The organism is Neobacillus sp. BF23-41 (genome assembly GCF_041106275.1).
In genome coordinates, this window is sequence record NZ_JBGBPR010000033.1 from 1 (window position 1) to 43899 (window position 43899).

At 39.9% G+C, this 43899-nt stretch carries 40 protein-coding genes, 16 tRNA genes and 1 other annotated feature; of the genes, 10 read left to right on the forward strand and 46 right to left on the reverse strand.

Annotated features, from left to right (window positions below; all coding sequences use genetic code 11):
• Positions 1-3: 3 nt before the first annotated feature.
• From AB7942_RS26805 to AB7942_RS26850, 10 genes are all read right to left on the reverse strand, one after another.
• A tRNA-Gly gene (locus tag AB7942_RS26805) sits at positions 4-77 on the reverse strand.
• Between the two features lie 16 nt (positions 78-93).
• Positions 94-170: transfer RNA gene (locus AB7942_RS26810), tRNA-Pro, on the reverse strand.
• Between the two features lie 6 nt (positions 171-176).
• Positions 177-250 (reverse strand) — tRNA-Arg (locus AB7942_RS26815).
• Between the two features lie 60 nt (positions 251-310).
• A tRNA-Leu gene (locus AB7942_RS26820) sits at positions 311-396 on the reverse strand.
• Positions 397-457: 61 nt separating this feature from the next.
• Positions 458-542: transfer RNA gene (locus tag AB7942_RS26825), tRNA-Leu, on the reverse strand.
• Positions 543-566: 24 nt separating this feature from the next.
• Positions 567-641 (reverse strand) — tRNA-Gln (locus AB7942_RS26830).
• Between the two features lie 61 nt (positions 642-702).
• A tRNA-Glu gene (locus AB7942_RS26835) sits at positions 703-774 on the reverse strand.
• A gap of 11 nt (positions 775-785) precedes the next feature.
• A tRNA-Ser gene (locus tag AB7942_RS26840) sits at positions 786-876 on the reverse strand.
• A 3-nt stretch (positions 877-879) separates the two neighbouring features.
• Positions 880-954, reverse strand: a tRNA-Asn gene (locus tag AB7942_RS26845).
• Between the two features lie 263 nt (positions 955-1217).
• Positions 1218-1691 carry a SprT family protein gene (locus tag AB7942_RS26850; protein ID WP_369449222.1) on the reverse strand — a complete coding sequence of 158 codons (474 nt, stop codon included), beginning with the start codon at positions 1689-1691 and terminating at the stop codon, positions 1218-1220.
• Positions 1692-1786: 95 nt separating this feature from the next.
• Here AB7942_RS26850 and cmpA point away from each other — a divergent pair, with 95 nt between their 5' ends.
• Positions 1787-1900, forward strand: a complete 114-nt coding sequence (gene cmpA / locus AB7942_RS26855; protein ID WP_088085061.1) for a cortex morphogenetic protein CmpA — start codon at positions 1787-1789, stop codon at positions 1898-1900.
• Positions 1901-2149: 249 nt separating this feature from the next.
• On the opposite strand, the gene AB7942_RS26860 is transcribed toward cmpA, so the two are convergent.
• The 6 genes from AB7942_RS26860 to acpS all read right to left on the reverse strand — a co-directional run bounded on the left by AB7942_RS26860 (position 2150) and on the right by acpS (position 8262).
• Positions 2150-4324 carry a Tex family protein gene (locus AB7942_RS26860; RefSeq protein WP_369449223.1) on the reverse strand — a complete coding sequence of 725 codons (2175 nt, stop codon included), beginning with the start codon at positions 4322-4324 and terminating at the stop codon, positions 2150-2152.
• Between the two features lie 182 nt (positions 4325-4506).
• Positions 4507-4857, reverse strand: coding sequence for a type II toxin-antitoxin system endoribonuclease NdoA (gene ndoA / locus AB7942_RS26865; protein WP_007083556.1), 351 nt, complete (start codon positions 4855-4857; stop codon positions 4507-4509).
• A 4-nt stretch (positions 4858-4861) separates the two neighbouring features.
• On the reverse strand, positions 4862-5143 hold the full coding sequence (locus AB7942_RS26870; protein WP_066097189.1) for a CopG family ribbon-helix-helix protein: 282 nt from the start codon (positions 5141-5143) through the stop codon (positions 4862-4864).
• A gap of 271 nt (positions 5144-5414) precedes the next feature.
• Complete coding sequence (gene alr / locus AB7942_RS26875; protein WP_369449224.1) at positions 5415-6578, reverse strand: alanine racemase; 1164 nt, start codon at positions 6576-6578, stop codon at positions 5415-5417.
• 125 nt (positions 6579-6703) lie between these two features.
• A complete protein-coding gene (locus AB7942_RS26880; protein ID WP_369449225.1) occupies positions 6704-7717 on the reverse strand; it encodes a LolA family protein in 1014 nt (337 codons plus the stop codon).
• A 194-nt stretch (positions 7718-7911) separates the two neighbouring features.
• On the reverse strand, positions 7912-8262 hold the full coding sequence (gene acpS / locus AB7942_RS26885) for a holo-ACP synthase (protein WP_335718902.1): 351 nt from the start codon (positions 8260-8262) through the stop codon (positions 7912-7914).
• Positions 8263-8366: 104 nt separating this feature from the next.
• Here acpS and AB7942_RS26890 point away from each other — a divergent pair, with 104 nt between their 5' ends.
• The gene (locus AB7942_RS26890) at positions 8367-9092 is read left to right on the forward strand and encodes a rhomboid family intramembrane serine protease (RefSeq protein WP_369449226.1); all 726 of its coding nucleotides are present in this window, start codon (positions 8367-8369) and stop codon (positions 9090-9092) included.
• A 211-nt stretch (positions 9093-9303) separates the two neighbouring features.
• Here AB7942_RS26890 and AB7942_RS26895 read toward each other — a convergent pair whose 3' ends face one another.
• From AB7942_RS26895 to AB7942_RS26920, 6 genes are all read right to left on the reverse strand, one after another.
• On the reverse strand, positions 9304-10767 hold the full coding sequence (locus AB7942_RS26895) for a PH domain-containing protein (RefSeq protein ID WP_369449227.1): 1464 nt from the start codon (positions 10765-10767) through the stop codon (positions 9304-9306).
• Entirely contained in the window at positions 10757-11233 is a 477-nt protein-coding gene (locus AB7942_RS26900; protein ID WP_088085055.1) for a PH domain-containing protein, read from the reverse strand. Before AB7942_RS26900 ends, AB7942_RS26895 begins: the two co-directional genes overlap by 11 nt.
• A 72-nt stretch (positions 11234-11305) precedes the next feature.
• Positions 11306-12271: a UV DNA damage repair endonuclease UvsE gene (uvsE, locus tag AB7942_RS26905; protein WP_369449228.1), complete on the reverse strand. Its 966-nt coding sequence runs from the start codon at positions 12269-12271 to the stop codon at positions 11306-11308.
• Positions 12272-12363: 92 nt separating this feature from the next.
• The gene (gene cshA, locus AB7942_RS26910) at positions 12364-13860 is read right to left on the reverse strand and encodes a degradosome RNA helicase CshA (protein ID WP_088085053.1); all 1497 of its coding nucleotides are present in this window, start codon (positions 13858-13860) and stop codon (positions 12364-12366) included.
• A gap of 593 nt (positions 13861-14453) precedes the next feature.
• On the reverse strand, positions 14454-15833 hold the full coding sequence (locus AB7942_RS26915) for a UDP-N-acetylmuramoyl-tripeptide--D-alanyl-D-alanine ligase (protein ID WP_369449229.1): 1380 nt from the start codon (positions 15831-15833) through the stop codon (positions 14454-14456).
• Positions 15834-16110: 277 nt separating this feature from the next.
• On the reverse strand, positions 16111-17184 hold the full coding sequence (locus AB7942_RS26920; protein WP_369449230.1) for a D-alanine--D-alanine ligase: 1074 nt from the start codon (positions 17182-17184) through the stop codon (positions 16111-16113).
• A gap of 224 nt (positions 17185-17408) precedes the next feature.
• On the opposite strand from AB7942_RS26920, the gene AB7942_RS26925 reads away from it, so the two are divergent.
• Positions 17409-18077, forward strand: coding sequence for a sulfite exporter TauE/SafE family protein (locus tag AB7942_RS26925; protein ID WP_369449231.1), 669 nt, complete (start codon positions 17409-17411; stop codon positions 18075-18077).
• A gap of 200 nt (positions 18078-18277) precedes the next feature.
• Here the strand turns inward: AB7942_RS26925 and AB7942_RS26930 are convergent, their stop codons facing one another.
• Positions 18278-19054, reverse strand: a complete 777-nt coding sequence (locus tag AB7942_RS26930) for a hypothetical protein (RefSeq protein ID WP_088085049.1) — start codon at positions 19052-19054, stop codon at positions 18278-18280.
• Positions 19055-19281: 227 nt separating this feature from the next.
• Here AB7942_RS26930 and mgtE point away from each other — a divergent pair, with 227 nt between their 5' ends.
• Together mgtE and uptA are read left to right on the forward strand one after the other, a co-directional pair.
• Positions 19282-20637 carry a magnesium transporter gene (gene mgtE, locus AB7942_RS26935; RefSeq protein WP_369449232.1) on the forward strand — a complete coding sequence of 452 codons (1356 nt, stop codon included), beginning with the start codon at positions 19282-19284 and terminating at the stop codon, positions 20635-20637.
• Positions 20638-20806: 169 nt separating this feature from the next.
• Complete coding sequence (uptA, locus tag AB7942_RS26940; RefSeq protein ID WP_483310928.1) at positions 20807-21400, forward strand: undecaprenyl phosphate transporter UptA; 594 nt, start codon at positions 20807-20809, stop codon at positions 21398-21400.
• Here uptA and AB7942_RS26945 read toward each other — a convergent pair.
• From AB7942_RS26945 to argS, 4 genes are all read right to left on the reverse strand, one after another.
• Positions 21397-21726, reverse strand: a complete 330-nt coding sequence (locus AB7942_RS26945) for a hypothetical protein (RefSeq protein ID WP_369449233.1) — start codon at positions 21724-21726, stop codon at positions 21397-21399. The two genes, uptA and AB7942_RS26945, sit on opposite strands and share 4 nt — an antisense overlap.
• Positions 21727-21827: 101 nt before the next feature.
• Complete coding sequence (locus tag AB7942_RS26950; protein WP_369449234.1) at positions 21828-23654, reverse strand: APC family permease; 1827 nt, start codon at positions 23652-23654, stop codon at positions 21828-21830.
• Between the two features lie 274 nt (positions 23655-23928).
• On the reverse strand, positions 23929-24393 hold the full coding sequence (locus AB7942_RS26955) for a DinB family protein (RefSeq protein ID WP_369449235.1): 465 nt from the start codon (positions 24391-24393) through the stop codon (positions 23929-23931).
• Between the two features lie 63 nt (positions 24394-24456).
• A complete protein-coding gene (gene argS, locus AB7942_RS26960) occupies positions 24457-26151 on the reverse strand; it encodes an arginine--tRNA ligase (RefSeq protein ID WP_369449236.1) in 1695 nt (564 codons plus the stop codon).
• A gap of 52 nt (positions 26152-26203) precedes the next feature.
• Positions 26204-26415, reverse strand: a binding site (T-box leader).
• Positions 26416-26519: 104 nt separating this feature from the next.
• Here argS and AB7942_RS26965 point away from each other — a divergent pair.
• Positions 26520-26777: an alpha/beta-type small acid-soluble spore protein gene (locus AB7942_RS26965; protein WP_088085042.1), complete on the forward strand. Its 258-nt coding sequence runs from the start codon at positions 26520-26522 to the stop codon at positions 26775-26777.
• A gap of 201 nt (positions 26778-26978) precedes the next feature.
• Positions 26979-27254 carry a hypothetical protein gene (locus AB7942_RS26970; protein ID WP_369449237.1) on the forward strand — a complete coding sequence of 92 codons (276 nt, stop codon included), beginning with the start codon at positions 26979-26981 and terminating at the stop codon, positions 27252-27254.
• A gap of 73 nt (positions 27255-27327) precedes the next feature.
• On the opposite strand, the gene AB7942_RS26975 is transcribed toward AB7942_RS26970, so the two are convergent.
• From AB7942_RS26975 to AB7942_RS26990, 4 genes are all read right to left on the reverse strand, one after another.
• On the reverse strand, positions 27328-27900 hold the full coding sequence (locus AB7942_RS26975; protein ID WP_369449238.1) for a TetR/AcrR family transcriptional regulator: 573 nt from the start codon (positions 27898-27900) through the stop codon (positions 27328-27330).
• 128 nt (positions 27901-28028) lie between these two features.
• Positions 28029-28811 (reverse strand): ABC transporter permease, encoded by a 783-nt coding sequence (locus AB7942_RS26980; RefSeq protein WP_369449239.1) that lies wholly within the window; start codon positions 28809-28811, stop codon positions 28029-28031.
• A 6-nt stretch (positions 28812-28817) separates the two neighbouring features.
• Positions 28818-29621, reverse strand: a complete 804-nt coding sequence (locus tag AB7942_RS26985) for an ABC transporter permease (RefSeq protein WP_369449240.1) — start codon at positions 29619-29621, stop codon at positions 28818-28820.
• Positions 29618-30595, reverse strand: coding sequence for an ABC transporter ATP-binding protein (locus tag AB7942_RS26990; protein ID WP_369449241.1), 978 nt, complete (start codon positions 30593-30595; stop codon positions 29618-29620). The genes AB7942_RS26985 and AB7942_RS26990 overlap by 4 nt, the downstream gene beginning before the upstream one ends.
• A 372-nt stretch (positions 30596-30967) precedes the next feature.
• Between AB7942_RS26990 and AB7942_RS26995 the strand changes: the two genes are divergently transcribed.
• Together AB7942_RS26995 and AB7942_RS27000 are read left to right on the forward strand one after the other, a co-directional pair.
• On the forward strand, positions 30968-31471 hold the full coding sequence (locus tag AB7942_RS26995; RefSeq protein WP_483310929.1) for a CcdC protein domain-containing protein: 504 nt from the start codon (positions 30968-30970) through the stop codon (positions 31469-31471).
• A 204-nt stretch (positions 31472-31675) separates the two neighbouring features.
• Complete coding sequence (locus tag AB7942_RS27000; RefSeq protein WP_369449242.1) at positions 31676-32926, forward strand: ATP-binding protein; 1251 nt, start codon at positions 31676-31678, stop codon at positions 32924-32926.
• A 61-nt stretch (positions 32927-32987) separates the two neighbouring features.
• On the opposite strand, the gene AB7942_RS27005 is transcribed toward AB7942_RS27000, so the two are convergent.
• Complete coding sequence (locus AB7942_RS27005) at positions 32988-33332, reverse strand: hypothetical protein (RefSeq protein ID WP_369449243.1); 345 nt, start codon at positions 33330-33332, stop codon at positions 32988-32990.
• A 299-nt stretch (positions 33333-33631) separates the two neighbouring features.
• Between AB7942_RS27005 and AB7942_RS27010 the strand changes: the two genes are divergently transcribed.
• A complete protein-coding gene (locus tag AB7942_RS27010; RefSeq protein WP_369449244.1) occupies positions 33632-34048 on the forward strand; it encodes a hypothetical protein in 417 nt (138 codons plus the stop codon).
• A 429-nt stretch (positions 34049-34477) separates the two neighbouring features.
• Here the strand turns inward: AB7942_RS27010 and glmS are convergent, their stop codons facing one another.
• From glmS to AB7942_RS27080, 14 genes are all read right to left on the reverse strand, one after another.
• Positions 34478-36280: a glutamine--fructose-6-phosphate transaminase (isomerizing) gene (gene glmS / locus AB7942_RS27015; protein ID WP_369449245.1), complete on the reverse strand. Its 1803-nt coding sequence runs from the start codon at positions 36278-36280 to the stop codon at positions 34478-34480.
• Positions 36281-36756: 476 nt separating this feature from the next.
• Positions 36757-38106 carry a phosphoglucosamine mutase gene (glmM, locus tag AB7942_RS27020; RefSeq protein WP_369449246.1) on the reverse strand — a complete coding sequence of 450 codons (1350 nt, stop codon included), beginning with the start codon at positions 38104-38106 and terminating at the stop codon, positions 36757-36759.
• Between the two features lie 38 nt (positions 38107-38144).
• Complete coding sequence (locus AB7942_RS27025) at positions 38145-39374, reverse strand: CdaR family protein (RefSeq protein ID WP_369449247.1); 1230 nt, start codon at positions 39372-39374, stop codon at positions 38145-38147.
• Positions 39367-40194, reverse strand: coding sequence for a diadenylate cyclase CdaA (cdaA, locus tag AB7942_RS27030; protein WP_214713465.1), 828 nt, complete (start codon positions 40192-40194; stop codon positions 39367-39369). The genes AB7942_RS27025 and cdaA overlap by 8 nt, the downstream gene beginning before the upstream one ends.
• Positions 40195-40324: 130 nt before the next feature.
• Entirely contained in the window at positions 40325-40951 is a 627-nt protein-coding gene (locus AB7942_RS27035; RefSeq protein WP_369449248.1) for a zf-HC2 domain-containing protein, read from the reverse strand.
• Positions 40952-40969: 18 nt separating this feature from the next.
• On the reverse strand, positions 40970-41533 hold the full coding sequence (gene sigW, locus AB7942_RS27040; RefSeq protein WP_088085027.1) for an RNA polymerase sigma factor SigW: 564 nt from the start codon (positions 41531-41533) through the stop codon (positions 40970-40972).
• A gap of 264 nt (positions 41534-41797) precedes the next feature.
• Positions 41798-42694, reverse strand: a complete 897-nt coding sequence (rocF, locus tag AB7942_RS27045) for an arginase (RefSeq protein WP_088085026.1) — start codon at positions 42692-42694, stop codon at positions 41798-41800.
• 418 nt (positions 42695-43112) lie between these two features.
• Positions 43113-43185: transfer RNA gene (locus tag AB7942_RS27050), tRNA-Lys, on the reverse strand.
• Positions 43186-43187: 2 nt separating this feature from the next.
• Positions 43188-43262, reverse strand: a tRNA-Gln gene (locus AB7942_RS27055).
• Between the two features lie 49 nt (positions 43263-43311).
• A tRNA-Tyr gene (locus AB7942_RS27060) sits at positions 43312-43396 on the reverse strand.
• Positions 43397-43418: 22 nt separating this feature from the next.
• Positions 43419-43491 (reverse strand) — tRNA-Thr (locus AB7942_RS27065).
• A gap of 23 nt (positions 43492-43514) precedes the next feature.
• A tRNA-Val gene (locus AB7942_RS27070) sits at positions 43515-43590 on the reverse strand.
• Between the two features lie 41 nt (positions 43591-43631).
• Positions 43632-43706, reverse strand: a tRNA-Glu gene (locus AB7942_RS27075).
• 21 nt (positions 43707-43727) lie between these two features.
• Positions 43728-43800 (reverse strand) — tRNA-Thr (locus tag AB7942_RS27080).
• Between the last annotated feature and the right edge of the window lie 99 nt (positions 43801-43899).

Genomic DNA, 43899 nt, shown 5'->3' on the forward strand with positions numbered 1-43899 from the left:
ATTTGGAGCGGGTGAAGAGAATCGAACTCTCATCATCAGCTTGGAAGGCTGAGGTTTTACCACTAAACTACACCCGCGTAAAATATATTCGACTGGTCGGGAAGACAGGATTCGAACCTGCGACCCCTTGGTCCCAAACCAAGTGCTCTACCAAGCTGAGCTACTTCCCGTAAAAATGCGCCCTGAGAGATTCGAACTCCCGACCTTTTGATTCGTAGTCAAACACTCTATCCAGCTGAGCTAAGGGCGCATGTATTGGAGTCAACTTTTAAAGTATACCAGACTCAATATTGTTTGTCAACAACTTATTTGGTGCGGCCGAGAGGACTTGAACCTCCACGGGGTTGCCCCCACTAGGCCCTCAACCTAGCGCGTCTGCCATTCCGCCACGACCGCACGATAATTAGCGACAAAAACAATCATAACATACTAACCAAATTAATTCAAGTAAAACATTTGGTGCGGGTGAAGGGAGTCGAACCCCCACGCCTTGCGGCGCCAGATCCTAAGTCTGGTGCGTCTGCCAATTCCGCCACACCCGCATTTAATATTGATTTATAAAAAAATGGCTGGGCTAGCTGGATTTGAACCAACGCATGTCGCAGTCAAAGTGCGATGCCTTACCGCTTGGCTATAGCCCAAAATTGATGTTTATAAAGATTAAGAAACAGGAAATGAATCAACGTCATTCCCCGTCCCAGATGACCCCTACGGGACTCGAACCCGTGTTACCTCCGTGAAAGGGAGGTGTCTTAACCGCTTGACCAAGGGGCCGATAAATTATATGGCGGAGAAGGAGGGATTTGAACCCTCGCGCCGGTCACCCGACCTACACCCTTAGCAGGGGCGCCTCTTCAGCCTCTTGAGTACTTCCCCATATGGCTCCGCAGGTAGGACTCGAACCTACGACCGATCGGTTAACAGCCGATAGCTCTACCACTGAGCTACTGCGGAATAATAATATTACATTCTTTAATCTAAGCTATATTACAACCATGTCCCCACCTCAGTAAGTAACCCAAGGAGCGTCTCGGTGTGTACAACTCGCCGCAAATTCATGATGCCTCGCTCGTCTCTACCAGTGAGCTCTGCGGAATAATACTATTAAAAACCTTAAATCAATTAGGCAATCACCTTATCGACTCTTTACATTATAATGACGTTATAATAGAAAGTCAATATAGTTTTTAGATAAAGATTTTTTCCAAATTCTTACGTTACTCCACAATTATTTCTTTTATTTTCATTAATTTCCCCTTACATTTCCCACATACATATCTACTAGTATCGATGCTCCTCTTTCTTTTGTAAGGTAGCTGACATTTCGAACATTGATATAGAAGAATTCTTTTGGATATTCGTTTTACTGGTCTATCGGGTAATTGTGCACAAAATCGCGGTGCTCCTACTTTTTTTAATAATTGCTTAAACTCTTGGTCTCTATGCTGATACCCCTCCCCTTCAAGGTGAAGATGATAATGGCATAGCTCATGTTTAATAATCCCCACTAATTCATTTACACCTAGCTGCTCGTAATATCTTTTATTTATTTCAATATTATGTGTGCCAAGAAGGTATCTGCCACCTGTTGACCTTAGTCTGGGATTGAAAGACGCTATGTGCCGAAACTGCTTCCCAAATGATTCAACAGATATCTTTTCAACTAATGATTGAAGTTCTTGTTGTTCCATTTTGGGACCCTCACTTTCTTTGCGAACATGACAACCTATTATAGCATATATTGTATATACCTTTAATAATGATGTACTTTTCGGGAGGTTTTATTATGCCAACTTGGTTGCAAAACCAAATGAAAAGAGCTTTCTATGAGAAGGATCGCTATCAGATCAAGATGCTAAACCAGTGCTGGTTCTTTTACAGAAAAAAACACTTCTCTTAAGTTCATGAGGACAATTTATGCACTTCTCTTCCTATTTTTGTCCTCATGAACACCTCATGAGGACAACTTACACCTTTCCCTTCCTATTTCTGTCCTCATGAACATTTATGAGAGCCTTTCCCTTCACATCTAATAATTATTTCTAAGAGTTAATTGATAGGGACAAAAATAAAAAAGAAGACCAACTCGCTTTGCGAAATGGTCTTCTATAATGGTGTTAATGTTATTACAGGATCCCGATACTTCCAATTAGTTCGAAGGCGCCAGCATTGTTAACGCAACCCGGCCTTTTTTCATATCAACAGAATCCACCCATACTGTGACTACATCTCCTACTGACACAATATCCAATGGATGCTTTACAAATCTATTGCTTAGTTTGGAAATATGCACAAGCCCGTCCTGCTTAACGCCGATATCAACAAATGCACCGAAGTCCACAACATTCCGAACCGTACCTTGCAGCTCCATACCTGCTTGTAGATCTTCTAACTTAAGGACATCTTTTTTCAAAAGAGGGCGTGGCAAATCATCGCGCGGATCGCGTTCCGGCCTTACCAAAGCATCAATAATATCCTTTAGGGTTAATTCCCCGATAGCAAGTTCTTCTGAAACAGCTTTTAAATCAATCCCATTAAGCGCAGTTATTAACTCATCCGAACCAAGGTCATCAGTTGTAAATCCTAGACTCGCTAATAATTTCTTCACTTCGTCGTAATTTTCCGGATGAATCCCTGTCCGGTCAAGCGGCTGCTTGCCATCTAATACGCGCAAGAACCCAATCGCCTGCTCATAGGTTTTTGCACCAAGACGAGGTACTTTCTTTAATTGAACCCTGCTCGTAAATTTCCCTTCCTCTTCACGCTTTTTGACAATATTATTAGCAGCAGTCTTGTTAAGCCCCGCTACATACTGTAAAAGTGATGGAGAAGCAGTATTCACATTTACACCGACCCTGTTAACGGCTGTTTCGACCACAAAATGCAACGATTCTGACAGACGTTTCTGGGAAACATCATGCTGGTATTGACCGACACCAACCGATTTTGGGTCAATTTTCACCAATTCCGCTAATGGATCCTGCAACCGGCGGGCAATAGAGGCCGCACTTCTTTCTTCTACCTGAAGATTTGGAAACTCTTCTCTGGCAAGCTCGGAAGCAGAATATACACTTGCACCTGCTTCATTTACAATCAAATAGAAAATTTCATTGTCCATTTCTTTTAAGATATCTGCCACAAACTGTTCTGTTTCCCTTGAGGCTGTGCCATTTCCGATTGCCGCCATTTCAACTTTGTACTCGCGGAGGATGTTAATAAACTTTTCGCGCGCTTCTTTGGCTTTGTTAACCGGTGGATGGGGATAGATCACATCTATCTTCAGCACCTTGCCTGTTTCATCTACGACTGCTAATTTACAGCCTGTCCTGTAGGCAGGGTCGACACCGATGACGACTTTGCCTTTCAACGGTGGCTGTAAAAGTAAGTTACGAAGGTTTTCAGAGAATATATGTATGGCTTGCTCTTCACCTTTTTCCGTTAATTCACTGCGGATTTCCCGCTCGATGGAAGGTTGAATCAATCTTTTGTAGCTATCTTCCATTGCCTCTATCACAATCGGCGCTGCAGGTGAATGCTGAACACGGATCCACTTTCTCGATAAATATGACAAGATTAAATCGGCATTCATTTTAATCGAAACTCTTAAAATGTCCTCTTTTTCCCCGCGATTTAAAGCGAGAATTCGATGGGGGACTATTTTATTTACAGGTTCTTCGTATTCATAGTACATTTCGTAGACGTTTTTCTCATCTTTTTCCGCTTCTTTGACCACCGATACAACTGCACCGGATTTAAACGTTTCTTTACGAATCCATTTACGGCTTTCAGCATCATCAGAAACCCATTCCGCAATAATATCTTTCGCGCCAGCAATCGCATCCTCAACGGCAAGGACTTCTTTTTCTTCCGATAAAAATTGTTTTGCTTTTTCTTCCACACTTTCTTTTGTAAAAGTCAGAAGCCACTCTGCAAAAGGTTCCAAGCCTTTTTCTTTTGCAATCGTCGCTTTTGTCCGTCTTTTTTGTTTATACGGCCTGTATAAGTCTTCAACCTCTTGAAGCTTTTCGGCTTTGGTAATCGCCTGGTTAAGTTCGTCTGTTAATTTTCCTTGTTCGGCAATGATTCGAATAACCTCTTCTTTTCTATGCTCTAGGTTTTGAATATACTGCCAGCGTTCTAAAATATTGCGAATCTGTACTTCATCAAGCGCTCCTGTCATTTCTTTCCGATATCGAGCAATAAAAGGAACTGTATTGCCTTCATCTAATAAAGAAATCACACTCTTTACTTGTTTATAAGAAATTGTCAGTTCAGCAGCAATTTTCTTTAACAATTGATCATCTTTTACGATTGTATCATTCACAAAACAATCCTCCATTCCTTTTCATTCTATTGTATCAGAATCATTAGACCGTTTCATTATTGTGCCTTCTGCAATTTATTCAAAAAAAATAGGCGAGCATGTGAGCTCGCCTAAGCAGAAGTAGAAAATGAGGTCAGGATATGTATGAAAAAACGCTCTTCCTAAAAAGAGCGTGCTTTAAATTAAAATTCGATGAGACCCAGGCTAACCTGCAAGGCTTCATCCACTTTTTCCATCATTTCGTCATCGAGATGGGTGATTTTATCGGTTAACCGCTGCTTATCAATTGTACGAATTTGCTCTAACAGAATGACCGAGTCTCGTTCAAATCCGTAGCGCTTCGCATCAATTTCTACATGAGTAGGAAGCTTGGCTTTTTGAATTTGAGCTGTAATCGCTGCAACAATCACTGTGGGACTAAACCGATTCCCGATGTCGTTTTGGATGACAAGTACAGGTCGGACGCCGCCTTGTTCAGAACCAACAACTGGGGATAGGTCCGCGAAATAAACGTCACCACGTTTGACTATCAAAGGATTATCCTCCGCTTACTAGACGTTCAACTGTGTGTTCTGCCTCATATTCTGCTAAAAATGCTTCTGATGCAATTCTAAGATTTATCTTTGCCATTTCCATGTATCCACGTCTCATCGACTCGCGAATTTGTCTCTTTTTTCGTTCGCGTAAATACATTTTTGTTGCTTGGTAGATAAACTCGCTGCGGTTTACATTTTCTTGTTTAACAAAACCATCTAATTCCGTTAAAAGATGTTGCGGTAACTTCACTAAGATTTCCGTAGTTGCGCCTGACTCAGCCACAAACATACACCTCCACCATCACTACACACCATTTTTATCTAACCAGAATTCCTTCTGACGCATAAATTCAACACACTACATGAGTCGACCCAGAGTCTGTTTCATACAGTGAGTTTCACTTATCTATCTGTACCATATACAATAATAACACTTATCGAACTTATTGCATAGACTATTTATAATACTACTGTATTATAAGCCAATAAAACACTCTTTTATGCACAAATTACCGCAATATCATAAATATGACTGGAAATCTTCATTTAGCCCATTAATCTTCAAGAAGGTAATTTTTTAAATCGACAATTTTTCCACCCTTTTTATAAAGGCGCGGAACTCGATTTGCAATGATACATGGAACTTCATAATTAATCGTGTCAAGCTTTTGGGCGATTTCATTAACGGAAATAAACTGATCCTCGTCCCCGCCGATTAATGTTACGGTGGTCCCAATTGGAACATGATATGGGAGACGAATCATACATTGATCCATACAGATTCGACCGACAATTGGCGACCTCGTTCCCTTAACAAGCACCTCTTGGCCTTGCAGTTTGCGAATCCAACCGTCTGCATAGCCAATCGGAATCGTCCCAATCCACTCTTCTTCACTGGTTTCATACGTTGCCCCATAGCTCACTTTTTCGCCCTTTTGCAACTTCTTAACATGGACAAGTCGTGACCTGAGTGAAAATGCTTCCCGGAGCGGAAACGGAATTTCACTTTCCATTTCAAGTGAAGGTGTCAGGCCATACATTGCAATGCCAATCCGAACGGCATTAAAATAAGCGCTAGGATATCTTAGTGCAGCAGCACTATTGCTTGAGTGGATATACTTCGGTTGTTCTTTTAGCCCATTGGCCATACTGTCAAATAACCCTAATTGCTTACGAAAATAGGTTTCATCCAGTTCATCCGCCGTAGCAAAATGTGTATAAATCCCTTCCAATATGAATTGGTCATTTTCGGAGATGATTTGTTCGATTGCAGTTAACTCTGATAAGCTGCGAACACCAATTCTCCCCATCCCTGTATCTACTTTGATATGAAAAGAAATGCGATCCTCTGTCTTTAGATGTCTTATGGCCTCTTGCAGCCATTCCTTCTGGAAAACGGTAAGGGTAATATTAAATTTCGCTGCCACTTGAACATCTTCAGGCCGTGTAGCACCCAAGACAAGAATAGGAGCAGTAATTCCTTTCTTTCTTAAGGCAATCGCTTCATCCATAAAGGCAACTGCTAAATAGGCTGCACCTGCTTCAAGTGCTGTTTCTGCCACTTGAATATCCCCGTGGCCATATGCATTTGCTTTGACAACTGCGATCATATTCACGCCTTGAGGCAAATGCTTTTTGACGGAGGCAACATTGGCAAGAATACAATCTAAATCTATTTCCGCCCAAGTATCTCTATAAAAAAAACCTTGCTCTTCCATGTTTCCACTTCCTAATTGCTTTTATTAAATGTCATTCCATTTTATCACAAAAATTATCAAACTGCTGTTTACTATAATTTACAAATAAAAAACAGGCCCTGTAAAGAGCCTGCTAGTATCAATATTTATTTTACTGCTTCACCTTGGACAGATGCTGCAACTTCAATCATTTCTTCCTTCGTGAGGTTTTTCGATGCAATCATATAATCCACACCATTATGTGACCAAGAGAGGGAGTGTTCCGAAACTGCTCCGATCGTCATACCTAAGTCGACAATATCACCTTCAATATAGGTTGGATTCGCAGACGCTGTTTTTGCTGTTACCTTTTCCTGGACAAGCGTGAACGATTTTTTGCCATCATAGGTGAGGACAACCCTCTTGCCATCTTCAAGCGCCACTTCTTTTTCCTCAATCAATTTTGTCCCTTTAAGTTCTGTGGTTGGATACAAAACAGTAAAGGCTTTATCGCCGCCATCTGCCATAGCAGGCAAATTAAGCTGCGCACGTGTCATGTTTTTCTTCATATCGAAATCATCCTTGTCAAAGCTGGCATTAAATTTCACTTTGGAAAACTCAACAGTTACAAGGGCATTTCGATCCGGATCCATTACTTTTACCACAGCAGGTGATAAATCACTTTTATTCAACTTGATTTCTTGGAATGGCAGCATTGTATTGTTTTGATAGCGGGTCTTCGTTTCGAATACATAATATTCTTTAGTAGTGGAGAATTTTGCACTTTTATCGGCAACAATATCCTTAATCAGCGATTCATACAAGTAGGCCTGGCTGCTGTTTTGCGGCCAATCGCTTTGGAAACGGAAGCTCTTATTTAGAGCAGGTGTAAGAACAAATACCCCTTCGTTATTCCTTAATATCATCTGACTTTGATCTTTTTGAGAATTTTTCAAATTCACACGATAAAAGGTAGGATCTTTATGCCAAATTTCAACCTTATAAATTTGTGAATCAGATCCCATTTTCAACGTCATTTTTGCATTCACCTTATAGCCACTTAAGTCGTCTAGTTTCCCCGTTAGCTCTTTTACCACATCACCTTGTGATTTAGAACCGCAGGCAGCTAGTACAAAAACGACCATGAGCCCCGTGATTAGCAGCAATAACTTTTTCCTCATTCCTTCAACCCCTTCTTGTCTCATTTCATATGATTATAGAGAAGAGAAAGGCAGGGGTCAGGCAATGGAGTTTGCTTTCCAAAATGACCATGGCTGACCTTGTCTCTCCTGTTTCCCTATGAATATATGAGACAACCTAAAGGAATATGATAAGGAGTTGCCAAGCTCATTATTTTTATAAAAATTTATATGCACTAAATTTCTTCAATAATTACATGCGCTACTGCGTAATCTCTACTATGTGAAATAGATAAATGGGCATGCGCCTCTGGTTTTGCAAAAAATGGTTTTCCAGATCTATCATTTTCAATTTCAATATCTAAAAATGATATCTCTTCTCCAATACCTGTGCCATTCGCTTTAGAATACGCTTCTTTCGCCGCAAAGCGCCCTGCTAAAAATTCTACTTTTCTGACATCCGATAAACCTTCAAATTTTAGCCGCTCATTCGGAGTTAACACGCGGTCCACAAACTTCTTTTGTCGATTGAGGATGTCCTCAATCCTTGAAAGTTCAATAATATCGATCCCAATCCCTTTAATCATCGTTCATCTTCCTTCTATTTGATATACAATGAGCATAAGTAATAGTGTACGAGGACGGAAATTAGTTTATTAATAGTTAATGTAAAACTCAGGAGGTTTTTATCATGTTTACGAGAACGGAAAGTTTTCGCGATTTTATCCGCCTTTATCCGATTGTTTCTATTATTATTACCATTCATGTAGGATTATATCTTTTAACGAGAATAACCATCTTCCCAAACGCTTGGTTCTTTGAAAATCTTTCTGGAGTTAATCTTTATATTAAGGAAGGGGAATATTGGCGGCTGATTACACCGACCTTTATTCATAGTGGTTTTCCACACATGCTGTTTAATAGCTTTTCACTTGTGTTATTTGGACCGGCACTGGAGCACATGCTTGGAAGCGGCAGATTTTTATTTGTCTATCTGCTGTCAGGTTTTATTGCAAATGTCGCCACACTGCTGCTCCAGCCGCTCACCTATACCCACGTTGGCTCAAGTGGAGCGATATTTGGTTTGTTTGGTTATTACCTGGCGGTTATTATGTTTCGGAAACATATGCTTTCCAAGCAAAACTCGCAAATAATCCTTACTCTTTGTGTTGTCAGTCTCATTATGACATTCTTACAGCCAAATATTAATATTACCGCCCATCTTTTTGGATTACTTGGTGGTTTTTTAATGGGGGCAATTCCTTATTTTAATAAAAAAGATTTATCCGATTCGATTCGAGGCACCGCGAACTGGGCCAGCAGTAAGAAAAGCAGCATCTCCTATCAATCTCCATTGAAAGTGATCATTTGGGCGTCAATTATTATCATTGTCATTCTCGGATTACTAGCACAATAAGAAAAGCGCAAGCGCCCTGTTCAGCGGCGTATGGCCTGGAGCGCTCCAACTGAGATAAAGGAAACACGAAGAGCCGAAGGCGCATTCGTGCTTGACTTATCGTAGGGCGGAGAGCGAAGGACACTAGCCGCTAGGGCGCTGGAGCTGGACAATTTTCAAAGTCGAAATTTATACTTTCTTATCTTGAAATAACAGGGATTTGCAGTCGAAACTACCTTTCACTGCAAATCCTTTTTTCTTTGCCGCTAGAATACCAATCATAAATTTCCTTTAGATCGCCCTTTTCCATATCAACGACAGTGCCGCCGGCATCACCGACACCCGATTTCACAAAGGCTTCGAATGTCCCTAGTTCTTGTTTCTGCTGAAAATAACTTTCTCTTATTTCCAAGCTTTGAATCTTATTTTTCTTCATTATAACCGTCGTTCGAGTCAACATTAACGTCCGGTATCTTAGCGTTAGCTGCTGTTCAGCAAGAGTCCAACCAGCTGCCTTATATTTTAAAACAGCCCCAAGCGTCATCGCACCAAGCAGAATGATGGAAAGAAGGCCCCAAATCTTCAAAAATATTAGGGACACAATCACGATCGGAATAGCAATGTACCAGTGCCTGAATATACAGCGCCACATCGACCGTTTCGGTAGTGGGGTAAAGGTGGTCGGGACAAGGTAATCTGTAATGGCCGGTTCAAGGATGGAAGCGATCTGATCTAGCTTGACGATCGGCAAAAGGGTCACTTTAGAACCCTCTTGATTGGCCGATGACCCGCCAGCACTTTCCGCATATACAGTCGCATAACCGAGGGGTTGTCTGACAATATTTTCACTGATGCGAATCGCTTGGATCCGCTTCAAAGGAATGGTTATTTGTCTTCTCTCCAACAGACCCTGAGTAATAACTAAATCATTGTCTTTTTTGATCACAGTAAAATTAGCATACTTTAGCATCGTACCAATGAGCGCGATTACCCATGCCAGGAAAAATCCAATAACCACAAGGATCGTTAGCAGGATCAGACTAGGAGCCGTCCATTTTTCAAGACCGCTGGCTAATCTTCGAAAGGGAATCAGGTCATCCACTTGACTTAATAACGCAAGGACAGCTGAGATGACCACCCCAACACCACCTGAGGTTAGGGAAAGAATCAATAATTTTCCGGTGGAAATTTTATAAACGGATTGACCCTCAGGTAAATCTTTTCCTTCGATTGCCCCGTTCCCTTTAGCTGCTGCCGTAAATTCCTGGATTACCAGAGCCTCCCCTTTCGATATCCCAGAAAGGACAGCTTCCGCCTCTTCTGCTCCGATTCCGCCAGCCGTTTCAATTTGGAGTTTTACCAACCCGAACAATCGTTGTAAAATACCTTCGGAAAGATCGATACTTTGAATTCGTTCATATGGAATGTATCTTTTCTTTCGAATGAAAATCCCATCTTTAATCCGGAGTTCATCCTGTTCCAATTGGTATGTATACCGTACCCATGAGAGGAGACTGGTGATAAAAATAATAATAATCGCTAGTAAGGAAACACCCAAGGCGAATAATAACGGCCGCCCACTATCGCGAGTAACCGAAAATGTAAAAGCAGCAATTGGAAAAATAAAGTTTTTTATTCTTTTACCCATATATCCCAAAATGGCTATGGGATGAAGTCGTTTTGGTTTAGACATCATCTTCAGCAACCCTTGCTAGTTTCGATATATTGAACCTTAATTGTTCTGCTTCTGTTTCTTCTAAAGCAGGAATTTGATGGGCTGTGGCCGCCGTATGAACAATCACTGAGGCTAATTTGTACTTCCTTAGAATAGGCCCTTGGACGGTATCTACATGCTGGACGCGAACCATTGGAATTAAGGTACGACTTCGGATAAAGATACCCTCCTGCAGCTCTATTTCTTCCTCACGAACTTCATATCTCCACCATTTCCATCTGAGTGTAGGAAATAGAAAAATATGTAAAAACGTAAAAATAACTCCTAATATGATGAGGGTAAGCGAAATCCAGAAGGGACCATCGAAAATATCTAATAGTAAAACAATAACAGCTGTGATCGACCATTCTATGACAACCTTGATTACTGCAGAGATTCTCCATACCTTTAAAGCCTTTTCCGAAAGTCGATTTTGCGGTTCAACCATTCATCTCTCCCCCTACTTCACAATCTCAAAATCAGTTTAAGTATACATGGTTGGGGAGTACGGCACTACTACTTATTCGATAATAAAACTGGACTGGTCGATCCACGTAATTCCTTCACACTCTTGCAAATCCTTTACCAGTTGAAAAAGCGCCGCATCTTTTTGCTTCGCTTCAATCATACAGTGGATCTCTGGAACCGTTCCCTTAACTTGATTTAAAAATCGAAGAAACATTTGCGGGTCAATTGTGTCCGCATGGGCTCTAAAATCCTTTTCGGAGCGCGGACTGGATATATGTATCTTTATTGGCAGAGGAGACTGTGCCCAGGTCGCAACAATCCGCTCCCAATCAGCAGTCCAGTCTTCCTCTTCATGATTAGCAAGATGATGATGATAATCAAACACCATCGGCAGACCCAACTTTTCACAAAGGTATAGTGTCTCCTTTATTGTAAATGTCGTATCATCATTTTCGAGCATAATCATTTTTTGGATCGCAGGGGAAACATAGGCCCAATTATGAATAAAGTATTCCAGGGCTTTCTCCTTATCGTTATACCCTCCACCGACATGAAGTACACAACGGTGTTCCGTATCAATTTCCATTCCTTTTAGGAGTCTTTCATGCATTGCAAGCGTCTTTAAGGAATTAATCAAAATATCCTTATTCGGTGAATTAAGCACCACAAAATGATCTGGATGGAAGTCAATCCTAGAAGGGTGCTCTTTTATATAATTGGCTAGTTTTTTGAGTGGTTCTTTCAATGGTTTGATGTAGTCCCAGTCCAGTAATTCCTCATGATTAGTCAGGGGAATGACCCGCGAACTTAGCCTAAAAAAATGAATTTGGTTACCCTCATTGTGCTTTAATAACCGCAAGCAATTTTCTAAGTTCGATATAGCGATTCTCTCTAATTTCCGAATCGCTGCGTCCCGGTCTTTTATTTTTTCAAATTGAGCAAATGTCATCGTTTGTGAGGGGGAAGCATTCTGAAGCTCTACACTCATTGCAACATATCCAAGTTTTACAATCGTCATAAAATCACCCCAACTAGAATGCGATAATATTTACTGTTCCCCTTTTGGTCAAATAAAAAAAGCATGAACGATATCGTCCATGCTTTTGTATTTTAGTGGTTAAAAGTTCTTGGCTTTGATGCTGACTTACCGCCGCCGCCAGTTCTTTTTTCACCACTGCGTGGCTTTGCTGGTGCTTTTTTTCTGTTACGGTCCCCACCGTATGAACCTGAACCTCTAGAATCATCTCTTCTTCTACGGTCACGATCTTGTGGTTTTCTTTCTCGTCTTTGTGGAAGCTGTTCTTCTGTCAGCTTAACCGGTGTTGTATCCGGTTCTTTTGTTAACATTTTCAACACAGCTGCGATAACAGTTGCTGCATCATTTTCTTCCAACAATTCTTGAGCTGCTGCCTTATAATAATGTAAGTTGTTCGATTCAATCGTTGCAACGATCTTTTCTACAACTGCTTTTTGTTGACCTTCTAAAGCTTCATCAAGCGTAGGAGCTTTCATTTTTTCCATCTTGCTTCTAGTAGTTCTTTCCACGACAGCAAGATATGATTTTTCACGTGGTGTAATAAATGTTAAGGCTACACCCTTTTTACCGGCACGACCTGTACGTCCAATACGGTGAACGTAGCTCTCAGGATCTTGAGGGATATCAAAATTGTATACGTGAGTTACTCCGGAGATATCAAGTCCCCTTGCTGCTACGTCTGTTGCTACAAGCACGTCAATTGTTCCTTCTTTAAATTTACGAAGAACTGACATACGCTTTGCCTGAGTTAAATCGCCGTGAATACCTTCTGCCGTATAACCTCTTAAAGTTAATGCCTCCGATAATTCATCGACACGGCGCTTCGTACGACCAAAAACAATCGCTAATTCAGGGGATTGAATATCAAGAAGTCTTGTTAATACATCAAACTTATTTCTTTCCACTACTTCAAGGTAATACTGTTCAATGGAAGGAACGGTCATTTCTTTCGTTTTGACACGAATAATTTGCGGATCCTTCATGAACTTTTCTGCCATTCTTTGAATCGGCCCTGGCATAGTAGCAGAGAAAAGTAATGTTTGACGTTCTGCTGGTGTAGAAGCAAGAATCGATTCAATATCTTCAATGAATCCCATGTTTAACATTTCATCTGCTTCATCAAGAATCACTGTATTTACCGTTTCGAGGCGCATCGTTTTTCTGTTGATATGATCTAATACACGACCTGGAGTACCAACAATGATATGTGGTGCTTTCTTTAATGAGCGAATCTGGCGGCTAATATCCTGCCCGCCATATATTGGCAGTACACGAACTCTTTTGCCTGAACCTAGTTTATATAGTTCTTCTGATACTTGAATCGCAAGTTCACGAGTTGGTGCAATAATGATACCCTGGATTGCATCCGCACTAATATCGATTTTTTCAATCAATGGAATACCAAATGCAGCTGTTTTACCTGTTCCTGTTTGAGCTTGCCCGATCAAATCAATACCTTTTAGCCCCAATGGAATAGTTTCTGACTGAATTGGTGTTGCCTCCTCAAAACCCATTTTGAGGACAGATTGTAATGTGGCCTGACTTAGACCTAATTCTTCAAACTTTGTCAATGTTTTCATTCTCCTTCATCTATGTGAAAATATTTTTTAAGTGCTGAATATTTTCGCCTGATACTCAGAAAAGCGGAAGCGCCTGCTCTTAGAGGCGAAAAGCGCTGGAGGGCCCAAGTTGAAGTCCTATTTTGACTTAATTAAAAATGCTATAGGTTATCTTTCATCTTTGATCAAGTAGGTTTAAAGTTCATCAAGGATAAAATAAGTTTTAATTTTATCACAGGATGGCAGTGGATTTTTATACTTCATCTTAGGCAGGACCGAAACGGCTCGGTTCCCTTGGCGCTTGAGCGGACACGCATCAAAATGCCGTAAATAGGTAACATCTTTATTTTACCAAAAAAAAACATGCTCCCTCAAGGAGTATGCCCTTTAATAATCGTTCTTTAGACACGTTGATGAACATCATACCACTGTTGCTAGCATTTTGCAATAAAGACAAGTTTGTTACAGCTTCAAACCGATCCTATTACTTCATCAAATTGTCTAATACTCGATAAGAAGGGCAACTTCTCCACACAAGGGGGGTCTCAGTTATTTTTCTTTTATCAAGCTTAAATCATTCATTAATTCGTCAGTTTTAATTTCTTTTATTTTTTTTGCAATGCCGTTACGATTTCCTCTAATTTCATACCTCTGGATGCTTTGACAAGGATTAAGGTGTTTTTATTTACATGTCGCTTTAATTCTTGAATAAGTGATGCTTTTTCTGTAAAAGCAAACACTCTTTCTTCTCCCAAAACAGTTCTGGCTGAGCTTGCAATATGCCCCCCTAAGTTTCCATAGGTGAACAGAAGATCAACTTTATCACGGTTTAAACTAGTTCCAATTTGCTGATGATACTGTTCTTGCTCTGGACCAAGCTCTAACATGTCCCCTAAGACAAGGATTTTTCGATCATACCCCTTAAGATTGGAAACTAATTCTATAGCCGCCATCATGGAAGTGGGACTTGCATTATAAGCATCGTTAATTATTTTTTCGCCCTGATTCCCTTCTACTAACTCCATACGCATATTCGTTAACTTAATACCAGCTAACCCCTCATTCATTTTTTCGAAAGGGATTGAAAAATAGTTAGCAATCAACATCGAGGCAAGTGCATTTAAAATATTATGCGTTCCTAATACTGGAAGTTCGAAAGTAGTCCTTGAAGCGTTGATTTTGAAACGATTCCCATTCTCTAACTGAGTAATATCAGTTGGATATAGATCATTCGTTTCATTTCTGCCGAATGTTTTAACCTGTACATTAACTTTATGTTGTTGAATTCGTTCCATCAGCAATGGTTCATCACCATGGAGGACAGCAAGTCCACCTTCTTTTAGCCCTTGGAGGATTTCAAGCTTTGCTTCCGCAATACCTTCTCTTGAACCAAGGTCGAGAAGATGTGACTCTCCAATATTGGTAATCACCACAGCATCCGGGCAGGCAAGCTTCGTTAGGAATTCAATCTCCCCCCTGCCGCTCATTCCCATTTCAAGGACGGCAATTTCAGTGTCTTCGTGTAAGCCTAAGACCGTTAATGGAAGACCAATATGATTATTATAATTTCCTTCTGTCTTTTGAACCTTATAATTTGTGGCAAGAATGCCGGCAGTCATATCCTTTGTCGTCGTTTTCCCATTGCTTCCTGTGATACCAACCACTTTTACGTTTAATTGTTTTCGGTAGTTTCTTGCTAATTCCTGTAAGGCCACAAGACAATTATCGACAATCAAAATGGGTAAATGGGTGGGCGGGTTCGGGACATCCTTTTGCCAAAGGGCTGCAGCTGCTCCTTTACTGATGGATTCTTCCACATATTTATGTCCGTCTGAAACCTCTCCTTTAAAAGGAATAAACAGGTTACCATTTTCAATCTTACGGGAATCAATGGAAACACCCGTGATTATCGTTTCAGCAAACGGACTCCTATCATTTTGAGCAGAAACCATTTCAGCAATCTGTTGTAACGATCGTTTTATCATTGAAATCCTCCTTTTTATTTATTTCTTTGGACTTTGTTTACTGTCTAGCTACAGAGCCCAGCGGCTAGTGTACTTCGCTCTCCGCCCTACGATAAGTCAAGCACGAATGCGCTATCGCTCTCCGTGTTGGCTAGCTACAGCGCCCCTGATCAAGGCGCTTCCGCTTTTCTATTTTCCTTTATCTCAGTTGGAGCGATCCAGTCCATACGCCGCTAAACGGGCGCTTTCGCTTTTCTCATAGAAATGGACACGGCAGCTACCGCCGTGTCTCCGTTTTTTAGAAAGTAAACTTTATCTGTTGTTTCTCTGCATGTCTTTCTTTCGCAAGACTTACAAGTCGCTCAATCAATTGTGGGTACTCTAAGCCTGTGTGCTTCCACAAGAGCGGGAACATACTAAATGGGGTGAAGCCAGGCATCGTATTTACCTCATTAATTAGCGCTCTTCCATCTTTTGTTAAGAAGAAATCGGCACGGACTAAACCAGAACAATCTAAAGATTTAAAAGCTTGGATTGCCATTTGTTTAATTTGTTGTGATTCTTCGTCTGTTATGTCTGCAGGGATGATCAGCGCTGTATCCCCGCTTTCATATTTCGCTTTATAATCATAGAAATCCTTTTTCGGAACAATTTCACCGGCAACCGAACATTCAGGCTCATCATTCCCAAGAACCGCCACCTCTATTTCACGAGCAACGACGCCTTCTTCAATGATGACTTTACGGTCAAATTGAAAAGCTTCAGCAAAAGCAGTTTCTAATTCTGCACGATTTGTACATTTGCTGATTCCGACACTGGAACCAAGGTTTGCGGGCTTTACAAAGCAAGGATAGCCAAGTTCTGTTTCGACCTTGCTATAAGCCTCTGCTTTTGCTTTCTCCCATTCACTTTTAATAAAGGCAACATAGTTTACTTGGGCAAGCCCTGCCTGTGCAAATACATTTTTCATCATAACCTTATCCATTCCTGCCGCTGAAGCTAGAACTCCATTGCCGACGTATGGGAGGTTTAATAGTTCTAATAAACCTTGTACGGTTCCATCTTCTCCGTTTGGTCCGTGCAGTAACGGAAAGATGACATCAAGTGTTTCCTGCTTCTCAGCTTGGAAAAGTGCGGGTGCGAGCGATAAAGGCGATAATTGATTCCCCTCTGCAAATTCGAGCGCCTTCACGTTTTCAACCGGCTCACTTAACTGCGGTCCTTTTATCCATTTTCCTTCTGTATTTATGTAAATAGGATGAATTTCAAATTTTTCAAGGTCTAACGCTCGAATGACAGCCAGTGCTGTCTGCAGGGACACTTGGTGTTCCGCTGATTTTCCTCCATATAATAAACCTAATTTTGTTTTCATACGAAAACCTCCATTTTCTCATTCACGGTTATATTTTAACACTTATTTTAAAAAGAAAGGAAATGTGGTCCACCAATTTTTTATATGTTTTTTCCTACTGAATATTTTATGATGGCCATAGCTTGCTTAAAAACTAGCGCTGGTTAAATTGTCAATTTTCTCATTCCCGTTTATCCTAATATTTCATGTATAATTATTTTAAAACGCTAATCTGGAGGCACATAATGACGGGATCACTTTTATCCATATTATTATTAGGCTTTTTGCTGGGAATTAAGCATGCAATCGAGCCTGATCATGTTATTGCAGTTTCAACCATCGCAAGCGAATCAAAAAATTTAAAGCGCTCAATCTTTGCCGGTGTCTACTGGGGTATCGGGCACACGGCTACTCTTTTCATTGTTGGAATGTTTTTGATTGTAGCAAAAAACACAATCACAGATACGGTCGCCCTGAGTCTTGAGTTTATCGTGGGAATTATGCTAGTTAGTCTCGGCTTAAATAGTATTGTAGCGTTTATGAAACATCGCCATCATCACCCACACACCGAGGGTAGCCAGACCATTGAAAAAAAAGGCCGTACCCATTATAAATCCTTTTTCATCGGGCTCATTCACGGGCTAGCCGGCAGTGCAGCAATGGTTCTACTTACTATGAGTACCGTTTCGACCGCGTGGCAAGGTGCTTTATACATACTTATTTTCGGTTGTGGCACAGTTGTTGGTATGCTCAGCTTTTCAACTGTTATTGGTATCCCCTTTGTTTTGACATCCGGTAAACAGTTGAATAGATATTTGAATCATCTCTCAGGCATTATCAGCATATTATTCGGAATTTATTATATGTATAACTTAGGCGTGAACGAAGGATTATTCAGCCTTTGGTTTTCGTAATAAAAGCGCAAGCGCCCGTTTAGCGGCGTATGGACTGGAGCACTTTGACTGAGATAAAGGAAACACGGAGAGCGTTAGCGCATTCGTGCTTGACTTATCGTAGGGAAAAGGGCGAAGTCCACTAGCCGCTGGGCTCTGAAGCTGGACAATGAAGAAGTCCCACCCAAATGGAGCGGGACTATTTTATCAAGCCAAATGATTTAGATGACATTTAATTTCCATTCTTTTGTCTTCTTATCAAAAATAATTTTCGCGTGATATGGTTTAGATGATATTTGATCATATTCCTCCACCATATCATCCATATTCGCGAAATCACCAATTACCCAGATGGGAATTTCAATTTTCCCTCGCTGGTGATCTGCAGCTCGTAATGATATGCAAATTCCTTCTTTAATGAAAGGTGTTAATGAAAGCAGGATTTCTTTATTCACCTGAGGATACGTTCTTTTCTTACGAAATCCTAGGATCGATTTTTCAATCTTAAGATCTCCTAATTTTACGGCCACTACTTCGCTAAGCACATGAAAAAAATCTTTGAAGCTGCGGTAATAAGTTTTGTTATACCAGCCATCATCTTGTGCTAAATAAACAAAACGGTTCCCTAATTTATTATAAAAAGGCAATTTCAAATGATGCTTTTGATGACCTAAGTACAATAATTCAGCGATTTCCTGTCCCGTCAGTTCATTCAACACATCTTCCTCAATAAAATCAATCCAGCAAAAGTTTTCGTAACTATAAACATTGTCCGCTGCTAACTTTTTAATTCCTTCTTCAGGGCAATATTCGAGTTGTGTATGCATATTAAAATCAGCATCATCAAAGCGGTGCTTTAGTAAAAGCAAGTGATTTAATGAACCTGAAAAAGCAGCAGCGAATTCAGCAAATTCGATACCGGAAGACATTACATACTGGTCTGTTTGGTTCAAATGGACATAGATGAGATCCTGTATGTCTTGATGATGCTTCTTCAAAGCAAAACTCCTCCGATCAACACATGAAATGATTTAGTCAATACTTCCTTATTTTATCAAATAATAGTCCAAATAGCTTATTTCAATTCTTTTACAAATAATAAGTTTGATTAACACATACTAGATTTATGCCTATTGATTATTATTTGTTAACTTTCCTTTTTCATCTATATTTCTTTATCAAATGAGAATCTATGCATTAGCAAGATAAGGAGCTGCTATCACATATGATTAAAGATATGACTCAAGATGAATTAAGTCTTTATATTATTAAAACCTTAAAAGAAAATAAAAAAACTGAATTCGAAAAAATACTCGAAGAACTCCAACCCTATGATATAGCGAAGATATATGAAGATCTACCTGAAAAACACAAAGGACGATTTCTCCTGTTTTTAAAATTTGATATTCTAGCTGACCTAATGGAAGAGCTTGATAAAGAAGACCAGCTCGGCTTATTAAATATTTTAGGAATTGAAAAATCAAGTAAGGTCCTTGATTTAATGGATAATGATGATTTGGCGTTATTACTGCATGAATTATCACCGGAGAAGAAGAATTCCCTCCTATCTGGGATGAAAGCAGAGGAGTCTAATGCCGTCCAAGATATCATGAAATATCCTCCGGAAACAGCCGGAAGAATCATGACCAACCGATTTGTTTGGATCCGAAGCTATTTTACGGTTCGTGAAGCAGTTGATAAGTTTAAAGTATTCGCAGAATTTGCCGAATCTATTAACTATTTATATGTGATTGATGAAGACCGAAAACTTGTCGGCGTAGTTTCTTATCGTGATTTACTATTAGCAGAGCCAGACGAAAAGATACGAACGATTATGTATGAAAGGATTATTTCCGTTACGGTGGCAACAGACCAAGAGGTTGTGGCGCAAATCGTGGAACGGTATGATTTCCTAGCCATTCCGGTTGTGGATGAGAATAATGTCCTCGTTGGGATTGTCACGGTCGATGACATTATCGACATCGTGATTCAGGAAGCAAATGAAGATATCGAAAAATTGTCTGCTACTGGGAAATCCATCGACTTTGAAACCAAAACATTAGTTGCAGCTGCAAGAAGACTCCCTTGGCTCATCCTGCTTTTGTTCATCGGAGTCATCTCTGGGAGAATTATCAGCAGTTTTGAAGATACCCTCAAGCAGGTTGTGGCACTTGCCTTTTTTATGCCGATGATTGCAGGGATGACAGGAAACACTGGAACCCAATCCCTTGCGGTCGTAGTAAGAGGGCTGATTTCCTACGATATTGATAAGGGTGTAATTACCCGCTTAATCGCAAGGGAGCTTGGTGTTGGGATTACGATCGGGATCACCTGCTCTGTTCTTATCGCGGTCATCGCCTATATATGGCAGGGAAGTCTCATTTTAGGTGCCGTTGTCGGCTGCTCACTATTTTTCACGTTAATCATTGGGACACTTGCAGGGACGATTATTCCGCTTATTCTTTTTCGTTTAAAAATTGACCCTGCCGTTGCCTCAGGACCACTGATCACCACCTTGAATGACATTTTTTCATTGCTTACCTACTTTGGGATTGCAACCATGTTTTTAAAGTATTTGTAGAAAAAATGAAACTTTTTTTGAAGTGGAACGTTAAGTAATGTAGACGTTTCAAAATTTCCATAAATTTTGAATGTCTCAATGATAAACACCATATTTATATCATTATGAGACAAACTGTTATAGAATTATTAAGTTAGACTGATTATTTTTTTATAAGTGAAGGTGGATTATGGCAGACTTTATTAATAATATTTTGGAATTTTTATCACAATTAGGATATTTCGGCGTTGCCTTAGGACTAATGATAGAGATTATTCCAAGTGAAATCGTCTTGGGTTATGGCGGGTATATGATTTCGCAGGGGCATCTCAATTTTATCGGGGCAGTGATTGCCGGGACAATCGGCGGAACGCTCGCCCAGTTATTTTTATATTGGGCGGGTTATTACGGGGGCAGACCTTTCTTGGAAAAATATGGAAAATATGTCCTTATTAAAAAGAATCATATTGACATTGCTGAGCAATGGTTTGAAAAATATGGCGCAGGAGTGATTTTTTCGGCAAGATTCATTCCAGTTGTCAGACACGCGATTTCCATTCCGGCGGGTATTGCCAAAATGTCAGCAACTAAATTTACGCTTTACACTGTTGCGGCCATTATCCCATGGACAATTTTGTTCTTATACTTAGGCAAAGTCCTAGGCAGTAACTGGTCTCATATCAAAGAATACGCACAACCCTATGTGATGCCAGCCATCATCGGAGCCATTGTTTTAGGGGCTATCTACTTCTTAATCAAAAAAACAAAGAAAACCACCGATTAATCCCGGTGGTTTTGCTTTGCTGAAAATTTCATTTGAGCCCATGTATCAAGCTTTTTCACATGGTTTCTCCCAATCGTAAATCCATATAAAATGAGTAAAACAATGATTAACGTGAAGAGGTCGACTTTCTTGGTTGCTATAAAGTTTACGATCCCCATTAACACCTGTGGAATAACCCCTGTTAGTGCAAATAAAACCGTTGCTATCTTAAACCAGAAGCTTGATTTCAAACCATACCTGGCATAAACAAGCAAGAATGTCGATGACCACGCTAATACTTCAAGACTGACTAGGATGGTCCATTTATTTTCGACCAAAAAATCCATATCCCACCCCACCTTTTACTTTTTCGGCTGTGTTAAAGCTTATTGTTGATTTTGGCACCCTGTTGATTGGAGTGGAAATCAACGGGCAAGTTTAACAGAGCCTACTTTTTAAAATGAAATGGCAGTGTGGACACAATAACCCTCTTTTTAAAAATAAGATAGGTACGAATTAATAAACTTGATTGATTATGCAGGATATTATGCCAACTCTTTTTGGTAATAAACTGCGGAATCAAAACCGTTACACGATAATTATTTTCCTCTGCCTTATGTTCTACAGTATCAATAAATTTCGATAAGGGAATAAGCACACTTCGATAATGTGACTGTAAGGTAACGAGCCTAACATCCGGCTGCCATTGCTGCCATTTTTCTTCAAAACGCTTTTCATCCTCACGGTCAAACGACACATAAACAGCAAAGATTTGATCAGTTAATGATTTTGCATAATTAATTGAGTTTTCAACCACTTTTGTAATCCCTGCAACTGGTACAATAATGACATTTCCCTCAATCGGCATCGCTGGATGGTCGGGATGAATCCTCAATTGTTCACCCACCGCTTCATAATGATAATTAATTCGTTTGAAGGCAAAAACGATTATTGGTAAGAAGATCACCACAAACCATACTTGACTAAATTTCGTCAGGAAGAAAATGATTAACACGGCTAAGGTGATGAGCGCGCCAATTAAATTGGCACTAAGTTTAGCAACCCATCCGGCTGGTTTTTCACGTAACCATTTAATAATCATTCCCGTTTGAGATAAGGTGAACGGAATAAATACACCAACCGCATAAAGCGGGATTAAGTGCTCTGTTTGACCTTTAGAGAAGATAATAAGCAAGATGGAGGCTACTCCTAAGGATACAATCCCGTTCGAATACCCGAGCCTGTCCCCCCTAATCGTAAACATTCTTGGCATATACTTATCCTTGGCAAGTGCATACGCTAATAAAGGAAAAGCAGAATATCCGGTATTAGCTGCCAGAACTAAAATGAGGGCGGTCGTTCCTTGGACAAAAAAGTAAAGATAATTACGCCCGAAGGTTTCTTTGGCAATTTGCGAGACGACCGTTTCGTCATGCCTTGGCGATATACCGTAATAATAAGCTAGGAAAGTAATACCCGTAAATAACAGCGCAAGAAGCGTCCCCATTAATACTAATGTTTTGGCCGCATTCTTTGGTGCCGGATCTTTAAAACTTGGGATCGCATTCGATATGGCTTCTACCCCAGTTAATGCCGAGCATCCCGACGCAAAGGCGCGTAACAGCAAGAAAAGCGTAATCCCTTGAACAGGCGCCCCAATTGGTGCATGCTGGACAGTCAGTGATACATGGCCAGTCATGATTTTAAAGAGACCCACACCAATTAAAATGAACAGGGCAACAACAAACAAATAGACCGGATAAGCTAAGATTGACGCTGATTCTGTTAAACCGCGTAGATTGAGAATTGTAATCAGAACTACCAGAACACACGCAATCCCGACGGTATGTGCATGTAAGGTTGGAAAGGCTGACGTAATCGCATCCGTACCAGCAGAAACACTTACTGCCACTGTTAATATGTAATCGACTAAAAGGGATCCCCCGGCAATTAATCCTGCTTTCTCACCGATGTTCTCTTTCGAAACAATATAGGCCCCACCGCCATGAGGGTACGAATAGATAATTTGTCGATAGGAAAGGATTAGCGCCGCTAATAGAAATAATACTCCAACTGCAATCGGAACCGAATACCAATAGGCAATGACGCTTACCGTTGCCAACACAATTAGAATTTGTTCAGTTCCGTAAGCTACAGATGATAAGGCATCGGAAGAGAGAATCGCTAAAGCCTTGAAAATGTTTAATTTTTGTTCGCCTAGTGCCGTTGATTTTAACGGCCGGCCGATTAAGAATCTCTTAAAAGAAGAGAGCACCTGATTCACCCACCACATTTGAAGTAGAATTACCGATTGATTTTAACACAAGACAGTAGTTAATATGAAGTGTTTTCTTTTGACGAAGTACCAAATTTTTCATGTAATGTCGATAAAAATTAATATTACTACTTAGTCTTATCCTAAATAGCACGATTATGAAGAAAATTATTAGTTGAGGGCATATAATATTTCATTACCACTATTCATCAAACAAAAAAGCATGGAGACATTATTTAGTCTCCATGCTTTTACAGTAGCTTTTTTCAAAAAACTATTTTACCGCTCCATTAATGACACGTTTCATTGCCTGGATTTGGCCTAAATGAATACTCTCATGGAAAATTGCAAAATTTGTTAGTTCACCAAACGTTTCCTGACCAAGGAATGGATTTTTTAGCCTTTGGTTAAAACTCTCCGCTGGAATTTCTTTAATCCTTGACACTTGTTCTTGCAGCTGCACAATTAATTCCTGTACCGAAGGAACTTCTCCCTGCCAAGCAGCCGGCCTTGTACCAGAGGCAAATAACTCCATATAGTTTGCTGGCAGCTGGGTTGATTTCTTCGGGAAGCCAAACATAAATTGCTCGGCAACAGTTAAGACATGGCCAACATGCCAGTGGATGGTATTGTTAAACCCTTCCGGCTGAACATCAGCAATCCCCTCATCTAGTGCATCAACACTTTTAACAAACCTATCCCTTGCTAACTCATAATGCTTAAATAATAATTCACTCATTTTATTTTCCCTCCCATTCGATTACATAGCTATAGTTTAATTGATTTTTGCCTTGTCAGGAAACTACATTTCAACCGGAGCTTCCAATCCTAATAAACGTAATCCTTCTTTCAAAACTTCCGTTACTGCATAGACAAGCGCTAACCGTGCCTGCTGTTCTGGAGTGTCTTCAAGGATTTTTACCTCTGCATAATATTTATTGAAGGCTTGTGCTAAGTCAATAATATATTTAGCCACCTGGGATGGGTCGAAGTTGATGCAGGCTCTTTTAATGGCTGGCGGAAATTCCATTAAGAGGCTGGTTACCTTCCACTCCTTCTCCCAAGTATTTTCGTAGGTTAAAGCCCCTATCTCCGCATGTACATTCGCCTTTCGTAAAATAGAACAGGCACGAGCATAGGTATATTGAACATATGGACCTGTCTCTCCTTCGAAGCGGAGCATCTCTTCTAACGAAAATTCAATATCATTCATTCGATTGTTCTTTAAGTCATGGAAAATTACTGCTCCAACACCGACCTGTTTAGCCACATCCTCTTTATTTGTGAGATTTGGATTTTTCACTTCAATATTATGCCTAGCCATCGCAATCGATTCATTTAAAACTTCCTCTAATAAGACAACCTTGCCTTTTCTCGTGGACATTTTCTTTCCATCTTTTAGCATCAATCCGAATGGAATATGATGCATTTGTTTTGACCAATCGTAGCCCATCTTTGCTAACACAGCCATTAACTGTTTGAAGTGGAGGCTTTGTTCATGGCCAACCACATATAGGGATTGGACAAATTGGTATTCCTCCTGGCGATAAAGAGCCGCCGCTAAATCTCGGGTCGCATACAGCGTTGCCCCATCAGATTTTTTGATCAGGCATGGCGGCAGCTGTTCTTCGGTGAGCTCAACCACCTGTGCCTGCTCGGATTCGACCAATAGCTGTTTTTCTTCAAGAAGCTTGACGACACGCTCCATTTTGTCATTATAAAAGGCTTCGCCGGCATAAGAGTCAAATTCGACATTCATTAACTGATATATTCGCGAAAACTCTTTTAATGACTCATCACGAAACCATTTCCAGAGTTTTAATGCTTGTTCGTCTCCGTCTTCTAGCCTTTTAAACCAGCTGCGCCCTTGGTCTTCAAGGCTTGGATTCGTCCCCGCTTCTTTATGAAATTTTATATACAGGGTTAATAGCTCTTTAATCGGATTCTGCTTGACCTTTTCGGCATCTCCCCATAATTGATAGGCAGTGATCAGCTTCCCGAACTGTGTCCCCCAGTCACCAAGATGATTAATTTTAATCGGCTTGTAACCACATTTCTCGACAATTAATGCGAGCGAGTTGCCAATCACCGTTGACCGCAAATGCCCCATTGAAAAGGGTTTAGCAATATTAGGGGAGGACATGTCAATGGTGACAGCACCGCCATTCCCAAACGTAAGCGCACCATACTTCCCTTTTTGCGAGATGATTTCATTCACTACTTTTTCAGAAGCAGTCTTTTTGTTTAGGAAGAAATTAAGATAGGCTCCAACCACTTCTACTTTTTCAAAAATGGGAGAGTTAATCTTCTTACTTAACTCCTCAGCAATTAGATTGGGGGATTTTCTCTTTAGCTTCGCTAGTGTAAAACAAGGAAAGGCTAAATCACCGAGCTCTTGATTCTTAGGTTTTTCAATCATTAGTTCCAGATTGGTTTGTGAAATCTCTTGGTCCAGTAATTCATGTAAAATGGCAGCAAGCTCCTGCTTAAAATTCATCTTTAATACCTCCTTTTATCTCTAAAAAAAACAAAAAACTCCCGTCTCTACTAAAAGAGACGAGAGTTCATAATCCCGCGGTACCACTCTAATTGTTCAAAAGAACCAGCTTTCCTTTGTAACGGAGGATCCTCCGGCATACCTTACTCGAGTTCAGGTACACATCTCAAAAGTGCGCTTCATTATCTGTTCTGTTTCAGGCTCCCACCACCCCTGAATCGCTGGTACATCATAGATAACTACTCTCTTTATCATTGATTTTATCCAAATTTATTACCCGTATTATACTGGATTAAAATGGATTTTTCCAGTGATTGTTGATTATTTTTTAGATTAAGGTAATCCTACAACAAAAGGAGGGATTTTTTATGGCGAGAAGAAGAAATAAAATCCTTGTCCCCGAGGCGCGCAATGGCTTGGATGTGTTGAAAGCGAAGGTCGCGAATACTGAGAACCCTGAGGATGCGAAATTTGAAGCAGCAGAAGAAGTGGGTGTTCCATTGAAGAAGGGCTATAATGGTCAGCTCACGTCTGAACAGGCCGGTAAGGTTGGCGGCAGGCTGGGCGGCAGCATGGTCCGTGAGTTGGTCAAAATGGCACAAGAAAACTTAGCGAAGAAAAAGTAATACCTGGGGCCTAAATTTGTTAGGTCCCCTTTTTTATTTATAGGCTGTGTTCAAGGGAATTGTTGATTTTTATAGCCAAGTTGATTGGGCGAAGCGCCTGGAGAGGAAATCAACAGCTAAGTTTAAAAGAGCAAAATTTTTAAAAAAAGTTTGACAAATTTGTGACAATTGATAGAATATTCTTACAAGGAGTTGATAGTGATGCAGGAAAAACACTTAAAAAGTATTTTTACATTTAAGAAAACAGCAATCTTTGGAAGCGGTCTAGGGCTCATTCTTATTTTGTTAGGTCAATTTGTAAACGGTTACAATACTGCTTATTTCTTAACTGCACTAGGATTTGGAATACTTGCCGGTTCCGTGGTTAATTACCTTTTTGGAACATTTTTAAGTTTAATGGAAGAACTCACTGGAAGCCGTAATAAGAATAGGCCAAAAATTGCCACTGCTTCAAAAAATATTTATCTTTTAAAATAAAAAATCGGTAGCGCCACTTAGTGACGCACCGATTAGTTAAAAGACTTGTATAGAGGTACGCACAAGTCTTTTTTTATTTGGATAGACCTTTTACTAAAAATACTTTCATGATTTCCGCAATTTGTTCCGAGCTCAGCGGCTGATGATTTCTTTCCCAGTCTGAAACTAGGGCAATATACATTTTTAAAAGAAGAAAGCTGGTAATTTCGGTGTCGTTCGGTGGGATTGCCCCTTTCGTGATAGCCGTGTCAATTTTCTGCTTTAAATAGGCAATGATTTCATCCTCAACATGCTGCAGCATTTCCGAAACCGCTAGAGTCCCCATTTCCGCTTCCTCTTGCACCAGTTTAATCATCAGTTGGTGCTGAGCGCGAAACTCTAATAAACGATAAAGTGCCCTGTGCACGTTTTCTGTGAAGAGTAACTCTGGTTCGATGACGAATTCTGCCTCAGCAATCATTTCTTTGACCAAAGTGGAAATTATCTCTTCGAATAATTCTTCTTTGTTTTTAAAAAAGGTATAAATCGTCCCTTTGCCTACATTGGCCAGTTTTGCGACTTGATCCATCGTTGTTGCTTTATAGCCAAATAATGAAAAAGACTTTGTTGCCGCTTCTACAATCATCTTTCTTCTATCTGTTGCCATGTCCACACCTCTACTGACCATTTCAGTTTTTCAGTCATTTGCTTAAATATACCATAAGATAGGTTTAGTTTCCAAATAGGTCAAAAGTAAAGCCAAGTTCCGGATTAGATAAGAACTCGGCTTTTGATTTAGGAACCTGTGGAGCGATAATGTTTTACACCAAACTGCCAGACAAGGAGACACGGGAGGATAAACAAGCTGCCAGCTACAGGAATCAGCATATATAGGAGGTCGTTCCCACTGTTCTTTCCAAGAATATAAAGAAGCGGCAAGTAATTCACGGTCCCAAACGGGATTACAAAGGTAAAAAAACGGGCTACCCACTTTTGATAAATATTTAATGGGTATTGCGCCATTTCTCTCCCGCCATCGGTAAAAATGTTAACCACCTCAAGTCCTTCAATCGTCCAAAAACACAGGGTGGCCGCCAAGATGTAGATGCCTGTAAAAATAAGCACACCGCTAACAATCATCAGCATTAGTGTGACTGCTTTTACCATACTCCATTCGATGTTGAGATGGATTAGGGCCCAGACCAATACAATCGTACTTTGAAGGAGCCGGCCGACTCTCGTAAACTCGAATTTGGACCCGAGTACTTGAATAAACGTACTGCGAGGGCGAACGAGTAATCGATCAAATTCACCATTCCGAACCAAGCTGGAAAAAGCATCAAAACCGCGGGCAAAGCATTCACTCAGCGCAAACGCCATATGAATGATCCCGAAGCAAAGTGCTACCTCAAAGAATTGCCATCCTTTTATTTGCCCAAACCGTTCGAATAAGAAGTATAGACCTGCAAAGATCGAAAAAGAAATAAAAAATTGGCCCAGCGATAATAGCCAAAACGATGTCCGGTATTGCATTTGTGATTTAAAGAGAATCCATAAGTATTTAAAATATATTCTCATTTTTGGTTAACCTCCTTGGACGACAACTTTCTTCAATACTCTATTTAGTGCCGACCTCCCTAGCCAGACAAGACCCACAATATAAATCAATTGGATGATGATACCGATGATGGCGTCATGCGGTGGGATATGTCCTGAGTAAACCCTGAACGGGAAATCCGCCGTCAAGCGAAACGGCAGGACATTAGCTATTTTTTGAAGCCAGTCCGGCATAAGCGGTACAGGAATGATTAATCCAGCAAAAAATTCGCCGAGGACACCAAATATTAATAGCGATCCCATCGGGGACAAGGTCACAAATACGGATATATATAAGAACATCGAGATCGCTACTAAGAGAAGTAATCCTAGTAGTAATGAGCATGTGAATAATAGAAATGCAGGTAAACTTGGCGGCAGTGTCATGTTGTATGGTTTTGGCAAGAAGAATGAAACAATTAGAATCGGAAAGCAGCGCAAGAAGGCACTGGACAGACGCTGCGCCAGAAGCTTGGCATACCAATAACCATAGAGCTCACATGGCCGGCATAGTTCGTAAGCAATATTGCCACTTGTTATCAAATCAAATAGCTCGTTATCGCGAAACCAGACGGTAACGAACACAAGAAAGGCCTGTTGCAGCCAAATGTAGGTGATTAATTCCTTTAAGGAAATAGGAGGAGTTTTCGTTGCAAATTCGTAAAATGCTTCAAATACCATAATTGAGATAAAACCCCAGAAAAATTGAGTAGCTACTCCTGCCAATGCGGCAGTCCGGTACTGCATGCCAATGTTTAACCGCAGCTTCAAAACAGATAGATACACTCTCATATTCGGTACTCCTTATAAAGCTGGAGAATCGTTTCCTCAATCGGTTGGGATTCAATCGAAACATCAATCAACTCAAGCTTATCGGACAACTGAGTAATGATTTCCGATGTGTTAACCTTCTCCGTATTAATGCTGAGGATGACCCGTTCCGGCGACCATGAAAGCACGTTTGCATGTGGGATCTCGATGGGATTTACATTTTTGCGGAAATCAGCAGTGATTGTTTTCTGGGAACCAAATTGTTTTCTTAATTCCTCTAAACTGCCGTCGTACAATAAGCTCCCCTTTCCGATTAAAAGAACCCTGCCAGCCAACGCTTCGATATCATTCATATCGTGCGTGGTCAGGATGACGGTGACTCCCTTTTCCTTGTTGATCGTTTTGATGAATTGGCGGATAGCTATTTTAGAAGCAGCATCAAGGCCGATGGTTGGTTCGTCTAAAAATAAGATGTTCGGATTATGTAGGAGAGAAGCTGCTATTTCACAGCGCATCCGCTGCCCTAAGCTTAATTGTCGGACGGGTGAATTGATTATGTTTTTCAGTTCTAGCGTTTCGATGAGTAGATTAATCGTAGTTTGATATTCTTGCTGGGGAACCTTGTAGATGTCTTTTAAGAGTTCGAAGGAATCCATTACCGGAACATCCCACCATAGCTGTGAGCGCTGACCGAAAACAACTCCAATATTTTGGACATAATGCACCCGGTCTTTCCATGGTGTATAACCCATGATCGTGCAATTCCCGGTGTCAGGCACCAGGATCCCGCTCATAATTTTTATTGTGGTGGACTTCCCCGCTCCATTCGGACCTATGTAACCGACAATTTCTCCTGGTTTAATAGAAAAAGAAAGATCCTTTAGAGCGTCAACAACCGTATGTTTTCGATAAAAAAGAGACTTCGCAGCCTGACGAAAGCCTGTCTGTCTCTGGGCTACCTTGAAAGATTTGCTAATCCCTTGTAGATGAATCAACCGTTATCCCCTCCTGATCTATCCTAAGTCACAGAGGAAAATAATAACATTTTATATTTATTGTTGTCAATAATTTTCTGAATAATAAAATAACCATTTTTTTGTAATGTTAACAAAATATACACTCAATGAAATTCTCAATCCTCTCGACCAACTAAAACGAGCTGAATCTTTGTTCCACCAATTGCTCCTTAAACATGGTTTTCATTTCCCCACTGAAGCAAAGGTTGTTTTTATCAACCCCGAGAATCATGAACAATCTCATACTAAAAAGCATGAAATTTCCCACTACCGTACATAGGTTATTTTCCCTTATGATAACAATACAATAAATATATTATTTATATGTCTTCCGAAAGGGATTGAAGCAAATTGAAAATAATCATGATTATGGTAATTGTCCTCGTCATTATTGGTCTTGCCCTTTATTTCAAAATGAAGGGAAGAAAGGGTCCAATCAAAGGGGGCGGTTTCGGTATTATCTCTCCTGTTTTATTGATATTGGTCATGTTTTCGTTTAGTATCAGTCAGTTACTGCACATTCCAGGTGATCCCTTTCATCTGCCCGCCTCTTGGGAAATGCTGATTGCTGGTCTACTCGGCACATTGTTTGGAGCGATTATGCTAACTCAAACATCATATGAGATTCGCGAAGATGGATTGATTTATTCAAAGCCAAATAAAACTTTTAAGTATGTAATCATCGCCATCATTGTCATTCGAATCGCGTTAAGTCAGTATTTCAAAAGTATGGATTACATCGTTACAGTGCTAACAATGACAATTGCTTTTCTATATATCTGCGTTTGGCGAATTGGAAGCTATATTAAATTTCGCAAATTACATGCAGGCAATCGACCAGCGGAAACTAGATGATTGTAATATAAAAGCTCTTCTTTCTACTTTTTTACAGAGAGAGGGGCTTTTTTTGTACGAACACTTCATTATCGATTAGAGTGGGTTACATGCCTTACAGATTTGAGGTATTATTCATAGTAGATGTTTTTGTGCGGAAAGTTTATCAGTCCGCAGGAAAGATAAATGTGGATACATATCATTTATGATTTTGGAGGAAGTTTCTTGATTACTCTAATCAAACCATTGTTAGTTAACATCACGATCTTATTATCTTTTACATTTAATGCTAACTTATTTTTCCCCTTTCAAACGAAAGTTCCAAATACTTTAAAACAAAAAGTGATTTATGGTTTGATTGGTTCATTAGGAACGCTTTTTTGTATGTTTTATCCAATTGAAACCTTGGGGGCAACCCATTTTGATTTAAGGATGTGCTCCATTCTGATCCTCACTCTGTATGGGGGGTGGTTACCTGGGGGCATCGTTTTAGTAAGTGCATGCCTTGTCCGCTATTTTTTTGGTGGAAAATTCCTAGCGATTGGCATCTTGGTATCCATTGTCGCCTTCTTATGCGGCCTTGCTTTCCGGAGATTTTTTCATAAATCACCTTCTAAGCTTGTGGCAGGAACAATGATCGTTGTTTGCTATTTTATTATTTATATTACGATTCTATATTATAGAATCGATTTTTTAAGTCTATCTTTTTATTTGATTTACTTTATTGCCTTATATATTACGGTTATGGCACTGATCTTTGTGATTGAAAACTTGATAAAAATTAATAAGCAATTTGAGGAGATGGTTTATCTTGATAAGTTAACGATGATTGGCCAGCTCACAGCTTCGATTGCGCATGAAATTAGAAATCCTCTCGCAACCATTAGAGGATTTATCCAATTTTTGAGTAAAGATACAAACGATGAGCGATTTAAAAAATTCTCGCCTCTAATAATGGAAGAACTAGATCGAACCAACAGTATTATTACAAACTATTTGAAAGTCGCAAAGCCTGAACCTTTTCAAATGGCAATTGTTTCAATCGATGATGTGATGAATGATTGTGTTCAATTAATGAGGCCTCTTGCCTCCTACTCAAATGTCATTATTGATTATGAAAATAAAGAACCATTTTATGTAAATGGGGATGAAGCCCATTTAAAGCAAGCGATCATGAATGTGATTAAAAATGGGATTGAGTCCATATCAAATCAAGGGACCATTAAGATTGATTTAAATGCTGACCATTTCAAAAATGCTGTTGAAATTAGTATTAAAGACAACGGGAAAGGAATGACGCCCGAGCAGTTAAAACAGATAGGCTTGCCCTTTTATACTACAAAAACGAAAGGGACAGGACTTGGCAGTATGGTAACCAACAAAATCATCCGTGAATTGAACGGGTCAATTGAGTATGAAAGTGAAATTAATAAAGGAACCACTGTGAAAATTGTTTTCCCTTTAAGAAATAAATAATATATGAGCCAAAGTAAAAAGACACCGTTCATAACAAATGAACGGTGTCTAAAGATTCCTGTTATTTATGAACAACTAAATGCGCAAAATGAAAATGGTCGAAGGCGTGTAATCCATCTTCTCTTCCCTTAAAATACATATCCTCGATATTAGCAGGAGAAAGATTTTCATAGAGTAACATATTACAATCCTGCAGCTCCCTATCGAGTTCAAACGGATCAAAGCCTGAAATCATTGGTTCACCTATATGTGCAGTAATTTGTCGCATTTGGGTTAGCTTCTTAGAGGCAATACTGTCATCAAAAGCAGTATCATCGAGGTAGTCAAAGATGAAAGAGCTTCCGTTTACAGACATTTCCGAAACAGAAGATAGAAGTTGATAGAAATCCTTTTTATCTAGGTACATAACAGCGCCCAATAGGCTAAAATAAGTATATTTTTGTTCATCATAACCGCTTTTCTCACTATATAAAATATCTAATAATAAAGTTCTAACACGGAATTCAAGCCCTTGTTACTAAATAAACCTGCTGCTTTATTTGTATAACAAACAAGCGAACCTTCATTATTGAATCATCGCACTCGTAAGTTAAAGAAGAACCTTTCAATCACTGACTTTTCCAATTAGAGTAATCTGGAATTATTTTTATAGTTATCTGTGATTATTTCTTCTTTATAATAACGGAGAGAAAGGGGGAAATCCTATTGAACAGATGGATTATCGGTGTTCTTATAATACTTTTAGTTGGAGGTTCTATTTATATGTTCACAAACAAAAATGACTATAAAGAAGCACCATATGCAGCGGGAATGAATTTTGACCTTGAAAAGGTAGAACCTTTTTTAAAACATTTATCATCCACGGTATTGGATAAAGGTTTCAGTCAAGATGACATCAATTCCATTAGCTCTGAAATCGACAAAATGAAACACAATGAAGTTAGAGAGATTGGAACCTTTGATGTTATTTATAAAGGGAAGCCGACAAAAATTCGAATCGAAGCCGAATTTCATAGTGATGAAGATAGTCCTCCAGAAGTTGTTCTTTATATGTATAGTCATCAAGAATTAGTTGACAACATAGATGAAGAAATGATGAAAACTGAAGAAGAAACGGAATAAAAGAGATGTTGTAATTACATCTCTTTATTTAACTAAACTGCCCCGTTAGCCATTCATGAAGCGCAAAATCGGCGCTTCACCACAAAGAATGAAAATGGTTAAGAAGTGTCAATACTGATACTGACCTTAATCCAGTCAACCCTAATCCATAGACTTATTAATTATCTCTCTCCTCTTTTTTTTAACGATAGAGCAGGGTCTTCTATTCTTATTTTACCGTAAATATCCATTACATTTAAAAATCATTATCCTCCCCTTTCTCCTTTCAAATTTTTTTCGAAATCTTTATTAACAAAAAAAGACCCAACCCAGAAATTGGATTGAGTCTTACTTGATCAAATTTTTATGCATACTTGTTGATTGACAATTTTTTAAGTCAGTTCCCGACTTTTTTATCTTTCAACAGTTTATTAATTAAAACTCTTATTTTTACTCAACAGTCACCGATTTAGCAAGGTTACGTGGCTTATCGACGTCACAGTCGCGGTGCAGTGCAGCGTAGTATGAAAGTAACTGCATTGGTATAACAGAGATCAGAGGTGTTAATAATTCATTTACTTCTGGAATCACAAAGCTATCTTCGTCACGATCTAACCCCTTCATCGAAATGATGCATGGGTTAGCTCCGCGAGCAACTACTTCCTTCACATTTCCGCGCAGGTTCATGTTTACACTTTCTTGAGTAGCTAGAGCAACAACCGGTGTACCCTCTTCAATTAAAGCAATCGTACCGTGCTTTAATTCGCCGCCTGCAAATCCTTCTGCTTGAATATAGGAAATTTCTTTAAGTTTCAAGGCACCTTCTAAACCAACATAGAAGTCAATCCCGCGGCCGATGAAGAAGCAATTGCGAGTTATGGATAAAAATTCTCTTGAGATATGCTCAATAAGCTCTTTCGAATCACAGAGAACTTCCATTGCGTTCGCAACAATACCAAGCTCTTTTACAAGATCAAAGTCAATTTCTAAGCTGCGGCTTTTGGCAGCAACTTCAGCTAAAATAACTAATACCGCTAACTGTGCTGTATATGCCTTCGTTGAAGCAACAGCAATTTCAGGACCTGCATGTAATAAAAGCGTATAGTCCGCTTCACGAGAAAGCGTTGAGCCTGGAACATTTGTAATCGTTAGTGTAGGGTAACCCATCTCTTTTACATTAACAAGAACGGCACGGCTGTCAGCTGTTTCTCCACTTTGTGAAATGAAGATAAATAACGGCTTTTCAGAAAGAAGCGGCATGTTATAACCGAATTCACTGGAGATATGAACCTCGACGGGGATCTTTGCCATTTTCTCAATGAACTGCTTCCCGACAAGTCCTGCATGATAGGAAGTACCAGCTGCAATAATATACAGACGATCCGCTCCGTTTAAAGCATCGATGATTTCACGATCAATGGTTAATTCACCTTGCTCATTTTGATATTTTTGGATAATACGGCGCATCACAAGCGGCTGTTCATCAATTTCCTTCAGCATGTAATGGGGATATGTTCCTTTTTCAATATCACTAGCATCAAGTTCAGCTGTATATGGTTCACGGCTGATAATTTCACCGTTCAGATTTTGTATTGTTACTTTATCCTTTGTTACGATAACAATTTCTTTGTCCATTAATTCCACGTACTGGTCAGTTACTTGCAGCATCGCCATTGCATCACTTGCCACAACATTGAAGCCTTTACCTAAACCAACAAGAAGCGGGCTTTTATTTTTGGCCACATAAATGGTTTCATTATCTTCTGCATCTAAAAGCGCTAGTGCATATGAACCATGTAAAAGAGTCAACGTTTTACGGAAAGCCTCTAATACTTCCAAACCTTCGTTTACAAATAACTCAATCATTTGAACAATAACTTCTGTATCCGTTTCACTTTCAAACGTTACGTCAGATAAATATTCCTGTTTTAAAAGATCGTAGTTCTCAATGACCCCGTTATGAACGAGCGTAAAACGGTCAGATGTACTCTGGTGCGGATGGGAATTCCCTTTACTTGGCACCCCATGTGTTGCCCAGCGAGTATGTCCAATCCCGATATGTGCATGTACATCCTCATTAACAATACTGCGTAAATCAGCAATACGACCTTTTTCTTTAAAAACATGAATTCCGTTCTCATTCTTTACAGCGATTCCAGCTGAATCATAGCCTCTATATTCGAGTTTTTCTAAGCCTTTTAGTAAAATCTCTTTCGAGTCTCTATTCCCAATATATCCAACAATTCCACACATTCTTCTGTTTCCTCCCTATCCAGGGGGCAATAATGCTTGGAGGCAATTCTTGCCCCCTGATCAATGTTATGGTCAGGTATCTGTCTATACCCTTTTGAAACATTACTTCTAGTATGCGCATTTTCTTCTCTTTGTGCACAGAGTTGCCCCTGTGTTTTAAAGAAGAAATTTTCGGTTGTGCGTCTCAACCGGGAGGTATCCGCCGAACATTCGATACTCCTCCTCCTCGTCAACTAACCTCACCACTTTAGGTTAGTCCAGGCGCTTTTAAAAGGACAATTCTCTTACTACCCACCTTTCATTAAAAATATGCATTCAATCTGCTTTAAAAAACAAAGCAAATTAATACTACTATGATTGAGCGTCACCGTCAACCAAAATCAGGGATTTTCATCTTTCTCATTACTTATAGCTCATTCATAATAAAATATGCATAAGGGATTTGAATCGTTCCCTTATGCATATATTTTTCTGCTTTATTCTTTTAATTCCATTTCCTCTTTGACAACTGCCACAATCCTGTTCACATAAGATTCGCAAAGTTCCTCTGTCGATGCCTCTGCCATGACGCGAACAAGCGGCTCCGTTCCTGATGGTCGGACGAGGATTCTCCCGTTGCCTGCCATTTCAGCCTCAACTTGCTCAATAACCTCTTTTACCTTTGCGTTATCGGTTACATGATGTTTATCGGTTACTCTCACATTGACAAGCTTTTGCGGGAATTTTTTCATTTCACCAGCTAACTCAGAAAGAGGCTTCCCAGTTGCCTTCATAATATTGACTAATTGCAGCCCTGATAATAAACCGTCACCTGTGGTGTTATAGTCTAAGAAAATAATATGACCTGATTGTTCGCCGCCCAAATTAAACCCATTTTTCTTCATTTCTTCGACAACATAACGGTCACCTACCGCTGTCGGTACACTATGGATCCCATGTGACTCAAGTGCTTTATAGAAGCCTAAATTACTCATAACGGTTGATACAATCGTCCCATGCTTTAAGCGACCCTGTTCTTTCAAATATTTGCCGCAAATGTACATGATTTGGTCCCCATCAACAATTGCTCCATTTTCATCAATCGCAATCAAACGGTCGCCATCACCGTCAAAGGAAAGACCTACATCAGCACCCTTTTCTTTGACTAAGGCTGCTAGTGCTTCAGGATGTGTTGAGCCCACTCCTGCATTGATATTTAAGCCATTGGGAGAGGCGCCCATTGTTGATAGGTCCGCATCTAAATCGGCAAATAAGTGTGCCGCTAGAGACGACGTTGCCCCGTGTGCACAATCTAAGGCAATATGGATTCCTGTAAAATCTTCATCCACACTATTTTTCAAATATTGGAGATACTTTTGACCGCCCTCGAAATAATCCATGACTTGACCAAGTTCCGAACCCACTGGTCGAGGCAGTTGATCTTCTGGTAAATCGATGAGCGTCTCAATTTCTAATTCCTGCTCATCGGAAAGCTTAAAGCCATCGGGACCAAAAAATTTAATGCCGTTATCAGCCACTGGATTATGAGAAGCAGAAATCATGACTCCTGCTTGGGCACCTAAAGCTTTGGTTAAATATGAAACACCTGGAGTAGATATAACTCCTAAACGCATAACTTCGGCTCCAATGGATAATAACCCTGCCACAAGGGCTCCTTCTAACATATGGCCAGATATACGCGTATCCCGTCCGATGAGTACTTTGGGACGGTCTTTATCCTTTGTTAAAACATATCCGCCATAGCGGCCTAATTTAAAGGCCAACTCAGGTGTTAATTCGCTATTTGCTACTCCACGTACCCCGTCGGTCCCGAAATATTTTCCCATTTTAAAAATCTCTCCTTCAACATGTGTATTGCTAGATATTAGGCATTATTTTTTTCGATCGTAATTTTCGCTGATGATTTAGTAGGTTTCCACTTTACAGCCGAAGGTCCTTCCACGTGAATGTCGACTATATGATCCCCTTCTACAAGGCCAGACAAATCAATAAAGACTTTGAAATCCTCAGGCCTAACGCTGCTAACTGCCGAAGAGGGACCATTAATAAGTATATTAATCATTTGATTTCCTGGATCGTTAATCGTGGCCTTATATTCTTCGGATAATCCTTGAATGTTTAACGGTACATCCGAAACTGTTTTTTCTTCTTGTTTTTTGACCACAACGGTTGCTTTTACCGTTTGCGGGGTAACCTTTGTAATTCCATTAGAGATGATAACAGGCAATGTAAGGGTGGTGTTATCGGTAATTTTACTGAGATCGACCTCAACACGGACACTATCCGTATTTTTAAGAACATCTTCATCCCCTGTGATTGTTGCCACTTTTTCATCGATATCAATCGATTCAACCGTCACACCTTCTGGGGCTGTACCATTTCTAACAATTTTTATCGGTACAGTCTTACTGTTGCTTTTTATTGGTATCGTGATTTCTACCGTTTCCGGATCCACCACTACATTTAACTTATTTAGATCTTTGTCAAGAACCTGGACATAAGCCTCGTCTGAAATGGTTTCTTTCAGTTGATCTTTTTCCCCAAGGGCAGCCTTTACATAAGTAATCCGGTCGATGATACTTTTTGCACCGGTAATCTTCACTTTATTTGGCTCGACAACGGGTTGTCCTGCAGAATAACCCGCTTCTATTTGGCTCGCATTAAATTCTGCCTCAACTTTAAATTCCTTTGTGATTTTTTCCTGAACATATACATTTACACTAGCTGGTTTCACAGTCGCACTCAATTTATCCGACAGGTCTCTTACTTTTAATTTTACTTTCTGTTTCCCAATTTTAGCTTTTGATAAATCTATGTAAACCTCAAAGTTCTTCAACGCTTTGGCAGACTGAATGTGCGTTATTGGTCCTTTTAAAGTGATATCAACCGTGGCTGGAATTCCTGACACCACTAGATTTTCCGTATCATAATAAACCTTTACAGGAATATTGGTAATGGTTTCTGTTGATTGCTCTCCTGGCACATTCACATCCGTTATTTTTTTACCTGTATGTGGTACAGAAGAATATAAAAGTACCGCTAACAACAAGGCAAGAATTTTAATAAACCAAGGATTATCCATCAATTTATCCATTATTTTTCCCCCTCCAGTTCCAACGAGCTGAAGAAGCTTGTTTTGTTTTCAAATGAATTAACAATTCACTCGTAAGTAATTCTTTCAGTTGCTCTGTATTAATCGCTCGGTGAAGCTCCCCGTTCTTTGTAAGGGAAATATGACCTGTCTCTTCAGAAACAATGACAGTGACACTATCAGTCACTTCACTTATTCCTAATGCAGCCCGATGTCTGGTTCCTAGCTCCTTAGAAATAAACGGGCTTTCGGATAATGGCAGATAGCATGCGGCTGCTGCGACATTATTTTTTTGGATGATTACCGCACCATCATGGAGCGGTGTATTTGGGATAAAAATATTAATCAGCAATTCAGAAGAAATATTGGAATTCAACTGGATCCCCGTTTCTATGTAATCGCCCATTCCCGTTTCTCTTTCGATCGAGATTAACGCCCCAATACGGCGCTTTGCCATATAATCAGTTGCCTTAACAATCGCCTCAACCGTTTTTTCCGGATCTTCATCATCCAGATTACTGCTTCTTGAAAAGAACTTCCCCCTGCCTAATTGCTCAAGGGCCCTTCTAAGTTCTGGCTGAAATATAATAATAATCGCAAGAAACCCGTATGTTATCGCCTGTTCCATCATCCAGCTTAATGTTTGGAAGCCTAGAAACTCACTGACAACTCTGACTAGAAGAATAACGAGAATGCCTTTTAGTAATTGAACGGCCTTCGTTCCTCTAATCACATTGATCAGCTTGTAAATGACATACCATACGAGGACAATATCAACAATACTAGCTAAATACTTCCATAGTTCGAAATCAGCAAACGGCATTGTTCTTCCTCCGTAATTTTCTTTAACACAAATAAATTACAACCTATTTATTATACCATAAATACCTCTTGTACCTATTATATGTATCTGTGTAAAAAAACAAATCACCCGGTCAGAGTGATTTGTTTTTTTATTTGGTTTCCGGTTGGTCATCAAATATTTGAACTACATCTTGTGCGGTCCTTTTAATATGATACCAAATCCAATCGAACACTTCATTTACCTCTTCAATCTGCCCTGTTACATGTCCTGCAGAGGCCAAATATTTTTCACCATTGATAACTGTCACATCACCTTGGACTTCACCTTCAATTTCTAATGTCCCATTTCGAACAATGACATCGCCCTTGACCGTCTCACCTTTAGGTACAATAACGGTATTATTTTTAACTACTAAGTTTTTTTGCTTCGAGACAGAAAACTCTCGATCTTGATTCCAAGTAGAAAATACACTTCCCATCATTAATATGAGAAATAAAGAGGCAGCTGCAAGCATAGGATGGTTTTTCAACCAACGCTGCATCCAAATCTTTCGTTTCTCTTTTGGTAAACGAGACAACACATTCGCTGTAAAGTCATCAGGTACCTGCATATGTGACACACTCTTTACAAAAGCGATCGTCTTATTTAGCTCATTAAATATAGCTTCGCATTCTTTACAGTTTTGGAGGTGTTCTCTTAATATTCGTTCTTGATCAGGTGTAATTTCTTCATCTAAGTATTCATGCATTAGTTCGATGATTTGTTCTGGACACATTAACAGTTTCACCTCTTATCACACATATCGTAATTGTTGTCTTAACGCTTCCCGGCCACGGTGAATCCTTGTTTTAACCGTTCCAAGCGGTAAATCGAGAATTTCGCTAATTTCATTTAAGGACAACTCTTCAATATATTTTAATACGATGGCTGTCCGATATTTATCGGGCAGTTTTAATATCTCTTTCTGGACCGTATCCTGCAGCTCTAAGCTTTCTACTTCTGACTCTGGCAGCGGTGTGTTCGATGGGATTTGCGAATACATTGTTAATCCTTCTGTCCCTGCAACCTCTGCATCTAAATAATGATCCGGTTTCTTTTTTCGCATTCGGTCAATACACAGATTGGTTGCAATCCGAAAAAGCCAGGTTGAAAATTTCAAGTCTTGATTAAAGGTTTTGATATTCACATAAGCACGAATAAAAGCTTCCTGTGCCATATCCTCAGCTTCATGACGATTTCCAAGCATCCGAAAACATAGTTGATAAATACTGTTTTTATATATTTCAACGATTTCACCAAAGGCATCTTGGTCCCCTTTGATTACTTGTTTTATTCTCTTTTTTACAATTGCGTCCATTACGTTACCTCAGCTCCATTGCTGCTATCCGATAATACGAATCGGTAGCAAAAAAGTTTCGTTTTTCACGAAAAAACTTCTCAATACCTTTAATATTAACAAAAATTTACTAAAAGGGCTTACTAATTAGTTTAAAGATTTTATGAAGGGAGATAAATTGACACGGTTTTTAATTTTTTGACAAGAAGATAATAGAAAAAAGCTGCATCACGCTAGAAGAACAGGTTGGCCCGTTTTCTTACGAAATGCAGCTTTACTTATTTATTATAATAATTTTTCTCCGAATAATGAGCCCATCAATTCAACTGCCACTTTAGCAGTTTTATTTTTTTCATCTAAAATGGGATTTACTTCTACAAATTCTGCTGAGGTAATGATTTTTGCTTCTTCTAACATCTCCATAGCAAGATGACTTTCTCGGTAGCTGATTCCACCCATAACTGGTGTTCCAACGCCTGGAGCATCATTTGGGTCTAGGCCATCTAAATCAAGTGATAGGTGGACACCATCCGTCTTCTCTTTCAGGTAAGCGATGGCTTCTTCCATTACTTTGGCCATCCCCATCCGGTCAATTTCATGCATTGTATAAACTCTGATGCCTATTTCCTTTATTAAATCTTTTTCACCATCATCTAGCGCTCTTGCACCAATAATGACTACATTTTCAGGTTTTACTTTAGGACCATATCCACCAATCTCGGTTAACAGGCTGTGCCCTAACCCGATACTTACGGCTAGTGGCATTCCATGGATATTACCAGATGGGCTTGTCTCAGCCGTATTTAGATCCCCATGTGCGTCATACCAAATGACACCAAGATTTTTATAATGTTTTGAGACGCCTGCTAAAGTACCAATAGCAATACTATGATCCCCGCCAAGCACAAGCGGAAACGCACCTGACTCGACAGCAGCATCTACTTTTTCAGCCAACAAAGCACTTTTCTCAGCAACTAAATCAAGATTCCGCAAATTGGATTCCTTATCCACTACAACTTCAGGTCTGCCAATTGGAATATCACCTAGATCATGTATTTCATCAAATAGTGGCTTAAGTCGTTCAACCATCCCGGCATAACGGATAGCACTTGGCCCCATATCTACCCCCCGTCGCATTTGACCTAAATCCATCGGCATTCCAATAATTGAAAGCTTACTCATATTAATTCCTCCTACCACTTTATGTATCTATTTTAACCGCTTTCATACCGATGACTCAACTCGACAAAATTATGTATATATATACGAAAAAAACCTTAAATCATTGGTTGGTTTAGGGCAGGGATGTACAATAAGAAAAAATGAACGTTCGGTTCCATTTTGACTAACGAATTCAAACTTCACAGATATGATTGACGACAGTTTGATTGTTATTTCATAAATTTTTGTCGCCAATAGCCCATTGACGACACTTTGATGCTTTTTTCATGAATTTTTGGTGCCAATAGCCCCTATTGGCGATACTTTGATGCTTATTTCATGAATTTTTTATCGCCAATCACTCATTGACGACACTTTGTTTCTTTTTCATAAAAAAAGAACCTTGGAGATTTCTCCAAAGTTCCTGGCTGTTACTATATGAGCCATGAAGGACTCGAACCTTCGACCCTCTGATTAAAAGTCAGATGCTCTACCAACTGAGCTAATGGCTCTCTGGCTGGGCTAGCTGGATTTGAACCAACGCATGTCGCAGTCAAAGTGCGATGCCTTACCGCTTGGCTATAGCCCAATAGAGATGTAATATTATCTAGTATGTCCAACTTTTTTAAAAATATAAATGGTGGAGGGGGACGGATTCGAACCGCCGAACCCGGAGGGAGCGGATTTACAGTCCGCCGCGTTTAGCCACTTCGCTACCCCTCCATATTTAACTTTAAAAAAGCAGTGCCGGCGAGAGGACTTGAACCCCCAACCTACTGATTACAAGTCAGTTGCTCTACCAATTGAGCTACCCCGGCATGTAGTTAACATAATTATATTATGGTGGAGGATGACGGGCTCGAACCGCCGACCCTCTGCTTGTAAGGCAGATGCTCTCCCAGCTGAGCTAATCCTCCACAGCAATGAAAGTTTTTTTACATTAGTGCGTAAAAAACTTTGGTGACCCCTACGGGACTCGAACCCGTGTTACCTCCGTGAAAGGGAGGTGTCTTAACCGCTTGACCAAGGGGCCATACTATTATAAAAATAGGAAAGCTTCCAAGCGGGCTCGAACCGCTGACCTCTTCCTTACCATGGAAGTGCTCTACCTACTGAGCTATGGAAGCATAGCTAAATATAAGTTTACATAAAAATGGCTCCGCAGGTAGGACTCGAACCTACGACCGATCGGTTAACAGCCGATAGCTCTACCACTGAGCTACTGC

What these genes read in the sequence shown, in the direction of transcription:
- AB7942_RS26850 (WP_369449222.1), bottom strand. Translation starts at nt 1,691, where the DNA reads ATGGAACAACAAGAACTTCAATCATTAGTTGAAAAGATATCTGTTGAA.
- cmpA (WP_088085061.1), top strand. Translation starts at nt 1,787, where the DNA reads ATGCCAACTTGGTTGCAAAACCAAATGAAAAGAGCTTTCTATGAGAAG.
- alr (WP_369449224.1), bottom strand. Translation starts at nt 6,578, where the DNA reads ATGGAAGAGCAAGGTTTTTTTTATAGAGATACTTGGGCGGAAATAGAT.
- AB7942_RS26880 (WP_369449225.1), bottom strand. Translation starts at nt 7,717, where the DNA reads ATGAGGAAAAAGTTATTGCTGCTAATCACGGGGCTCATGGTCGTTTTT.
- acpS (WP_335718902.1), bottom strand. Translation starts at nt 8,262, where the DNA reads ATGATTAAAGGGATTGGGATCGATATTATTGAACTTTCAAGGATTGAG.
- AB7942_RS26890 (WP_369449226.1), top strand. Translation starts at nt 8,367, where the DNA reads ATGTTTACGAGAACGGAAAGTTTTCGCGATTTTATCCGCCTTTATCCG.
- AB7942_RS26895 (WP_369449227.1), bottom strand. Translation starts at nt 10,767, where the DNA reads ATGATGTCTAAACCAAAACGACTTCATCCCATAGCCATTTTGGGATAT.
- AB7942_RS26900 (WP_088085055.1), bottom strand. Translation starts at nt 11,233, where the DNA reads ATGGTTGAACCGCAAAATCGACTTTCGGAAAAGGCTTTAAAGGTATGG.
- uvsE (WP_369449228.1), bottom strand. Translation starts at nt 12,271, where the DNA reads ATGACGATTGTAAAACTTGGATATGTTGCAATGAGTGTAGAGCTTCAG.
- AB7942_RS26915 (WP_369449229.1), bottom strand. Translation starts at nt 15,833, where the DNA reads ATGATAAAACGATCGTTACAACAGATTGCTGAAATGGTTTCTGCTCAA.
- AB7942_RS26920 (WP_369449230.1), bottom strand. Translation starts at nt 17,184, where the DNA reads ATGAAAACAAAATTAGGTTTATTATATGGAGGAAAATCAGCGGAACAC.
- AB7942_RS26925 (WP_369449231.1), top strand. Translation starts at nt 17,409, where the DNA reads ATGACGGGATCACTTTTATCCATATTATTATTAGGCTTTTTGCTGGGA.
- mgtE (WP_369449232.1), top strand. Translation starts at nt 19,282, where the DNA reads ATGATTAAAGATATGACTCAAGATGAATTAAGTCTTTATATTATTAAA.
- uptA (WP_483310928.1), top strand. Translation starts at nt 20,807, where the DNA reads ATGGCAGACTTTATTAATAATATTTTGGAATTTTTATCACAATTAGGA.
- AB7942_RS26945 (WP_369449233.1), bottom strand. Translation starts at nt 21,726, where the DNA reads ATGGATTTTTTGGTCGAAAATAAATGGACCATCCTAGTCAGTCTTGAA.
- AB7942_RS26955 (WP_369449235.1), bottom strand. Translation starts at nt 24,393, where the DNA reads ATGAGTGAATTATTATTTAAGCATTATGAGTTAGCAAGGGATAGGTTT.
- argS (WP_369449236.1), bottom strand. Translation starts at nt 26,151, where the DNA reads ATGAATTTTAAGCAGGAGCTTGCTGCCATTTTACATGAATTACTGGAC.
- AB7942_RS26965 (WP_088085042.1), top strand. Translation starts at nt 26,520, where the DNA reads ATGGCGAGAAGAAGAAATAAAATCCTTGTCCCCGAGGCGCGCAATGGC.
- AB7942_RS26970 (WP_369449237.1), top strand. Translation starts at nt 26,979, where the DNA reads ATGCAGGAAAAACACTTAAAAAGTATTTTTACATTTAAGAAAACAGCA.
- AB7942_RS26975 (WP_369449238.1), bottom strand. Translation starts at nt 27,900, where the DNA reads ATGGCAACAGATAGAAGAAAGATGATTGTAGAAGCGGCAACAAAGTCT.
- AB7942_RS26980 (WP_369449239.1), bottom strand. Translation starts at nt 28,811, where the DNA reads ATGAGAATATATTTTAAATACTTATGGATTCTCTTTAAATCACAAATG.
- AB7942_RS26985 (WP_369449240.1), bottom strand. Translation starts at nt 29,621, where the DNA reads ATGAGAGTGTATCTATCTGTTTTGAAGCTGCGGTTAAACATTGGCATG.
- AB7942_RS27005 (WP_369449243.1), bottom strand. Translation starts at nt 33,332, where the DNA reads ATGTACCTAGATAAAAAGGATTTCTATCAACTTCTATCTTCTGTTTCG.
- glmS (WP_369449245.1), bottom strand. Translation starts at nt 36,280, where the DNA reads ATGTGTGGAATTGTTGGATATATTGGGAATAGAGACTCGAAAGAGATT.
- glmM (WP_369449246.1), bottom strand. Translation starts at nt 38,106, where the DNA reads ATGGGAAAATATTTCGGGACCGACGGGGTACGTGGAGTAGCAAATAGC.
- AB7942_RS27025 (WP_369449247.1), bottom strand. Translation starts at nt 39,374, where the DNA reads ATGGATAAATTGATGGATAATCCTTGGTTTATTAAAATTCTTGCCTTG.
- cdaA (WP_214713465.1), bottom strand. Translation starts at nt 40,194, where the DNA reads ATGCCGTTTGCTGATTTCGAACTATGGAAGTATTTAGCTAGTATTGTT.
- AB7942_RS27035 (WP_369449248.1), bottom strand. Translation starts at nt 40,951, where the DNA reads ATGTGTCCAGAACAAATCATCGAACTAATGCATGAATACTTAGATGAA.
- sigW (WP_088085027.1), bottom strand. Translation starts at nt 41,533, where the DNA reads ATGGACGCAATTGTAAAAAAGAGAATAAAACAAGTAATCAAAGGGGAC.
- rocF (WP_088085026.1), bottom strand. Translation starts at nt 42,694, where the DNA reads ATGAGTAAGCTTTCAATTATTGGAATGCCGATGGATTTAGGTCAAATG.